General features: G+C 59.5%; 56 protein-coding genes and 3 pseudogenes (1 of these 59 cut by a window edge). 36 read left to right on the top strand and 23 right to left on the bottom strand.

From position 1 onward, the window contains the following. Both ABLX76_RS17120 and ABLX76_RS17115 read right to left on the bottom strand, forming a co-directional pair. On the bottom strand, window positions 1-236 hold the 5' portion of the coding sequence (locus tag ABLX76_RS17120; protein WP_348874956.1) for a sigma 54-interacting transcriptional regulator. 2,530 nt of this gene lie to the left of the window's left edge; only the first 236 of its 2,766 coding nucleotides appear in the window; it begins with the start codon at window positions 234-236; its stop codon lies off the left edge, out of view. A gap of 99 nt (window positions 237-335) precedes the next feature. Next, the gene (locus tag ABLX76_RS17115) at window positions 336-1,166 is read right to left on the bottom strand and encodes a GNAT family N-acetyltransferase (protein ID WP_065883267.1); all 831 of its coding nucleotides are present in this window, start codon (window positions 1,164-1,166) and stop codon (window positions 336-338) included. Between the two features lie 32 nt (window positions 1,167-1,198). Here ABLX76_RS17115 and ABLX76_RS17110 point away from each other — a divergent pair, with 32 nt between their 5' ends. Both ABLX76_RS17110 and ABLX76_RS17105 read left to right on the top strand, forming a co-directional pair. Continuing rightward, window positions 1,199-1,732 (top strand): GNAT family N-acetyltransferase, encoded by a 534-nt coding sequence (locus ABLX76_RS17110; protein ID WP_348874954.1) that lies wholly within the window; start codon window positions 1,199-1,201, stop codon window positions 1,730-1,732. Between the two features lie 70 nt (window positions 1,733-1,802). Further along, on the top strand, window positions 1,803-2,666 hold the full coding sequence (locus ABLX76_RS17105; protein ID WP_032429092.1) for a MurR/RpiR family transcriptional regulator: 864 nt from the start codon (window positions 1,803-1,805) through the stop codon (window positions 2,664-2,666). Here the strand turns inward: ABLX76_RS17105 and ABLX76_RS17100 are convergent. The 5 genes from ABLX76_RS17100 to ABLX76_RS17080 all read right to left on the bottom strand — a co-directional run bounded on the left by ABLX76_RS17100 (window position 2,663) and on the right by ABLX76_RS17080 (window position 7,547). Next, on the bottom strand, window positions 2,663-3,262 hold the full coding sequence (locus ABLX76_RS17100; protein ID WP_023291861.1) for a 2-dehydro-3-deoxy-6-phosphogalactonate aldolase: 600 nt from the start codon (window positions 3,260-3,262) through the stop codon (window positions 2,663-2,665). The genes ABLX76_RS17105 and ABLX76_RS17100 overlap by 4 nt on opposite strands. Beyond that, window positions 3,249-4,121 carry a 2-dehydro-3-deoxygalactonokinase gene (locus tag ABLX76_RS17095; protein WP_348874951.1) on the bottom strand — a complete coding sequence of 291 codons (873 nt, stop codon included), beginning with the start codon at window positions 4,119-4,121 and terminating at the stop codon, window positions 3,249-3,251. Before ABLX76_RS17095 ends, ABLX76_RS17100 begins: the two co-directional genes overlap by 14 nt. Further along, window positions 4,118-5,602: a sodium:solute symporter family protein gene (locus ABLX76_RS17090; protein ID WP_241515706.1), complete on the bottom strand. Its 1,485-nt coding sequence runs from the start codon at window positions 5,600-5,602 to the stop codon at window positions 4,118-4,120. The genes ABLX76_RS17095 and ABLX76_RS17090 overlap by 4 nt, the downstream gene beginning before the upstream one ends. A 102-nt stretch (window positions 5,603-5,704) precedes the next feature. Continuing rightward, window positions 5,705-6,097 carry a RidA family protein gene (locus ABLX76_RS17085; protein ID WP_004204205.1) on the bottom strand — a complete coding sequence of 131 codons (393 nt, stop codon included), beginning with the start codon at window positions 6,095-6,097 and terminating at the stop codon, window positions 5,705-5,707. 10 nt (window positions 6,098-6,107) lie between these two features. Further along, on the bottom strand, window positions 6,108-7,547 hold the full coding sequence (locus ABLX76_RS17080; protein ID WP_348874950.1) for a D-aminoacylase: 1,440 nt from the start codon (window positions 7,545-7,547) through the stop codon (window positions 6,108-6,110). Here ABLX76_RS17080 and ABLX76_RS17075 point away from each other — a divergent pair. Together ABLX76_RS17075 and ABLX76_RS17070 are read left to right on the top strand one after the other, a co-directional pair. Continuing rightward, the gene (locus ABLX76_RS17075; RefSeq protein ID WP_048296605.1) at window positions 7,525-7,671 is read left to right on the top strand and encodes a hypothetical protein; all 147 of its coding nucleotides are present in this window, start codon (window positions 7,525-7,527) and stop codon (window positions 7,669-7,671) included. The two genes, ABLX76_RS17080 and ABLX76_RS17075, sit on opposite strands and share 23 nt — an antisense overlap. A 76-nt stretch (window positions 7,672-7,747) precedes the next feature. Next, window positions 7,748-8,968, top strand: a complete 1,221-nt coding sequence (locus ABLX76_RS17070) for an amino acid deaminase (RefSeq protein ID WP_348874948.1) — start codon at window positions 7,748-7,750, stop codon at window positions 8,966-8,968. Between the two features lie 208 nt (window positions 8,969-9,176). On the opposite strand, the gene ABLX76_RS17065 is transcribed toward ABLX76_RS17070, so the two are convergent. Beyond that, on the bottom strand, window positions 9,177-10,193 hold the full coding sequence (locus ABLX76_RS17065; RefSeq protein ID WP_348874946.1) for an Ldh family oxidoreductase: 1,017 nt from the start codon (window positions 10,191-10,193) through the stop codon (window positions 9,177-9,179). Between the two features lie 11 nt (window positions 10,194-10,204). Beyond that, window positions 10,205-10,630: pseudogene (locus ABLX76_RS17060) on the bottom strand (aspartate:proton symporter); the annotation flags it as partial. Between ABLX76_RS17060 and ABLX76_RS17055 the strand changes: the two are divergent. Beyond that, a pseudogene (locus ABLX76_RS17055) lies at window positions 10,626-10,911 on the top strand (FAD/NAD(P)-binding oxidoreductase); the annotation flags it as partial. The pseudogenes ABLX76_RS17060 and ABLX76_RS17055 overlap by 5 nt on opposite strands. Window positions 10,912-10,914: 3 nt before the next feature. On the opposite strand, the gene hpaR reads toward ABLX76_RS17055, so the two are convergent. Beyond that, a complete protein-coding gene (hpaR, locus tag ABLX76_RS17050; RefSeq protein WP_002887503.1) occupies window positions 10,915-11,355 on the bottom strand; it encodes a homoprotocatechuate degradation operon regulator HpaR in 441 nt (146 codons plus the stop codon). 64 nt (window positions 11,356-11,419) lie between these two features. Here hpaR and ABLX76_RS17045 point away from each other — a divergent pair. The 17 genes and pseudogenes from ABLX76_RS17045 to ABLX76_RS16965 all read left to right on the top strand — a co-directional run bounded on the left by ABLX76_RS17045 (window position 11,420) and on the right by ABLX76_RS16965 (window position 27,049). Continuing rightward, window positions 11,420-11,584 (top strand): annotated as a pseudogene (locus tag ABLX76_RS17045) (hypothetical protein). Between the two features lie 57 nt (window positions 11,585-11,641). Then, entirely contained in the window at window positions 11,642-12,274 is a 633-nt protein-coding gene (locus ABLX76_RS17040) for a fumarylacetoacetate hydrolase family protein (protein WP_065883240.1), read from the top strand. Next, entirely contained in the window at window positions 12,271-13,035 is a 765-nt protein-coding gene (locus tag ABLX76_RS17035; RefSeq protein ID WP_044525284.1) for a fumarylacetoacetate hydrolase family protein, read from the top strand. Before ABLX76_RS17040 ends, ABLX76_RS17035 begins: the two co-directional genes overlap by 4 nt. Next, the gene (gene hpaE, locus ABLX76_RS17030) at window positions 13,032-14,498 is read left to right on the top strand and encodes a 5-carboxymethyl-2-hydroxymuconate semialdehyde dehydrogenase (RefSeq protein WP_101978425.1); all 1,467 of its coding nucleotides are present in this window, start codon (window positions 13,032-13,034) and stop codon (window positions 14,496-14,498) included. Before ABLX76_RS17035 ends, hpaE begins: the two co-directional genes overlap by 4 nt. A 1-nt stretch (window position 14,499) precedes the next feature. Next, window positions 14,500-15,357, top strand: a complete 858-nt coding sequence (gene hpaD / locus ABLX76_RS17025; RefSeq protein ID WP_002887492.1) for a 3,4-dihydroxyphenylacetate 2,3-dioxygenase — start codon at window positions 14,500-14,502, stop codon at window positions 15,355-15,357. 9 nt (window positions 15,358-15,366) lie between these two features. Beyond that, complete coding sequence (locus ABLX76_RS17020) at window positions 15,367-15,747, top strand: 5-carboxymethyl-2-hydroxymuconate Delta-isomerase (protein WP_064158449.1); 381 nt, start codon at window positions 15,367-15,369, stop codon at window positions 15,745-15,747. Window positions 15,748-15,854: 107 nt separating this feature from the next. Further along, window positions 15,855-16,658, top strand: a complete 804-nt coding sequence (hpaH, locus tag ABLX76_RS17015) for a 2-oxo-hept-4-ene-1,7-dioate hydratase (protein ID WP_348874942.1) — start codon at window positions 15,855-15,857, stop codon at window positions 16,656-16,658. A gap of 10 nt (window positions 16,659-16,668) precedes the next feature. After that, window positions 16,669-17,466 (top strand): 4-hydroxy-2-oxoheptanedioate aldolase, encoded by a 798-nt coding sequence (gene hpaI, locus ABLX76_RS17010; protein ID WP_057213292.1) that lies wholly within the window; start codon window positions 16,669-16,671, stop codon window positions 17,464-17,466. A 21-nt stretch (window positions 17,467-17,487) separates the two neighbouring features. Further along, a complete protein-coding gene (gene hpaX, locus ABLX76_RS17005) occupies window positions 17,488-18,846 on the top strand; it encodes a 4-hydroxyphenylacetate permease (RefSeq protein WP_023291848.1) in 1,359 nt (452 codons plus the stop codon). A 9-nt stretch (window positions 18,847-18,855) separates the two neighbouring features. Further along, entirely contained in the window at window positions 18,856-19,746 is an 891-nt protein-coding gene (hpaA, locus tag ABLX76_RS17000; RefSeq protein ID WP_023291847.1) for a 4-hydroxyphenylacetate catabolism regulatory protein HpaA, read from the top strand. 222 nt (window positions 19,747-19,968) lie between these two features. After that, entirely contained in the window at window positions 19,969-21,531 is a 1,563-nt protein-coding gene (gene hpaB, locus ABLX76_RS16995; protein WP_002887473.1) for a 4-hydroxyphenylacetate 3-monooxygenase, oxygenase component, read from the top strand. 19 nt (window positions 21,532-21,550) lie between these two features. Continuing rightward, window positions 21,551-22,063: a 4-hydroxyphenylacetate 3-monooxygenase reductase subunit gene (locus tag ABLX76_RS16990; RefSeq protein ID WP_023291846.1), complete on the top strand. Its 513-nt coding sequence runs from the start codon at window positions 21,551-21,553 to the stop codon at window positions 22,061-22,063. A gap of 295 nt (window positions 22,064-22,358) precedes the next feature. Further along, entirely contained in the window at window positions 22,359-24,509 is a 2,151-nt protein-coding gene (btsT, locus tag ABLX76_RS16985; RefSeq protein ID WP_348874941.1) for a pyruvate/proton symporter BtsT, read from the top strand. Between the two features lie 110 nt (window positions 24,510-24,619). Beyond that, window positions 24,620-24,823 carry a YbdD/YjiX family protein gene (locus ABLX76_RS16980; protein WP_002887451.1) on the top strand — a complete coding sequence of 68 codons (204 nt, stop codon included), beginning with the start codon at window positions 24,620-24,622 and terminating at the stop codon, window positions 24,821-24,823. Between the two features lie 11 nt (window positions 24,824-24,834). Continuing rightward, window positions 24,835-25,791 carry a GTPase gene (yjiA, locus tag ABLX76_RS16975; protein WP_102003925.1) on the top strand — a complete coding sequence of 319 codons (957 nt, stop codon included), beginning with the start codon at window positions 24,835-24,837 and terminating at the stop codon, window positions 25,789-25,791. A gap of 392 nt (window positions 25,792-26,183) precedes the next feature. Next, the gene (locus ABLX76_RS16970) at window positions 26,184-26,729 is read left to right on the top strand and encodes a YfaZ family outer membrane protein (protein WP_023291843.1); all 546 of its coding nucleotides are present in this window, start codon (window positions 26,184-26,186) and stop codon (window positions 26,727-26,729) included. Continuing rightward, window positions 26,729-27,049 (top strand): hypothetical protein, encoded by a 321-nt coding sequence (locus tag ABLX76_RS16965; RefSeq protein WP_023291842.1) that lies wholly within the window; start codon window positions 26,729-26,731, stop codon window positions 27,047-27,049. The genes ABLX76_RS16970 and ABLX76_RS16965 overlap by 1 nt, the downstream gene beginning before the upstream one ends. Window positions 27,050-27,098: 49 nt before the next feature. Here the strand turns inward: ABLX76_RS16965 and ABLX76_RS16960 are convergent, their stop codons facing one another. Both ABLX76_RS16960 and ABLX76_RS16955 read right to left on the bottom strand, forming a co-directional pair. After that, complete coding sequence (locus ABLX76_RS16960; RefSeq protein ID WP_032454755.1) at window positions 27,099-28,469, bottom strand: NAD-dependent succinate-semialdehyde dehydrogenase; 1,371 nt, start codon at window positions 28,467-28,469, stop codon at window positions 27,099-27,101. Between the two features lie 159 nt (window positions 28,470-28,628). Then, window positions 28,629-29,531 (bottom strand): Rpn family recombination-promoting nuclease/putative transposase, encoded by a 903-nt coding sequence (locus ABLX76_RS16955; protein WP_101866722.1) that lies wholly within the window; start codon window positions 29,529-29,531, stop codon window positions 28,629-28,631. Between the two features lie 215 nt (window positions 29,532-29,746). Here ABLX76_RS16955 and ABLX76_RS16950 point away from each other — a divergent pair, with 215 nt between their 5' ends. The 8 genes from ABLX76_RS16950 to ABLX76_RS16915 all read left to right on the top strand — a co-directional run bounded on the left by ABLX76_RS16950 (window position 29,747) and on the right by ABLX76_RS16915 (window position 36,400). Next, a complete protein-coding gene (locus ABLX76_RS16950) occupies window positions 29,747-30,562 on the top strand; it encodes an AraC family transcriptional regulator (protein WP_023291839.1) in 816 nt (271 codons plus the stop codon). Window positions 30,563-30,609: 47 nt separating this feature from the next. Then, a complete protein-coding gene (locus ABLX76_RS16945; RefSeq protein WP_086075161.1) occupies window positions 30,610-31,272 on the top strand; it encodes a LysE family translocator in 663 nt (220 codons plus the stop codon). Continuing rightward, window positions 31,265-32,557, top strand: a complete 1,293-nt coding sequence (locus ABLX76_RS16940; protein WP_023291837.1) for a DUF445 domain-containing protein — start codon at window positions 31,265-31,267, stop codon at window positions 32,555-32,557. Before ABLX76_RS16945 ends, ABLX76_RS16940 begins: the two co-directional genes overlap by 8 nt. 53 nt (window positions 32,558-32,610) lie before the next feature. Beyond that, on the top strand, window positions 32,611-33,858 hold the full coding sequence (mdtM, locus tag ABLX76_RS16935) for a multidrug efflux MFS transporter MdtM (protein WP_023291836.1): 1,248 nt from the start codon (window positions 32,611-32,613) through the stop codon (window positions 33,856-33,858). A gap of 25 nt (window positions 33,859-33,883) precedes the next feature. Beyond that, window positions 33,884-34,123 (top strand): DUF2164 domain-containing protein, encoded by a 240-nt coding sequence (locus ABLX76_RS16930; RefSeq protein WP_004204157.1) that lies wholly within the window; start codon window positions 33,884-33,886, stop codon window positions 34,121-34,123. Window positions 34,124-34,220: 97 nt separating this feature from the next. Next, window positions 34,221-35,372: a double-cubane-cluster-containing anaerobic reductase gene (locus ABLX76_RS16925; RefSeq protein WP_065812843.1), complete on the top strand. Its 1,152-nt coding sequence runs from the start codon at window positions 34,221-34,223 to the stop codon at window positions 35,370-35,372. 9 nt (window positions 35,373-35,381) lie between these two features. Continuing rightward, window positions 35,382-36,149: a putative 2-hydroxyacyl-CoA dehydratase activator YjiL gene (yjiL, locus tag ABLX76_RS16920; protein WP_348874937.1), complete on the top strand. Its 768-nt coding sequence runs from the start codon at window positions 35,382-35,384 to the stop codon at window positions 36,147-36,149. Beyond that, a complete protein-coding gene (locus ABLX76_RS16915; protein WP_004204154.1) occupies window positions 36,146-36,400 on the top strand; it encodes a DUF3343 domain-containing protein in 255 nt (84 codons plus the stop codon). The genes yjiL and ABLX76_RS16915 overlap by 4 nt, the downstream gene beginning before the upstream one ends. On the opposite strand, the gene ABLX76_RS16910 is transcribed toward ABLX76_RS16915, so the two are convergent. From ABLX76_RS16910 to ABLX76_RS16895, 4 genes are all read right to left on the bottom strand, one after another. Next, entirely contained in the window at window positions 36,397-37,461 is a 1,065-nt protein-coding gene (locus tag ABLX76_RS16910) for a DUF2955 domain-containing protein (protein ID WP_023291832.1), read from the bottom strand. The genes ABLX76_RS16915 and ABLX76_RS16910 overlap by 4 nt on opposite strands. Next, window positions 37,451-38,518 carry an HlyD family secretion protein gene (locus ABLX76_RS16905; RefSeq protein ID WP_348874935.1) on the bottom strand — a complete coding sequence of 356 codons (1,068 nt, stop codon included), beginning with the start codon at window positions 38,516-38,518 and terminating at the stop codon, window positions 37,451-37,453. The genes ABLX76_RS16910 and ABLX76_RS16905 overlap by 11 nt, the downstream gene beginning before the upstream one ends. Before the next feature lie 6 nt (window positions 38,519-38,524). Beyond that, window positions 38,525-38,989 carry a MarR family transcriptional regulator gene (locus tag ABLX76_RS16900; protein ID WP_023291830.1) on the bottom strand — a complete coding sequence of 155 codons (465 nt, stop codon included), beginning with the start codon at window positions 38,987-38,989 and terminating at the stop codon, window positions 38,525-38,527. Between the two features lie 164 nt (window positions 38,990-39,153). Next, window positions 39,154-39,318 carry a DUF1127 domain-containing protein gene (locus ABLX76_RS16895; RefSeq protein ID WP_023319656.1) on the bottom strand — a complete coding sequence of 55 codons (165 nt, stop codon included), beginning with the start codon at window positions 39,316-39,318 and terminating at the stop codon, window positions 39,154-39,156. Between the two features lie 176 nt (window positions 39,319-39,494). On the opposite strand from ABLX76_RS16895, the gene ABLX76_RS16890 reads away from it, so the two are divergent. Continuing rightward, window positions 39,495-40,907, top strand: a complete 1,413-nt coding sequence (locus ABLX76_RS16890; protein ID WP_023291829.1) for a PLP-dependent aminotransferase family protein — start codon at window positions 39,495-39,497, stop codon at window positions 40,905-40,907. 71 nt (window positions 40,908-40,978) lie between these two features. On the opposite strand, the gene fosA is transcribed toward ABLX76_RS16890, so the two are convergent. Then, window positions 40,979-41,398 carry a FosA5 family fosfomycin resistance glutathione transferase gene (gene fosA / locus ABLX76_RS16885; RefSeq protein ID WP_072421092.1) on the bottom strand — a complete coding sequence of 140 codons (420 nt, stop codon included), beginning with the start codon at window positions 41,396-41,398 and terminating at the stop codon, window positions 40,979-40,981. After that, window positions 41,392-42,300, bottom strand: coding sequence for a LysR family transcriptional regulator (locus tag ABLX76_RS16880; protein ID WP_086076452.1), 909 nt, complete (start codon window positions 42,298-42,300; stop codon window positions 41,392-41,394). The genes fosA and ABLX76_RS16880 overlap by 7 nt, the downstream gene beginning before the upstream one ends. Window positions 42,301-42,386: 86 nt before the next feature. Here ABLX76_RS16880 and ABLX76_RS16875 point away from each other — a divergent pair, with 86 nt between their 5' ends. Further along, window positions 42,387-43,169, top strand: coding sequence for an NAD(P)H-dependent oxidoreductase (locus tag ABLX76_RS16875; protein ID WP_065883223.1), 783 nt, complete (start codon window positions 42,387-42,389; stop codon window positions 43,167-43,169). A 41-nt stretch (window positions 43,170-43,210) separates the two neighbouring features. Here the strand turns inward: ABLX76_RS16875 and ABLX76_RS16870 are convergent, their stop codons facing one another. From ABLX76_RS16870 to ABLX76_RS16855, 4 genes are read right to left on the bottom strand one after another with little or no spacing between them, the layout of a single operon-like run. Next, window positions 43,211-44,167 carry an ABC transporter permease gene (locus ABLX76_RS16870; protein ID WP_023291825.1) on the bottom strand — a complete coding sequence of 319 codons (957 nt, stop codon included), beginning with the start codon at window positions 44,165-44,167 and terminating at the stop codon, window positions 43,211-43,213. Then, entirely contained in the window at window positions 44,164-45,135 is a 972-nt protein-coding gene (locus ABLX76_RS16865) for an ABC transporter permease (protein ID WP_289553140.1), read from the bottom strand. The genes ABLX76_RS16870 and ABLX76_RS16865 overlap by 4 nt, the downstream gene beginning before the upstream one ends. Continuing rightward, a complete protein-coding gene (locus ABLX76_RS16860; protein WP_049014154.1) occupies window positions 45,128-46,612 on the bottom strand; it encodes a sugar ABC transporter ATP-binding protein in 1,485 nt (494 codons plus the stop codon). Before ABLX76_RS16860 ends, ABLX76_RS16865 begins: the two co-directional genes overlap by 8 nt. 50 nt (window positions 46,613-46,662) lie before the next feature. Next, entirely contained in the window at window positions 46,663-47,646 is a 984-nt protein-coding gene (locus tag ABLX76_RS16855; RefSeq protein WP_023291822.1) for an autoinducer 2 ABC transporter substrate-binding protein, read from the bottom strand. A gap of 499 nt (window positions 47,647-48,145) precedes the next feature. On the opposite strand from ABLX76_RS16855, the gene trpS reads away from it, so the two are divergent. The 4 genes from trpS (at window position 48,146) to ABLX76_RS16835 (ending at window position 54,391) form a co-directional block, all read left to right on the top strand. Beyond that, window positions 48,146-49,153, top strand: coding sequence for a tryptophan--tRNA ligase (gene trpS, locus ABLX76_RS16850; RefSeq protein ID WP_086076464.1), 1,008 nt, complete (start codon window positions 48,146-48,148; stop codon window positions 49,151-49,153). 305 nt (window positions 49,154-49,458) lie between these two features. Continuing rightward, window positions 49,459-50,526, top strand: a complete 1,068-nt coding sequence (locus ABLX76_RS16845) for an HlyD family efflux transporter periplasmic adaptor subunit (protein WP_348874933.1) — start codon at window positions 49,459-49,461, stop codon at window positions 50,524-50,526. Next, window positions 50,523-53,267, top strand: a complete 2,745-nt coding sequence (gene rbbA / locus ABLX76_RS16840; protein WP_348874931.1) for a ribosome-associated ATPase/putative transporter RbbA — start codon at window positions 50,523-50,525, stop codon at window positions 53,265-53,267. Before ABLX76_RS16845 ends, rbbA begins: the two co-directional genes overlap by 4 nt. Beyond that, on the top strand, window positions 53,267-54,391 hold the full coding sequence (locus ABLX76_RS16835) for an ABC transporter permease (RefSeq protein ID WP_348874929.1): 1,125 nt from the start codon (window positions 53,267-53,269) through the stop codon (window positions 54,389-54,391). The genes rbbA and ABLX76_RS16835 overlap by 1 nt, the downstream gene beginning before the upstream one ends. A 41-nt stretch (window positions 54,392-54,432) precedes the next feature. Here the strand turns inward: ABLX76_RS16835 and ABLX76_RS16830 are convergent, their stop codons facing one another. Continuing rightward, a complete protein-coding gene (locus ABLX76_RS16830) occupies window positions 54,433-54,750 on the bottom strand; it encodes a hypothetical protein (RefSeq protein ID WP_004204117.1) in 318 nt (105 codons plus the stop codon). Window positions 54,751-55,390: the final 640 nt, after the last annotated feature.

The raw sequence follows: 55,390 nt of genomic DNA, 5'->3' as shown, positions 1-55,390 counted from the left end.
GAAAGGGGGAAGAACTGCTGGCAGAAGGCTTTTTTATGCAGAAAATAGACCGGCCGGGTGTTGATCTTCACCAGCACGTCCTGGGCGACCAGCTGATTGAGATAGTGGCTGGCGGTATTTCTTTGCATCGCGAAACGCTGAGCCAGCCAGCTGGCGGTGAAAACGTCGCTCAGGTGATCCGGATCGAAAAAATCGGTCTGATTTTGCAAAAAAGCCAACAGTTCCGTTTTACGCATTACATCCCCCTCGTCGCCATTACGAAGAGATATGATGCGGCAAAAGAGAGGCTTATCGACGCCCCGTGCTGTTTTTTGCGGCCCAGCGCACACTCCCGCCTAAGCGGACTTCGCTGCGGCACACTCCATCGTCATTTCATACTGCTGCAGCGATAGCGGCGCATACCCCGCCGCGGCAAACAGCGGCGTAAAGGTTTCCGGGACCGTCACCGACGTGCCGATCCCCGGGAACTGCTGCGCCAGCGCCATCAGCAGCGCTTGCGCCAGCCCCTGGCGACGGGCGGCGGGTTCCACCCATAAAAACTGCAGTACAGGCCGTGAGCCCGAGGTGCTCAGTACCGCGAAGGCGCGCTGTTCCAGGGTCACGACGCGGCATGGCAGGGTGGCGAAGGTAAGCGGATCCATCAGCCAGGGGAGCTGATTGTTACTCTCCTCAACGGCGCGTCGAAGCAGTGCCAGGATCGGATAAGGCTGTAACACGCCAGGCGCCGCAGCCAGAGGCTCTGCGCTCAGGTAGCCGCAGAGCCCATAGCGCCGCGTAAAGCCTAACGACTGATACAGCGCGACGGCCGCGTGGTTATCGCGGATCACCTCCAGGGAAACCGTCTCGATCTCCTGCTGCTGCAGAAACGTCAGCAGCTCCTGCATCAATTTCCGCCCAAGACCTTTGCCGCGCCAGGCCGGGCGCAGGGCAAAGGCCGCCAGGCGAGCCATATTCCCCCGACGCGCGACGATCGCGATCGCCGCCGGTTCATCTCCGGCCAGCCAGACGCGGGAATCGATCAGGCTCATCCCCTCGGCGCTAAAGCGCTGAACAAATCCCTCCACCGACTGGGTCACCGGTACCAGATAGGCTTCAAAACAGGCGTTAAGAATATCCGTTAACTGCACGCTGCTGAACTGCGTGGCGGGAACGGCGGTCAGCTCCATATTTTTCTCCCGAAGGCTGCTATGCTCAGGTGATGAAAACTAACACTATAACTGCCGGCGCCGGATTACGCCTGACCGAGGAGAGTGATATCGCCCTTCTGCCGGCCATTGAACGTTCCGCCGCTCAGGCATTTCGTCAGATCCCCGCTCTCGCCTGGCTGGCGGACAGCGAGGTGATTAGCGTTGCGCGCCATCATGATTATCTGGAAACGGAACATAGTCTGCTGGCGGTGGCCGCCGGGCAGCCGGTTGGTTTTATTCTTACCGAACCGCTCGACGATGCCTTATTTATCGCCGAAATCGCCGTCCACCAGGCCTGGCAGCATCAGGGCATCGGGCGGATGCTGCTGGAGCAGGTTATCGAGCGCGCCCGGCAAATGGCTTACCCGGCGGTGACCCTCACCACCTTCCGCGAAGTGCCGTGGAATGCGCCGTTTTATACCCGCCTGGGATTCGCCATACTCGATGAGCTGACCCTGCCCGCCGGGCTGGCGGCGAAAAGGGAGCTGGAAACGGAACATGGCCTGCCGCCGGAAATGCGCTGCGCCATGCGCTTAGCGCTGTAGCCTCCGGCGCTGATTTCAGCGGCGGAATATGGTACAAAGTACCATTCACAACTTACCCGTTGATACCCGTATGTCCTGGTCAATCGATATTATTTCCTGTATTACCGATCGCTTTGTGGAGCTCACGGCGACCGAAAAACGCATCGCGCAGTTTATTCTCGATGATGTCGCGGCGGCGGCGGAGCTACCCATCGCCGAGATAGCGCGTCTGACTCAGACCAGCCAGGCGTCGGTCACCCGTTTTGCCCGGGCGCTCGGCTGTAAAGACGTCCGTGAGCTGAAGATGAAGCTTGCGCAATCCCTTGCGGTCGGCCAGCGGTTTATCCTCGATGTTCCGGACCTCGAAGGCGTACAGGGGATCTATGAGTCAATCATCAGCGTGCTGGAGACCAATCGCCGGGCGCTGGATATCGAGGCGTTGAAGCGTGCGGTGAGCTGGTTGAGTGCAGCGCGGCAGATCCTCGCCCTTGGAATGGGCGGCGGGTCAACCATCTGCGCTCAGGAGATTCAATATCGCCTGTTTCGTCTTGGTCTTCCGGTCGTCAGTCAGAGCGACGGTCTGCTGGTACGCATGATGAGCTCGGCGGTGACGCCGCAGGATGTGGTGATTGTGCTGTCTCTGGGCGGCTATACCCCGGAGATCATCGAGAGCGCGGCGATTGCCAGCCAGTACGGCGCGAAGGTCATTGCGATTACCCCCGCCGGGACGCCGCTGGCTGAGCAGGCGGATCTGGTGCTGCCGCTGCTGGTGCGGGAAAACGACTATATCTTTAAGCCCAGCACTTCGCGTTATGCGATGCTGGCGATGGTCGATGTGCTGGCCACCGAACTGGCGATGGCCAACAAAACTCAGGCAAAAGGCAAATTACGTCGTATTAAGCTGGCCCTCGACAGCCACCGCGGCGGCGTCGATCGCCAGCCTCTTGGCGACTAGCCACCGGCAGCGGCGATAAACCTCTCCGCCTGCAGGCGGGTACGTTCCACGGCCTGTCCGGCGCGATACAGATCGCTGCCCAGACCGGCTCCGGCGCACCCAGCCCGCATCCAGGTTGCCAGATTTTCCGGCGTCACGCCGCCCACCGCCAGCACCGGCACCTCCGACGGCAGCACCGCTTTCAGCGCCCGAATGTAGTCCGGACCGAAAGCAGAAGACGGAAATATCTTCAGCCACTGCGCCCCGGCATCCAGCGCGTTAAACGCCTCAGTCGCGGTGGCGCATCCGGCACAAACCTGCATTCCGTGCGCCACTGCCTGACGGATCACCGCAGGCTGGGTATTCGGCGTCACGATAAGCTTCGCCCCGGCCTCAGCGAGAAAATCGACCTGTTCCACGCGCAGTACCGTTCCCGCGCCTATCATCGCCTGCTCGCCAAACCGCGCAACCATCTGCGGAATACTCTGCTGCCAGTCTGGCGAATTGAGCGGGATTTCGATATAGCGAAAGCCTGCATTGATTAGCGTCTCAATATGATCTGCCGCCTCAGCGGGTTGAATACCGCGTAAAATCGCCACCAGCTTAATCTTGTTCATGCATTATCCTCGCCATACCAGCCAGCAATGCCTCATCGCCACTGCAGCTGTTAACCGTCATTCCGCGCGCCTTCATCGCCCGACCGTAGCGGGCATTCAGCGCCGGGTCGCCAACCAGCGTGACGGCAGAAGTACGGAAACGCTGCCTCAGGGTCGCCACCTCCGCGCCAATCAGCAGCCCGGAGAGGTAATCGCTGACCGAGCTCGCCGCCAGACCGCCCAGCACCCGGGCGGCCCTGGCGACAAACAGTTCGCTAATCAGCGACGGCTGCGCCAGCCCTTTTTCCAGCCCCCGTTCAAACGCCGCCTCGTCCGGCTGCTGGGCAGGCAGCCCTTTGCCGATCAGCGATTGCGTCATCAGCAGATGATGCAGTTCGCCGGTCATCGCCGTGGCAAAATGACGCACCGCGCCGCCCGCCACCTGGACCCATTTGCAGTGGGTGCCCGGCAGCACGTAACACTCCGCCGGCGCCAGCTGGCAGGCCCCCAGCAGCTGCGTCTCTTCGCCGCGCATCACGTTGAAATCCCCATCCTGTTCAATCTTGAGGCCGGGAATAATCCACACGCCTTCAGCAACGGCGCATAGCTGCCGCCCAGGCGCGTCGATCGCCGCCGGACAGTCCAGATACGGCACCGCCTGCCAGCCCGCGTCGCTGCCGATCATCCCGGCCATCAGCACCGGCAGCGCCTGTGCGCCGCGCCAGGGGGCCAAATGCTCCGCGAATACATCGGCAGGCGATCGTCCGTTCAGGCGGGTAATACCCAGCGGCAGCTGCTTCGTTTCGACGCACTTGCCGTTGCGAATCAGCCAGCCGCGCAGCTGGGTAGAGCCCCAGTCGACGGCAATATAATCCTTCATTGTGCTTCTCCTGAGACCTGCACCGCCGTCTTCGCCGGGATCGCCTCCCCTTCCCGCTCCTGGGTAATCATTTCCAGCGCCTGCTGACGGCTGATTTTGCTGGCTGGCGTCATGACGGTGACAAAAATAGCGGAAACAAAGCTGCCAACGACCGACGGAATGCACGGATTGCCCCAGTAAGCCAGCCAGTCGGCCTTAACCAGAACCACAATAGACACCAGCATGCCGCTCAGCAGCGCGGTGAGCGCCCCCTGCCAGTTAAAGCGCAGCCAGAAGCGGCCGAGAATCGAACAGACGAAGAGCCCGGACATCAGCATGGAGATCATTTTGGTGATATAGCTGATGATATCGTTCGAGGTCAGGGCGAAGATCATCGCCAGGCCGATGACGAACGCCAGCATCCAGCGAGAGAGCATTATCGCCTTATGCGCCGGCGGCATTTTTCCGGTAACGAGGGTATAGACATCCCGCATCATGATGGCCACGGCGGCTATCGCATCGGAGCTGGCCGAAGACATGGTGGCGGAAAGTCCGGCAATCAGGACCACCAGCCCGAGGATCGCCGGTAAGAAGCTGGTGGCGAACAGGAAGGCGTAGTTACTGTTCTCAAGATTGGGGTTCATCGTCCAGGCCGCCATGCCGATGATCGCCGGCAGCACCGAGAAAAACAGATACAGCACGCCGGTATAGACAAACGAGCGCCGCACCGAAGAGACGTCTTTTCCCGAGTAAATACGCTGGCGATAGGAAGGGGTCGCCAGCACGCCGACGCCGATGACCATCGCCAGCGATAGCGCCGGAATGGTCCCCAACTTATCGACCGCAAACAGGCTCATCGCCTTGGGATCCATCGCCTGAACGATGGCATCCCATCCCCCGACGTGAACCACTGCCAGAATCGCCATCAGGATAAAACCGAAAAACAGAATTAATGCCTGAATGGTGTCTGTCCACACCACAGCAGAATAACCGCCGATAATGACGTAAATCGCAAACGCCATGGCAATAATAATTTTTGCCACCGTCAGATTAATTCCTGTCGCCCAGGCTAAATACATACTCCCGCCAAGAATATGCGCCCCCAGCCAGCCAATTGAGGCAATAAATATCATTATCCCGACGAGGTTTTTAATTAAATGGCTGCCCCCTGTGTAATAAGAAAGCTCTTCGCTCATGGTCATAAAGCGCAGCTTTCGCACCGGCGCAAACAGCCAGGCCACCAGTAAAATACCGATGGCGCCGCCCACGCCGTAGAGCATCCCGGCCCATCCATTGCTGTAGCCGAAGCCGACAGCGCCCATGCTTGAACCGGTTCCCACCATGGTCGCCACGGTGGACCCCAGCGTCAGGAACAGCGGCAAAGAACGGCCGCCGAGTAAAAAATCCTCACCGCTTTTTTGATGACGGGACACGTACCAGCCAAGCCAAATCATGGCCAACGCGTAAATAATAAAGCCGACTAAAAAGACATGACTATTCATAATTCACATCCTGCCAGTTGATTTTTTAAAGGTAAAAGGCTACGAAGCGCTGAATTATTTCAGCGCTCAAAATGACTGTTTATATTTCTGGTTACTAACTTTTTATGCGCGAGAAGCGTTATAACAGGTCACATCCACTTCGACTTTACAATCCACCACCAGGTCCGCTACGCAGCAGATGCGGGCAGGCGGGTTGTCGCCAAAGAACTCGCGGAAGACTTTATTGAAAGACTGAAAATAGCGCGCATCGGTGAGGATCACTTTAACATGCACCACGTCGGCCAGGGTGTAGCCCGCTTCAGTCATGATATCTACGCAGTTCTGAATCGCCAGACGCGACTGGTCGACAATCCCGCCTTCCACCACTTCCCCGTCCTTCATCGGCGTCTGGCCGGAGACGTACAGCCAGCCTCCCGCTTCCACCGCCCGCGCGAACGGCAGGTGCTGCCCGCCGGTACCGGTACCGCCCTCTACGCCATAACGTTTAATACTCATTTTTCACTCCTCAGTTCATTCGGCGGCGCAGGAAACGCCCCGCGCGCCCGATAATCTTTTTGTCGCTGCCGTAGCTCATCACGCCGTTAACCATCACCGCCTCAATACCGTCCGCCGGACGTTTCGGGTCGGAGAAACTGGCGACATCGCGCACCGTCAGCGGGTCAAACAGCACCAGGTCGGCGTAGTAGCCCACTTTTACCAGCCCACGATCCGCCAGCTGGAAGCGCGCCGACGACAGCCCGGTCATTTTGTGGATCGCGGTAGTCAGCGGAAACAGGCGTTCATCGCGGCAGTAGTGGCCCAGGACCCGCGGAAACGCGCCCCACAGCCGCGGATGCGGCATCGGGTCGTTCGGCAGCCCGTCGGAGCCAATCATGGTCACCGGATAACCCAGCACCCGCCGTACGTCCTGCTCGTCCATGTTGTAATAAATAGCGCCTGCCGGCATCAGCCGCGCCGCGGCGTCGTGCAGGCTCACCTGCCATTCATCGGCGATCTGCTGCAGCGTTTTTCCGGCCTGCTCGGGCTGTGCTTCCGACCAGGTGATGACGATATCGAACTCATCGGTGACCTGCTTCATATCCAGCGTCGACGAGCTGGCGGAATAGGGGTAACAGTCACAGGCGATCTCCTGGCGCTGGCGCATCTCATCGAAGAAAGCCAGCGTCTCCTTCGTGCGACCCCAGTTTTTCGCGCCGGCGCACTTATGGTGCGAGACCACCACCGGCACGTTGCCGTGGCGACCAATGCGGAACGCCTCGTCGAGCGCCTCCAGAATCGGCTCGAACTCCGAACGCAGGTGGGTGGTGTAAATTCCCCCCTCTGCCGTCAACTCCTCAGCGAGCGCCATCACTTCTTCGGTGGTCGACTGGAAGGCGCTGGCGTAGGCAAGTCCCGTGCTCAGTCCTAAAGCGCCCTGGCGCAGCGCATCGCGCAACTGTATGCGCATGCCGGCGATTTCCGTCTCGCTCGCCGGGCGGAACAGGTCATCCATATGGTTATTGCGCAGCGCGGTGTGCCCAATCAGCGTCCCGACGTTAAGCGAGGGTCGCGCGGCCTCTACCGCATGGGCATAGGCTTCGACGGTGGGATAGATAAAGTGCTGTCGTTCGCCGAGAAGATTCATCGGGTCCGGCACCTCGCCGCGAATGGTGGCGGTTGCCGCGCTGATCCCACAGTTGCCGACGATCACGGTTGTCACCCCCTGGCTGAGCTTAGGCAGATACTCCGGCATGCGGATGACGTTGATATCGTCATGGGTGTGAACATCGATAAAGCCAGGCGCCAGTACCCGCCCTTGACCATCTATCTCCTGCTCCGCCGCGACGTCAAGCGACGGAGCGATAGCCATTATTCGGTCGCCCTTCACCGCCACATCGGCACGGTATTGCGGCCCGCCGCTCCCGTCGATCACCGTGACGTTTTTGAAAAGCCAGTCAACTTTCATAGCAATTACTCCCTTTCGACATACCGACAAGTTAACCATTTACAAGTGCAAAAAACAGTGGAAAACTACGCAAAAACCAGATCATTTTGTGATACTTTTATTCAAAAGAAACAATAATTATTAATTAAAATCATTATTATCAAATAGTTATAACTGATACCCAGCAACTCACCGATTATAAACCCTGAAAGGATAGTGTTATGAAATACCATTCAGCACCGCTCATTCCGCACAAATCCGCCCTCATGTCCGCGCCGGCTAATCTGCTGGCGGAAGAGGGCTGTCTGCCTGCCGCGCTGCTAAAAAAATCGGCGCTGGAAAATAATATTTCATGGATGCAGCGCTACGCCGATGCCCGCGGCGTATCGCTGGCGCCGCATGGTAAAACGACAATGACGCCATGGATATTTCAGGCGCAGCAGCGAGCGGGAGCGTGGGGGATCGGTGTGGGCAGCGCGTGGCAGGCCAGCGCGGCGATGGCCAGCGGCATCCAGCGCGTCCTGATGGTCAATCAGCTGGTCGGTAAGGCCAATATGCAGGTGGTCGCGCAGCTAAAAGCCCACTACCGGGCAGTGGATTTTATCTGCTGTGTCGATAGCGAGGCCAACGTGCGCGCCCTCTCCGCGTTCTTCGCCGCCCAGGGACAAACGCTGGATGTGCTGATTGAACTTGGCGTGCCGGGCGGGCGCTGCGGCTGTCGTAGCGTGGATGACGCGCTGGCATTGGCGCAGCGGGTCAGCGACCTGCCGGGGCTACGGCTACGCGGTCTGGAATTGTATGAAGGGGTCCTGCACGGCGACGATCCGCAACCACAGGTGGAAGCGCTATTACAACAGGCTGCAGCGCTAGCCTGCCGCATGGAGCCGCTGGTTGACGGTGAATTTATTCTCACCGGCGCGGGCACCGTCTGGTATGACGTGGTGTGCAACATCTGGCTGGCGGCGGCAAAACCGCGCCGCTGCCGTATCGTCATTCGCCCTGGCTGTTATATCACCCACGATCGCGGGATCTACGATCTCGCCCAACAAGCGCTGATCGCCCGCGATCCGATTGCCTGCGATCTCGCCAGCGATCTCACTTCAGCGCTGGAGCTGATGGCAATGGTGCAATCGGTGCCGGAGGCAGATCGTGCGGTGGTGAATTTCGGCAAGCGCGACTGCGCTTTCGACGCCGGGCTGCCGCAGCCGATCGCCCATTATCGTAACGGCCAGCAGTTAGCGCTGCGCGCGGAGTCGATCGTCAGTATCGGCATCATGGATCAGCACTGCATGCTGCGCCTGGCGCCGGGCAGCGATGTGCAGGTCGGCGATATTCTGCTGTTCGGCACCTCGCATCCGTGTCTGACCTTTGATAAGTGGAAGACGTTGCTGCTGGTCGATGACGACTACAACGTGCTGGACGAGCTCGACACGCTGTTTTGACAGGCATCCCCGGTGGCGGCGCTCCGCGCCTTACCCGGGCTACACAACCCGCGACGCTCGGTAGCCCGGCTAAACGTAGCGCAAGCCGGAGGATGTCCCGTGTGGCGGCGCTCCGCGCCTTGCCCGGGCTACACAACCCGCGACGTTCGGTAGCCCGGCTAAGCGTAGCGCAAGCCGGGGGATGTCCCGGGGGACGGCGATTCGCGCCTTACCCGCCCTGGCGCAAGGCGCAAATCTCATCATGCAATGAACGGCTGATGGCGACCCCCTGCCGCTCACTCTGCTGGCGGCAGGCGAAACGCCGCTCGCCCGGCAGCCGCGCGCCCTGATCCTGCATCGCATTGAACAGCGTTTCGGCGCGCGCCAGCTGCTCTTGTGCCTGCGCGCCGAGAAAGCGCTGCGGATCCAGCGCCAGGATAAGCTCGCCGCCGTAGGGGAGACCGCCCGCGCCGTTATCCCACGCCAGCGATTCGGCGCTGGTCATATCGCCGATAAGCGGCCCGGCCAGCAGCTCAACCATTGCCGCCAGCGCCGAGCCCTTATGGCCGCCGAAGGTTAACATCGCGCCGTTCAGTACCTCTGTGGCATCGGTAGTCGGCTGCCCCTGGCTGTCGATTCCCCACCCTTCCGGTAGCGCTTTGCCGGCGCGCTGATGCAGCTGGATCTCGCCTCGCGCCGCGGCGCTGGTCGCCATATCCACAATAAACGGCGGCTCCTCCCGCCGCGGCCAGCCAAAGGCGATAGGGTTGGTGCCGAACAGCGGACGGGTGCCGCCCGCCGGGGCGACCCAGGCATGGCTTGGCGTACAGGCCAGCCCCACCAGCCCTGCCTCAGTCAACGGTTCAATATCGGCAAACAGCGCGGAAAAATGGACGCAGCGGTTAATCGCCAGCGCCGCAATACCGCTGTGCCGCGCTTTCTCCAGCAGCAGCGGCAGCGCGCGTTCGTAGGCCAGCAGCGAAAAGGCGCCCCCGGCATCCGCCCGCACAATCGCCGGCGCCTGGTCGTGGATCTGCGGCTCGGCATCAGGCGAAACCTTACGTTTACGCAAGGTATCGACAATGCCCAACAGCCGCCACAGGCCGTGGGAAGCGCAGCCGTCGCGCTCCCCGGCAGCCACGTTACGGGCGATGGCCGCCGCGTGGTCGGCGCTGAATCCATTGGCGCTGAGCACCGCCAGCGCCAGGTCATAAGCTTCTGGTAACGATAGAGTTACCGACCCCATACTGTTCTCCTTTACTCTTCTTCGTCTCCGCTAAAATTAGCCTGCGGCAGACAGCTGCGCGCGCCCCAGTAATAAATCCCCAGCGACATCGCCGCCACCAGCACCGTATCCCAGGGGTGACCAATAACATTAAGCCCGCCGAAACTGCCCAGCCAGGAAAAGAGGATAATCAACGCATAAAAAGCGATCAGCCACAGCGAAGACTTCACCTGCTGCGCCAGGCTCACGGTATGTTCCGGCACCTTGCCTTTGCACATCACATACGCCACAAACATCACGATCTGCAGCCCCAGCAGCCACGAGAGCGTATTCCAGCCGGACCAGTAGACGATCAGCGCCGAGACCATAAACGACACCGGGCCGATGATGCCGAAGGCGCGCACGCGGAACGGCCGCGGCAGATCCGGGGCGTTGCGGCGCAGCCCGGCGGCGGTCACCTGCGATCGGCTGGCCATCGGCTACGGGCTGGTGCCCAATATCGAGACGGGGCTGCTGTTCGGTTGCGCCACGGCGCAGGAGGCGATCCAGGTTAACCGCTGGCAGCAGACCAGCCTCGCGGATATTTACGCCGCCGGGTCCAGCCAGCAGGCCCAGGCGTTACTTGCCCGCCAGCGCCCGCTGGCTGTATGGCTGGCCGCTGCCGCAGCCGAGAGAGCAGCTGTCCCCCGCCCGCGCGGAAACGCTTATTGCCCTCGCCAGGCTGAGCGCCGAGCCGTAACCGCTACTCTTCTTCATCACCGCGCCCGGCAGGGACGCCAAGCGCAATAAACTCCTCCAGCAGCGAGGTCAGTTGCTGCAGCTTTTCCGTAGTGAACTGAGCCTCCAGCAGGCGATAGGTTTCTTCCACCTCCGCCTGGGCGCTTTCGTACAGCGCGGTTCCGGCAGGCGTCAGCGAGACGTACAGCTTGCGCTGATCGTTAACCGGCTTCAGCCGCAGCACCAGTCCATCCCGCTCCATGCGCGTCAAAATCCCGGTCAGACTGGGGCGCAGAATACAGGCGCGAAAAGCCAGATCGTGAAAGTCCATTGACGGACGTTCGGCGAGGATACGCACGATCCGCCACTGCTGTTCGGTGAGATTGTGTCGTTTGACGATCGGTCGAAAGTAGGCCATCGCCGCTTCACGCGCCTGCAACAAGGCAATGGTTAATGAATCATGCATAGTATCCCCTCAACGGCCTCATCTAAAACTTATTAACAACTTAATAATTAGCTTTAATCCTGCCATGTACAACCGGTTTCTGCACCTGAAAAGTACCAGCCTTTCCCAGAAAAATACTCAACAATTTGATTAATAATGAATAATTTATTGATGTGTAAATATTGTGTTAATCCGATCACAAAACATTCACTTCCAGTTGCTAAACCTCATCGCAAAGCATAAAAGATGATCATTAATATATTAACGAAATCCCTTTGAACCGAAATCAGTCCCAGAGGAGTGGTGAATGAAAGGTACCATCTTCGCCGTTGCGCTCAATCATCGCAGCCAGCTCGACGCCTGGCGCGAGGCGTTTCAACAGGCCCCCTACAAAACGCTGCCGAAAACCGCGGTCTGGTTTATCAAGCCGCGCAATACCGTGATTGGCGATGGCGAGGCGATCCCCCATCCGCAGGGCGAAACCGTGCAAAGCGGCGCCACCGTGGCGCTGATTGTCGGCAAAACCGCGCGCAAGGTGGCGGCGGAAGAGGCGGCGAACTATATCGCCGGCTACGCGCTGGCGAACGACGTCAGCCTGCCGGAAGAGAGTTTTTATCGCCCGGCGATCAAGGCCAAGTGCCGCGATGGTTTCTGCCCCGTCGGCGCGCTGTCGCCGGTGCGCAACGTCGATAACCTGACCATCATCACCGAAATCAACGGCCGCGAAGCGGACAGCTGGCATACCGGCGATCTGCAGCGTAACGCCGCGCAGCTGCTGAGCGCCTTGAGCGAGTTCGCCACCCTCAATCCCGGCGACGCGATCCTCATCGGTACGCCCCACTCCCGCGTTACGCTGCGTCCCGGCGATCGCGTACGCATTCTCGCCGAGGGCTTCCCGGCGCTGGAAAACCCGGTTGTCGCAGAAGGAGAGCTGGCATGAAACAGGCACGTATTGAATGGCAGGGACAGGTACGCGATGCGGTGGTCGATGAACGCGACCAGGTGCGCCTGGACGATGGCACGGTATTGAAAGAAGGTGAATTCCGCTGGCTGCCGCCCGCCGACGGCACGCTGTTCGCGCTGGGGCTGAACTACGCCGACCACGCCAGCGAGCTGGCGTTTAAGCCGCCAACCGAGCCGCTGGTATTTATCAAAGCGCCAAACACCTTTACTGGCCACCAGCAGCAGTCGGTACGCCCGGATAACGTGGAATACATGCACTACGAAGCTGAACTGGTGGTGGTGATCGGTAAAACCGCCCGCCGCGTCAGCGAAGCCGAGGCCATGGACTATGTCGCCGGCTATACCGTCTGCAACGACTACGCGATCCGCGACTATCTGGAAAACTACTACCGGCCAAACCTGCGGGTGAAAAGCCGCGACACCCTGACGCCGATCGGCCCGTGGATCGTCGGCAAAGAGGCGATCCCGGATCCGCATAATCTGGCCCTGCGCACCTGGGTCAACGGCGAGCTGCGCCAGCAGGGCACCACCGCCGATCTGATCTTCAGCATCCCGTTTCTCATCGCTTACTTAAGCGAATTTATGACCCTGCAACCGGGCGACATGATCGCCACCGGCACGCCGAAAGGGCTGTCCGACGTGGTGCCCGGCGACGAGGTGATCGTTGAAGTCGAGGGCGTGGGCCGCCTGGTCAACCATATCATCAGCCAGCAAGCGTATGAGGAGACACTGTCATGAAAAAGATTAACCATTGGATCAACGGTAAAAACGTTGCCGGCACAGACTATTTTCATACCACCAACCCGGCCACCGGCGAAGTGCTGGCGGAAGTCGCCGCCGGCGGTGAAGCCGAAGTCCATCAGGCGGTAGCGGCGGCGAAAGAGGCCTTCCCAAAGTGGGCTAACCTGCCGATGAAAGAGCGCGCGCGTCTGATGCGCCGCCTCGGGGATCTGATCGATCAGAACGTCCCGGAGATCGCGGCGATGGAAACCGCCGATACCGGTCTGCCTATCCACCAGACCAAAAACGTGCTGATCCCGCGCGCCTCCCACAATTTCGAGTTTTTCGCCGAAGTGTGCCAGCAGATGAACGGTAAGACCTATCCGGTCGACGACAAGATGCTGAACTACACCCTGGTGCAGCCGGTGGGCGTCTGCGCGCTGGTGTCGCCGTGGAACGTGCCGTTTATGACCGCCACCTGGAAGGTGGCGCCGTGCCTGGCCTTGGGGAATACCGCGGTGCTAAAGATGTCCGAGCTGTCGCCGCTGACCGCCGACCGTCTGGGCGAACTGGCGCTGGAAGCGGGTATTCCGGCGGGGGTACTGAACGTGGTGCAGGGCTACGGCGCGACGGCGGGCGATGCGCTGGTACGCCACCATGACGTGCGCGCGGTATCGTTTACCGGCGGTACCGCCACCGGGCGCAACATCATGAAAAATGCCGGGCTGAAAAAGTACTCCATGGAGCTGGGGGGCAAATCGCCGGTGCTGATTTTCGAAGACGCCGATATTGAGCGCGCCCTCGACGCCGCGCTGTTCACCATCTTCTCGATCAACGGCGAACGCTGCACCGCCGGCTCGCGCATTTTCATTCAGCAGAGCATCTACCCCGAGTTCGTTAAGCGCTTCGCCGAGCGCGCTAACCGCCTGCGCGTCGGCGATCCAACCGACCCGAACACCCAGGTCGGCGCGCTGATTAGCCAGCAGCACTGGGAGAAAGTCTCCGGCTATATCCGCCTCGGCATTGAAGAAGGGGCGACCCTGCTGGCCGGCGGCGCGGATAAACCGTCCGACCTGCCGGCGCATCTGAAAGCCGGCAATTTCCTGCGCCCGACGGTGCTGGCGGATGTCGACAACCGCATGCGCGTCGCGCAGGAAGAGATTTTTGGCCCGGTCGCCTGCCTGCTGCCGTTCAAAGACGAGGCGGAAGGGCTGCGCCTGGCGAACGATGTGGAATACGGCCTGGCGTCGTATATCTGGACCCAGGACGTCAGCAAAGTGCTGCGTCTGGCGCGCGGTATTGAAGCCGGGATGGTGTTCGTCAACACCCAGAACGTCCGCGACCTGCGTCAGCCGTTCGGCGGCGTGAAGGCCTCCGGCACCGGCCGCGAAGGCGGCGAGTACAGCTTTGAAGTGTTCGCCGAAATGAAAAACGTCTGCATCTCGATGGGCGACCATCCGATCCCGAAATGGGGAGTCTGATATGGGTAAGTTAGCGTTAGCAGCAAAAATCACTCACGTGCCGTCGATGTACCTGTCTGAGCTGCCGGGGAAAAACCACGGCTGCCGCCAGGGCGCTATCGACGGGCATAAAGAAATTGGCAAGCGCTGCCGGGAAATGGGCGTCGATACCATCATCGTGTTCGATACCCACTGGCTGGTCAACAGCGCCTACCACATCAACTGCGCCGACCATTTCCAGGGCGTCTACACCAGTAACGAACTGCCGCACTTTATTCGCGACATGACCTACGACTATGACGGCAACCCGGAGCTGGGTCAGCTCATCGCCGACGAGGCGGTGAAGCTCGGGGTGCGCGCCAAAGCGCACAATATTCCAAGCCTGAAGCTGGAGTACGGCACCCTGGTGCCGATGCGCTACATGAACAGCGATAAGCACTTCAAGGTGGTGTCCATTTCCGCCTTCTGTACCGTTCACGACTTTGCCGACAGCCGCAGGCTGGGCGAAGCGATCCTCAAAGCCATTGAGAAATATGACGGCACCGTGGCGGTGCTGGCCAGCGGCTCGCTGTCGCACCGCTTTATCGACGATCAGCGCGCCGAAGAGGGGATGAACAGCTACACCCGCGAGTTCGATCATCAGATGGATGAGCGGGTGGTGAAGCTGTGGCGCGAGGGCAAATTTAAAGAGTTCTGCACCATGCTGCCGGAGTACGCCGACTACTGCTACGGCGAAGGCAACATGCACGACACGGTGATGCTGCTTGGCCTGCTGGGCTGGGATAAATACGACGGCAAGGTGGAGTTTATCACCGAGCTGTTCGCCAGCTCCGGCACCGGCCAGGTTAACGCCGTGTTCCCGCTGCCGGCGCAGGCGTAAGGAGGCCCCATGCCGCATTTTATCGCCGAATGTACCGACAACATCCGCGAGCAGGCCGATCTGCCTGGGCTGTTCGCCAAAGTCAACGAGGCGCTGGCCGCTACCGGCATCTTTCCGATCGGCGGGATCCGCAGCCGTGCCCACTGGCTGGATACCTGGCAGATGGCCGACGGCAGGCAGGATTACGCCTTTGTCCATATGACGCTGAAGATCGGCTCCGGGCGCAGTCTGGAGAGCCGTCAGGACGTGGGAGATATGTTGTTCGCGCTGATCAAATCCCACTTCGCGGCGCTGATGGAGAGCCGCTACCTGGCGCTGTCGTTCGCCATGGAAGAGCTCGATCCGACGCTGAACTACAAACAGAACAACGTGCACGCCTTATTTAAATAACGTGCAAATTGCCCGGTGGCGCTGCGCTTACCGGGCCTACAGCGGCCATGAATTGTAGGCCGAATAAGCGAAGCGCCATCCGGCAATACAATGCCACAGGAATCACTATGCTCGATAAACAGACCCGAACCCTGATTGCCCAGCGGCTGAATCAGGCCGAAAAACAGCGTGAACAGATCCGCGCGATCTCGCTGGATTATCCGTCGATCACCATTGAGGACGCCTACGCCGTACAGCGCGAGTGGGTCGAGATGAAGATCGCCGAAGGCCGCGTACTCAAAGGCCACAAGATCGGCCTGACCTCGAAAGCCATGCAGGCCAGCTCGCAGATCAGCGAGCCGGACTACGGCGCGCTGCTTGACGATATGTTCTTCCACGACGGCAGCGATATTCCCACCGACCGCTTTATCGTGCCACGTATTGAAGTCGAGCTGGCCTTCGTGCTGGCCAAACCGCTGCGCGGCCCGAACTGCACGCTGTTTGATGTCTACAACGCCACCGACTACGTTATCCCGGCGCTGGAGCTCATCGATGCGCGCTGCCACAACATCGACCCGGAAACCCAGCGCCCGCGTAAAGTGTTCGACACCATTTCCGATAACGCCGCCAACGCCGGGGTGATCCTCGGCGGCCGCCCGATCAAGCCCGACGAGCTGGATCTGCGCTGGATCTCCGCCCTGCTGTATCGCAACGGCGTGATTGAGGAGACCGGCGTCGCCGCGGGGGTGCTCAATCACCCGGCCAACGGCGTGGCCTGGCTGGCCAACAAACTGGCGCCGTACGATGTCCAGCTCGAAGCCGGGCAAATCATCCTCGGCGGCTCCTTCACCCGTCCGGTCCCGGCGCGCAAGGGCGATACCTTCCACGTCGACTACGGCAAAATGGGCGCCATCAGCTGCCGCTTTGTCTGAGGAGAGCAACATGAACAACACTTTTAAAGCGGCGCTCAAGGCCGGGCGTCCGCAAATCGGCCTGTGGCTTGGGCTGTGCAGTAGCTACAGCGCCGAACTGCTGGCCGGCGCCGGCTTCGACTGGCTGCTGATCGACGGCGAACACGCGCCCAACAATGTGCAAACGGTGCTGACCCAGCTTCAGGCCATCGCGCCCTACCCTAGCCAGCCGGTGGTCCGCCCATCGTGGAACGACCCGGTGCAGATCAAACAGCTATTGGATATCGGCGCGCAAACCCTGCTGGTGCCCATGGTGCAGAATGCCGAAGAGGCGCGGCTGGCGGTCAGAGCCACCCGCTACCCACCTGCCGGCATCCGCGGCGTCGGCAGCGCGCTGGCCCGCGCCTCACGCTGGAACCGCGTGCCGGATTATCTCCACCAGGCCAACGACGCCATGTGCGTCCTGGTACAGATTGAGACCCGCGAAGCGCTGAAAAATCTGCCGCAGATCCTCGATGTCGACGGGGTGGACGGGGTGTTTATCGGCCCGGCGGACCTCAGCGCCGATATGGGTCACGGCGGCAATCCGCAGCACCCGGAAGTACAGGCCGCCATTGAAGATGCCATCCAGCAAATCCGTCAGGCCGGCAAGGCGCCGGGGATCCTGATGGCCAATGAACAGCTGGCGAAGCGCTATCTCGAACTGGGCGCGCTGTTCGTCGCCGTCGGCGTCGATACCACCCTGCTGGCCCGCGGCGCAGAAGCGCTGGCGGCCCGGTTTACCCACACCGCAACGACCACAACCGATAACAATAAATCCGTCTATTGAACGGATAATGTGGAGCGCAACATGACTACCTCTACCCTGCAACACAATGATAATAAAGCCGTTGAAGTAGAAAACCGGGTGATCAAAAAGCTGTTCCGCCGCCTGATCACCTTCCTGTTTGTTCTCTTTGTTTTCTCATTTTTGGACCGCATTAATATCGGCTTCGCCGGCCTGACGATGGGCAAAGACCTTGGCCTGACCTCCACCATGTTCGGCCTGGCGGCGACGTTGTTCTACGTCACCTACGTGCTGTGCGGGATCCCCAGCAATATCATGCTGGCGAAAGTCGGCGCGCGCCGTTGGATCGCCGGAATTATGGTGGTCTGGGGGATCGCCTCGACCTGCACCATGTTCGCCACCAGCCCGCATACGCTGTACATCCTGCGCATGCTGGTCGGCATCGCCGAGGCTGGTTTTCTACCGGGGATCCTCGTCTATCTGACCTGGTGGTTCCCGGCCTACCATCGCGCCCGCGCCAACGCCCTGTTTATGATCGCCATGCCGGTGACCATGATGCTCGGCTCGATACTTTCCGGCTATATTCTGGCGCTCGACGGCCTGTGGAACCTGAAGGGCTGGCAGTGGCTGTTTCTGCTGGAAGGCCTGCCGTCGGTGGTGCTCGGCGTCGTCACCTGGTTCTTCCTCAACGACACGCCGGATAAAGCCAACTGGCTCGATAGCGAAGAAAAACAGGCGCTGAAGGCGATGATCGATCGTGAACGGGAAAATGCGGCGGTCGTTCCGGCTTCGCCGCGTTCCACGCTGCGCGAAGTCCTGACGCCAGCGGTGCTGATGTATACCCTGGCCTACTTCTGCCTGACCAATACCCTGAGCGCCATAAATATCTGGACGCCGCAGATCCTGCAGAGCTTCAACACCGGCAGTAGCAACATCATGATTGGCCTGCTGGCGGCGATCCCGCAGTTCTGCACTATTTTCGGCATGATCTGGTGGAGCCGCCGCTCCGACCGGCGCAAAGAGCGCAAGATGCATACCATCCTGCCCTACCTGTTCGCCGCGGCGGGTTGGCTGCTGGCTTCGGCAACTCACCACAGCCTGATCCAGCTGATCGGCATTATTATGGCTTCGGTGGGATCCTTTACCGCGATGGCCATTTTCTGGACCACCCCGGATCGGGTGATCAGCCTGCAGTCGCGCGCGGTGGCGCTGGCGGTGATCAACGCCATCGGCAACGTCGGCTCTGCCGTCAGCCCGCTGTTGATCGGCATTTTGCGCGATACCACCGGCAGCTTTAGCTCCGGGCTGTGGTTTGTCGCCGGGCTGCTGATTGTCGGCGCGCTGGTGCTCACCCGCATTCCAATGAGCCAGCGTGAGGACGCCGCCGCCGCACCGGGCTTAGCGGCGCAGAAAGGCCACTAAGGAGCGGGTATGTGCCAGCATTCCATCGCCAATATCGATATCAATAAAGATTACGACGAGAGCCTGGGCACCGAGGAGGTGCACTATCAGTCGTTTTCCCGCATGGCGGCCTTTTTTGGCCGCGACATGCAGGCGCATCGCCACGACCGCTATTTCCAAATGCACTATCTTGATACCGGGCAGATTGAGCTGCAGCTTGATGACCATCGCTATTCGGTGCAGGCGCCATTGTTTGTGTTAACGCCGCCCTCGGTGCCGCACGCCTTTATTACCGAGTCCGATAGCGATGGCCATGTGCTGACGGTGCACGAAGAACTCATCTGGCCGCTGCTGGAGGTGCTCTATCCCGGCACGCGGGAGACCTTCGGCCTGCCGGGGATCTGCCTGTCGCTGGCGGATAAACCCGACGAGCTGGCCGCGCTGGCCCACTACTGGCAGCTGATCCGCCGGGAATCCACTGCCCAGTTGCCGGGGCGCGAGCACACCCTGGCGCTGCTGGCGCAGGCGGTCTTTACCCTGCTATTGCGTAACGCAAAGCTCGACGATCACGCCGCCAGCGGCATGCGCGGCGAGCTGAAGCTTTTCCAGCGCTTTAACCAGATGATCGACAGCCACTACCATCAGCACTGGACGGTACCGGATTACGCCAGGGAGCTGCACCTGACCGAATCGCGGCTGACCGATATCTGTCGCCGCTTTGCCAACCGTTCGCCCAAACGGCTGATATTCGACCGCCAGCTGCGCGAGGCGAAGCGCCTGCTGCTGTTCTCCGATAGCGCCGTCAATGAGATAGCCTGGCAGTTGGGGTTTAAAGATCCCGCTTATTTTGCGCGTTTTTTTAGCCGCCAGGTCGGCTGCTCGCCCAGCAGCTACCGGGCGCAAAAAGTACCGGTATCGTAATTCCCCGCTGGCGTTGCGCCTGCGGGCGATAGTCCACAGGTCGGTTCAGCGCCGCGCCAGCCGGCAAACGCTGCAGAGATCACAAAATTCACTCCCGCCTGAAAAGTACCCGTCGTTGTCGCAAACGTCCCTTCACGACAAGCGCAATAACCGCTTCAATTGAACAACAAAAACAAAACATATATTTAACATCATTTTCCGATAAATACTGAAGAGGCCCCTATGAAACCTGAAGATTTCCGCGCCGACGCGAAACGCCCGTTAACTGGCGAAGAGTATTTAAAAAGCCTGCAGGATGGCCGCGAAATTTATATCTACGGCGAGCGCGTGAAGGATGTCACTACCCACCCGGCCTTCCGTAACGCCGCGGCCTCCGTCGCTCAACTGTACGATGCGCTGCACAAACCGGAGATGCAGGATTCCCTGTGCTGGGGCACAGATACCGGCAGCGGCGGCTACACCCATAAATTCTTCCGCGTGGCGAAAAGCGCCGACGATCTGCGCCAGCAGCGCGACGCCATCGCCGAGTGGTCGCGCTTAAGCTACGGCTGGATGGGCCGCACCCCGGACTATAAAGCCGCATTCGGCTGCGCGCTGGGCGCCAACCCGGCGTTTTACGGCCAGTTCGAGCAGAACGCCCGCAACTGGTACACCCGCATTCAGGAAACCGGCCTGTACTTTAACCATGCGATCGTCAACCCGCCGATCGACCGCCACAAGCCGGCCGATGAAGTGAAGGACGTCTACATCAAGCTGGAAAAAGAGACCGATGCCGGGATCATCGTCAGCGGCGCGAAAGTGGTGGCCACCAACTCGGCGCTGACCCACTACAACATGATCGGCTTCGGCTCCGCGCAGGTGATGGGCGAAAACCCGGACTTCGCGCTGATGTTCGTCGCGCCGATGGACGCCGAAGGCGTCAAGCTGATCTCCCGCGCCTCCTATGAGATGGTCGCCGGCGCGACCGGCTCCCCGTACGACTATCCGCTCTCCAGCCGTTTCGACGAGAACGACGCGATTCTGGTAATGGATAAGGTGCTGATCCCATGGGAGAACGTGCTGATTTATCGCGACTTCGACCGCTGCCGCCGCTGGACCATGGAAGGGGGGTTCGCCCGCATGTACCCGCTGCAGGCCTGCGTACGTCTGGCGGTAAAACTGGACTTTATCACCGCCCTGCTGAAGCGCTCGCTGGAATGTACCGGCACCCTCGAGTTCCGCGGCGTGCAGGCCGACCTCGGCGAAGTGGTGGCATGGCGCAACATGTTCTGGGCGCTGAGCGATTCCATGTGCTCGGAAGCGACGCCGTGGGTCAACGGCGCATGGCTGCCGGATCACGCCGCGCTGCAGACCTATCGCGTGATGGCCCCGATGGCCTACGCCAAGATCAAGAACATCATCGAGCGCAACGTCACCAGCGGCCTGATTTATCTGCCGTCCAGCGCCCGCGATCTGAACAATCCGCAGATTGACCAGTATCTGGCGAAGTACGTGCGCGGCTCCAACGGTATGGATCACGTTGAACGTATCAAGATCCTCAAACTGATGTGGGACGCCATCGGCAGCGAATTCGGCGGCCGCCACGAGCTGTATGAAATCAACTACTCCGGTAGCCAGGATGAGATTCGCCTGCAGTGTCTGCGCCAGGCGCAGAGCTCCGGCAATATGGACAAGATGATGGCGATGGTCGACCGCTGCCTGTCCGAGTACGACCAGAACGGCTGGACGGTGCCGCATCTGCACAATAACGCTGATATCAACATGTTGGATAAGCTGCTGAAGTAATTCGCAGCGGGAGGTCATAATGCAATTAGATGAACAACGCCTGCGTTTTCGCGATGCCATGGCCAGCCTGTCGGCGGCGGTTAACGTGGTCACCACCGCAGGCGAAGCCGGCCGCTGCGGGATTACTGCCACGGCGGTGTGCTCGGTGACGGATACGCCGCCCTCGGTGATGGTGTGTATCAACGCCAACAGCGCGATGAACCCGGTGTTTCAGGGCAACGGCAAGTTGTGCATCAACGTGCTGAACCATGAACAGGAAATCATGGCCCGTCATTTCGCCGGGATGACCGGGGTGACGATGGAAGAGCGTTTTGCCCTCAGCGGCTGGCAGCAGGGCGCGCTCGGGCAGCCGGTGCTGAAGGGGTCGCTGGCCAGTCTCGAAGGGGAGATTAGCCAGGTACAAACCATCGGCACCCACCTGGTCTATCTGGTAGAAATCAGGAATATAACCCTGAGCCAGCAGGGCCACGGGCTGATCTACTTTAAGCGCCGCTTCCACCCGGTAATGATGGAAATGGAAGTCGCAGTGTAATCGCCTTGTCTGCTCCTCCCCGGTTGGGGAGGAGCGTTAACCCACAGCGTCGCAGGCCACAATCTCCTGTGATCACAATCACATAATCCCGCCCTGTTCACTTCGTAGCCAACCGCTTACCCCTTCCAGTAACCGCTTAACCTCCTATACAACCACTCACCCATTTACTCATCTTTACGCGCGCGCCGGTCTGGCAAGATCGGAGACAGCCTAGCTAATCAATACCTCCATCAACCCTTACTTAAAACCAGACGGCTTCGGCCAATTATTCATCTCATTAACGCCAGGTTTTACTATGGATACCAAAAAACTATTCAAGCACATACCCTGGGTGATTCTCGGGATCATCGGGGCATTTTGCCTCTCAGTCGTCGCCCTGCGCCGCGGTGAGCACGTCAGTGCCCTGTGGATCGTGGTGGCGTCGGTTTCCGTGTATCTCGTCGCCTACCGGTATTACAGCCTGTATATCGCGCAGAAGGTGATGAAGCTTGACCCGACGCGCTCCACGCCGGCGGTCATTAATAACGATGGACTGAACTATGTGCCGACCAACCGCTACGTGCTGTTTGGCCACCACTTTGCCGCGATTGCCGGCGCCGGTCCGCTGGTGGGCCCGGTGCTCGCCGCGCAGATGGGCTACCTGCCGGGCACCCTGTGGCTGCTGGCGGGCGTCGTGCTGGCAGGCGCGGTACAGGACTTTATGGTGCTGTTTATCTCCTCACGGCGTAACGGCGCCTCGCTGGGCGAGATGATCAAACAGGAGATGGGTCCCGTACCGGGCTCCATCGCGCTGTTCGGCTGCTTCCTGATAATGATCATCATCCTCGCGGTGCTGGCGCTGATCGTGGTGAAAGCGCTGGCGGAAAGCCCGTGGGGCGTCTTCACCGTCTGCTCGACGGTGCCAATTGCCCTGTTCATGGGGATCTACATGCGCTTCCTGCGCCCGGGCCGCGTAGGCGAAGTATCGGTCATCGGTATCGTCCTGCTGGTGGCGTCTATTTACTTCGGCGGCGTGATTGCCCACGACCCGTACTGGGGCCCGGCGCTGACCTTTAAAGACACCACCATCACCTTTACCCTGATTGGCTACGCGTTTATCTCGGCTCTGCTGCCGGTATGGCTGATTCTGGCGCCGCGCGACTACCTGGCGACCTTCCTGAAAATCGGCGTCATCGTTGGCCTGGCGCTGGGTATCGTGATCCTTAACCCGGACCTGAAAATGCCGGCGGTGACCCAGTACATTGACGGTACCGGTCCGCTGTGGAAAGGCGCCCTGTTCCCGTTCCTGTTTATCACTATTGCCTGCGGCGCGGTCTCCGGCTTCCACGCCCTGATCGCCTCCGGCACCACGCCGAAGCTGCTGGCCAACGAAACCGACGCCCGCTTTATCGGCTACGGCGCAATGCTGATGGAGTCCTTCGTGGCGGTGATGGCGCTGGTAGCGGCCTCAATTATCGAACCGGGCCTCTACTTCGCGATGAACACCCCGCCGGCGGGTCTGGGTATCACCATGCCGAACCTGCACGAAATGGGCGGTGAAAACGCGGCGCTGATTGCCGCCCAGCTGAGGGATGTCACCGCTCACGCGGCAGCGACCGTCAGCTCCTGGGGCTTCGTGATCTCACCTGAGCAAATCCTGCAAACCGCGAAAGATATCGGCGAACCGTCGGTCCTGAACCGCGCGGGCGGCGCGCCGACGCTGGCCGTGGGTATCGCTCATGTGTTCCACAAAATCATCCCGATGGCGGATATGGGCTTCTGGTACCACTTCGGTATCCTGTTTGAAGCGCTGTTTATCCTCACCGCGCTGGATGCGGGGACCCGCGCAGGCCGCTTTATGCTGCAGGATCTGCTGGGTAACTTCGTGCCGTTCCTGAAAAAAACCGACTCGCTGGTCGCCGGGATTATCGGTACCGCCGGCTGCGTCGGGCTGTGGGGCTACCTGCTGTATCAGGGCGTGGTCGACCCGCTGGGCGGCGTGAAGAGCCTGTGGCCGCTGTTCGGTATCTCTAACCAGATGCTGGCCGCGGTGGCGCTGGTGCTTGGCACCGTGGTGCTGGTCAAAATGCAGCGCACCAAATATATCTGGGTCACCGTGATCCCGGCTGTGTGGCTGCTACTGTGCACCACCTGGGCGCTGGGCCTGAAGCTGTTCAGCACCAACCCGCAGATGGAAGGCTTCTTCTTTATGGCTCAGCAGTATAAAGAGAAGATCGCCGCCGGTGGCGAGCTGACCGCCCAGCAGGTGGCCAACATGAACCATATCGTGGTCAACAACTACACCAACGCCGGCCTGAGCATCCTGTTCCTGGTGGTGGTGTACAGCATCATCTTCTACGGCATCAAAACCTGGCTCACTGTCCGCAACAATAAAGTGCGTACCGACAAAGAGACCCCGTACGTGCCGGTACCGGAAGGCGGCGTGAAGACCTCGTCACATCATTAACCCCGATGCCGGATGGCGCTACGCTTATCCGGCCTACAAAAAAGCGCATCAACGTAGGCCGGAGAAGGCGCTAGCCGCCATCCGGCTTTATTCGTTATCTGGAACTTACAATGTTTGGTAACTTAGGTCAGGCAAAAAAATATCTCGGTCAGGCGGCGAAAATGCTGATTGGCATTCCGGATTACGACAACTACGTCACCCATATGCAAACCAACCATCCGGATCAGCCGTACATGACTTATGAAGAATTCTTCCGCGAACGCCAGCAGGCCCGCTACGGCGGCGACGGCAAAGGCGGCGTCCGCTGCTGTTAATGGAGGCAATAATGGCACCGATTGCAGTCACCCTACTCACCGGTTTTCTCGGCGCAGGTAAAACCACCCTGTTGCGCCATATTCTTAACGAACAGCACGGCTTTAAAATCGCCGTGATTGAAAATGAATTTGGCGAAGTCGCCGTTGACGATCAGCTGATCGGCGACCGCGCCACGCAGATTAAAACCCTGACCAACGGCTGCATCTGCTGTACGCGCTCCAACGAACTGGAAGACGCCCTGCTTGATCTGCTCGACAGCCGCGACCGCGGTGAAATCGGGTTCGACCGGTTGGTGATTGAATGCACCGGCATGGCCGACCCGGGGCCGATCATCCAGACCTTTTTCTCCCACGAGGTGCTTTGCGAGCGCTATTTGCTGGATGGCGTGATCGCCCTGGTGGATGCGGTCCATGCCGACCAGCAGATGGATCAGTTCACCATCGCCCAGTCGCAGGTGGGCTACGCAGACCGCATTTTGCTGACCAAAACTGATGTTGCCGGCGACACCGAAAAATTGCGCGAACGGCTGGCGCGCATCAATGCCCGGGCGCCGATTTATACCGTCATTCACGGCGATATCGATCTTAGCCAGCTGTTTAACACCAGCGGCTTTATGCTGGAAGAGAACGTCGTAAACAGCAAACCGCGTTTCCACTTTATGGCAGAGAAGCAAAACGACGTGTCATCAATCGTGGTTGAGATGGATTACCCGGTGGATATCAGCGAAGTGTCGCGTGTAATGGAAAACCTGCTGCTCTCCTTCGCCGAGCAATTGATGCGCTATAAAGGGATGCTGTGGATCGACGGCGAGCCAAATCGCCTGCTGTTCCAGGGCGTGCAGCGCCTCTACAGCGCCGACTGGGATCGCCCGTGGGGCGATGAAACGCCGCACAGCACGCTGGTGTTTATCGGCATTCAGTTGCCGGAAGAGGAGATTCGCGCGGCATTTGCCGGGCTACGACGCTAATTTGCCCGCCTGCGCGCTAAGGCGCAGGCCCCCTTCTCTCCCCGTACATCGTCAAAGACAGGGATAAAATGTCGTCATCGCGTCGAAAAATGTAAATCAACGTTTTTATAAGTAACAGCAGAAACACTTTTGGAAATAATAAGAAATTCAATGAATAGGATGCTTAATAATTAATGCCCGCCCTGTTCAGTTTCTGTTTAGCCCACCCATTAAACTGTGGCTAAACAGACCAAATTTGATGATTGACCTCGCCATAACCCAACGTCATGACAACATTTTCAAAACACTTCCCTGACAAATACAGCATAAAAAATCGACGTAAGTCACATTTGCAGAGGTAAACATCGATTGTTAAGGTGCCCTCAGACAAATTTAATGACGAGGAGCAAACCATGAAAAAGCTTAACATCCTGATTGTTGCTGCCCTGACCGCGGTCTCTGGTTCCGCCATGGCAATGGGGTTTACCGTTGAACAAGGTAAGAATTTTACCAACCTGAATATGGAAATGGGTAAATCCTCTTCCGGCCTGTATGCCGAAAGCCACTGGCTGAAGAATACCGATGATGGTAGCCAGACCGGCGGCGTTGGCGCGGGTTACAATCTGGAAGTTGGCCCGGTGATGCTCAACGCTGGCGCGAAAGCTATCTACCTCGGGCCGAAAAAAGGCGATAACGGCGTCGCGTTTCCGGTCGGCGGCGGGGTGAACGTGGCCCTGACCGACAGCATCCACGTGTTTGGCGAAGGGTATGTCGCGCCCGACGGCCTGAACAACAGCGTGAAAAACTATGTTGAGGCGAACGGCGGCGTGAGCTGGTCCCCGGTTGGTCCACTGACCCTGAAGGTCGGTTACCGTCACGTGAGCGTTGACGGCAAAGAGGGCCGCCCAAACCACACCCTGATTGATGGCGCCTACGTGGGCGGCGGGATTACCTTCTGATGAAATCACGTCTCGCCGCGCTCTCTGCGCTGAGCCTGGCGTTGCTGCTCACCGGCTGCACTCAGTATACCTGGGTGAAGCCGGGTTTAAGCGATGCCGACATGCATAAAAAGCTCACCGAATGTGAAGCGCAGGCCCTGGTCGATCTCCCTCCGGATAACGTGGTGACCGGGTCCAGTTCAGAAAAAACCGACAAAAAGCATAAGAAACAGGATGTTGAAACAAGTTATACGGTAGAAGACGCGAATGAATATCAGCGGGAGACCTTAGTCGACAGCTGTATGTTCAAAAGCGGCTGGGATAAAGTCGAAGTGCAATAAATCTATTATAAAAAAACCTGCCGGATGGCAGGTTTTTTTATGGTCGGGCTTAGCGGCGAACCACCACCAGCTTTTGGTTCACAAACTCTTTGATGCCGAGATCGGAGAGCTCCCGGCCATAACCGGAACGCTTCACGCCGCCAAACGGCAGTTCGGGCGCGGTATCGGTCAGCCAGTTGATATAGACCATCCCGGTTTCAATGGCGGATGCCATCCGTTTAGCGCGTTCGATATCCTGACTGAACACCGCGCCGCCCAGGCCATAGTGAGAATCGTTGGCAAGCGCAATCGCCTCCTCATCGTTTTTCACCACGTAGATCTGCGCCACCGGGCCAAAGAACTCTTCGAAGTACGCCGGGTTGTCGCGGGAGATACCGGTCAGGATAGTGGGTTCAAAGAAGTTGCCGTCTCGCGCCACGGGTTTGCCGCCCAGATGCAGCGTGGCGCCGTTTTTGACCGCCTCGTCAACCTGCTTGCTTAAGGTTTCCAGCGCATCTTTAGAGGAGAGCGGCCCCAGCGTGGTGCTTTCATCCAGCGGATCGCCTATTTTTACCTGGCGAAACGCCTCGCTAAATTTCGTCAGAAACGACTCAGCGATGTTCTCATGCAGGATAAACCGCTTGGCGGCAGTACACACCTGGCCGGCATTGTTCAGCCGCGCCTGGACGCCGATTTTCACCGCGCGATCGAGGTCGGCATCGTCGAGCACCACAAACACATCGTTGCCGCCGAGTTCCAGGGTCGATTTTTTAATATGCTTCGCCGCCTGCGCCGCCACCACGCTGCCAGCTTTTTCCGACCCGGTCAGCGCCGCGCCCTGCACACGATCGTCGGCGATAATCTTCGCCACCTGATCCTGGGAGATAAACAGATTGGTCCACGCCCCATCTGGTGCGCCGGCCTCGCGCACCAGATGAGCAAAGGTCTCCGCGCAGTGCGGCACAATGCTGGCGTGTTTGGCGATAACCGGGTTCCCGGCCGCCAGGTTTGGCGCCAGGACGCGCATCAGCTGGTAATAGGGGAAGTTCCACGGTTCCACCGCCACTAATACGCCGATGGGATGGTGTTCAACCCAGGCGTCGCCGAGTTCGGTGGGATATTTCACCGGCGCCAGCATCGATTTGGCGTTATCGGCGTAGTAGCGGGCGATTTGCGCGCACAGTTTCACTTCGCCGCGGCTCTGCTTAATGAGTTTCCCCATCTCCTCGCTGGCGATTTTCGCCAGATCTTCCGCCCGGCTGTCGATCAGATCCGCCAGCTTATGCAGCACCGCCAGGCGCGGTTCGATATCCCCTTTCGCCCAGGCCGAATGATAGAGCGCATCCGCCTGCCGCAGCGCCGCTTCCACGTCCGCATCGCTGTGCGCCGGGTACGTTTTAATAAGCTGATTGTTCGCAGGATTCACCGTCTGATAGGCCATATCGCATGTCTCCTTGTTATCGCTATTAAGGCAGTCAAAAATGCCGTTAAGGATATTAAGGGTAGTCGAGATGGCTGGCGATGCGGGTAAAGTTAGGTATATCCGGAATATTCCATAACGGTGGCTAACCGGGGCGACCGTCAGGCCGCCCCGGCGTTATCAATGCGCCAGCGCGGCGATCTCGTCGGCGGTCAGGCCGGTGATTTTCACCACCGTCTCGCGGGCAATGCCGTCGGCCAGCATCCTCTGGGCAATGCGCAGCGCCTCGGCATGCTGTCCTTCACGCTTGCCTTTTCTGCGCCACACTTCCTGTAATCGTTCGGCGATGGTCATTAATCTCTCCCTGTGCTGAGGAACCCGTTGCGCCACTTCCTGGATAAACCGGCCAAAGCGACGCGCGTTGCCAGTCTGCAGTAGATAATTAAACAGCGTTTTTATCTGCCTGTCATTAGCGTCACCGCTAAGTAAAATCGTCGTCAGCTGCTCAACAATCGCCATTAAATCGCGCTGGCGAATATGCTTCTGTATCAGCTCGAGTAATGCCACCCGCCGGTGGCGAACGATCTCATCGTCGGGGATCACCGTGATATCCACCAGCGGAAAGGGCGAGGCATAAAGCTCTCTCGCCAGCGGTGGATCGACAAAGCAGTCCAGCCAGTTGAGCGACCACGGGTATGGCGTGGTCGCTCCGTGATAGAACAGCATCGGCACCACCAGCGGCAGTCTGGTATGACCGCTATCCAGATGGCGCTGCATCGCGGCGATGGCGTAGCGCATCAGGCGGAAGGCCATCTGCGCATCCGGCGAGCTCTGATGTTCGATAACCACATAAATGTATCCCTCGCCAGACGCGGTTTTGAGTGACCACAGCACATCGGAGTACCATGCCCGCAGGCTCTCCTCGATAAAGCTTGCCGACTCCAGCTGTAAGGTATCGAGGTCGCAGCGCTGACGCAGCGCAGGCGGTAGATGGATCGCCAGGAAATCACGCGCGATGTCGGCCTGAGTGAGAAACTGTTTAAACACCGCATCATGCGGCGTCGAGGTGGTGCCCTTTGCCATCGGCTCATCCCTGCCTGCTTATCCTGCAGGGACTCTACCTCCCATGAATGTCGCTGACACCCCGGAAACCGGGATTTTACGTTCCGCGACGAAAACATATTTCCCCGGACTGCAAGCGTGACATCCTTTTTCGACGCGGTACGCAAATCCCGGCGGGCGACAGCCTCGGCGCAGCATGCTATAAACGATTTATCCCCTCAGCAAAGGTCGATGCGGTGAACCATACCCGAGATATTCCCCAAACCTTCTGGCGAGACGATCGCCTGCCGTGGCTGGAGCTGCGCAGCACCTGGGGCAGCCGTCAGGCCTATAAGCGCCACAGCCACCCGCAGCTCTCGGTGGGGGCGATTATCGACGGTGAAACGCGCTGCCTGTGCAATGGTCAGGAATATCTCCTGCAGCCCGGGGATCTGATCGTGATCCCGCCGCACGCGCCGCATAGCTGTAATCCGCTGCGTGACCGGCCGCGCAGCTATCATATGCTGTACCTGGAGGCGGCATGGTGCCATGCGCAGCGTCCAGATATTCCCCCTGGCGCCAGTATCACCTCGCCGCAGCCGCTGCTGCGCGACAGCCCTCTCTTTGCCTGCTTCCAGCAGATTGTCGCCCTGATGAGCCGCGGCCGCATTGAGCAACTGCCCGCCCGGCTGGCGCAGCTCCTGCACGCGCTGCCGCTGTGCGCCGCCGCGCCGCAGGCGCCACATCACGCCAGCGCCCTGCTGTTTCAGCGCCTGGCGACAGATCTGCCGGCGCCGCCATCGCTGGATAAGCTGGCCCACGACAGCGCGCTACGTAAAGAGACCGTTATCCGCGCCGTGAAACAGGATACCGGCCTGACGCCCGCCAGTTTGATCAATATGGCGCGCATTGAATATGCGAAAACGCGCTTACGTGCCGGGGACCCTATTGCCGACGTCGGCTATCAGGCCGGCTTTGCCGATCAGAGCCATTTCCATAAAACCTTCGTCAGCTATACCGCCGCCACGCCGCGGCAGTATGCGCAAAGCCGATCAATTTCCGACAATAAGTAATTTTCCACCTGGCGTAGGGTGGCCTCAGCACCATTATCGAGGCCACTATGCATACCTTATCGACTCTCTTCCCCGCCGCCTTTCCGGCGTTAGCCCTGTCCCACTTTGTCGCTCTGCTCAGCCCGGGCCCCGATTTTTTTCTGCTGGTCGGTTACGCTGTACGCTACCGGATCCGCGGCAGCCTCGGACTGTGTCTCGGCATCGCCGCCGGGAATGCGCTGTATATTGTCCTGGCCATCGTTGGCTGGGGGCTTCTGCGCCAGGCGCCGCTGCTGTTTTTGCTCATCGAGCTGTTGGGCGCAGGCTATTTACTGTGGATTGGCAGCCTGCTGATTCGCAGCCGTCCCGCGGCGCTGGCGGTGGAGAGCGTTCGCGCATCGTGTCCGGGGTTCGGCAAGCAGCTGCTGCTGGGGCTGGGGTCATCGCTGCTCAACCCGAAGAACGCGCTGTTTTATCTGGCGCTGATGACCTCCCTGCTGGGGCCGGCGGTTACCTTGCTGCAGCAAACGGTAAGTGGCCTGTGGATGGTCAGCGTGGTGTTCTTCTGGGATTTACTGCTGGTGAGCGCGATTGCGCTGCCGCAGGTGCAGCACCGCCTGAGCGCCATCGTCTGGCGGGTCGAGCGGGCGGCGGGGGCGATCCTGATGATGTTCGGTCTGTGGATTATCTGGCGATTTTTGCACGACCTCGCCGTCAGGTTATATGCTTAAGTTTATGGAAAAACTCGCTGAACTGAAACGCGCCAAACTGCTGGCGCTGTCGCTGCTGCTGATCGCCGCCGCGCTATTTATCACCACCCTGCTGCTGCCGCCGACGCCATGGGTCAGCGCGCTGAAGGCCATTTCCGAAGCGGCGATGGTCGGGGCGCTGGCCGACTGGTTTGCGGTGGTGGCCCTGTTTCGTCGTATTCCGCTGCCCTTTGTCGCCCGCCATACCGCGATTATCCCGCGCAACAAAGATCGCATCGCCGACAACCTCGGCCGCTTTGTGGAAGAGAAGTTCCTCGATACCCCGTCGCTGGTGGCGCTGATCCGCCGCTATCAACCAGCTCTGATGCTCGGCAACTGGTTCAGCCAGCCGGAGAACGCCCGGCGGGTCGGCCAGCACCTGCTGCAGGTGATGAGCGGTTTTCTCGAACTGACCGATGACGCCCGCATTCAGCGCCTGCTGCGGCGCGCGGTGCATAAGGCGATCGATAAGGTCGACCTGACGCAGACCAGCGCCATGATGCTGGAGGGGCTGACCCGCGACAACCGCCATCAAAAGCTGCTGGATTCGCTGATAAATCAGCTGATCGCCCTGCTGCAGCGCGACAGCTCCCGCGCCTTTATCGCCCGCGGCATCGTGCGCTGGCTGGAGACCGAACACCCGCTGAAGGCCAGGCTATTACCCACCGAGTGGCTCGGCGAGCACAGCGCCGAGATGGTCACCGACGCCGTGAATACCCTGCTGGACGAGGTCACTCACGATCGCACCCACCAGATCCGCCAGACCTTTGACCGCGCGACGCAAAAGCTAATCGATAACCTGAAATCCGACCCGGAACTGGCGCAGAAGGCCGATAACATCAAAGCGTGGCTGAAAAATGATGAGACCTTCAATCGCTATCTTGGCGAAGTGTGGGGCGACCTGCGCGGTTGGGTGAAAAACGATATCAGCAGCGACGACTCGCGTATCAAGCAGCGCATCGCCGAGGCTGGCCAGTGGTTCGGTGAAACCTTACTCCGCGACGACGCGCTGCGCGAATCGCTTAACGAACACCTGGAGCAGGCGGCGCACCGGGTGGCGCCGGAGTTCGCCGCCTTCCTCACTCGGCATATCAGCGACACGGTGAAGAGCTGGGACGCCCGCGATATGTCACGGCAGATCGAGCTTAATATCGGTAAAGATCTGCAGTTCATCCGCATCAACGGCACCCTGGTCGGGGGAACCATCGGCCTGTTGTTGTGGCTGCTCTCGCAGATCCCGTCGCTGCTGCATCTGCATATTGGTTAGCAATGATACTATCTGAACAATAGCGCTGAAAAATATTCCACAGGGAGGGCGAGATGATGCACCGGATGACCCGCTGGCTAACCCGGCACGCCGCCGCGCTGTTCTTCCCGGCGGCGCTCATTCTGTATGATTTTTCCGCCTATCTCACCACCGACCTGATCCAGCCGGGGATCCTGCACGTGGTGCGGGATTTCAACGCCGATGTGGCGCTGGCTCCAGCCTCGGTGAGCCTGTATATGGCCGGCGGCATGGCGCTGCAGTGGCTGCTGGGGCCGCTCTCTGACCGGATCGGACGGCGTCCGGTACTGCTCACCGGCGCGCTGATTTTCACCCTCGCCTGCCTGGCGACGCTGTTCACCACCTCCATGACCCAGTTCCTGATCGCCCGCTTCGTGCAGGGCACCAGCATCTGCTTTATCGCCACCGTCGGCTACGTCACCGTACAGGAAGCCTTTGAGGAAAAAAGGTCGATCAGGCTGATGGCGGTGATCACCTCCGTCGTGCTGGTGGCGCCGATCGTCGGCCCGCTCTCCGGCGCGGCGCTGATGCATTTTATCCACTGGAAAGCGCTGTTCGGCATTATCGCCGCCATGGGGCTGGTGGCCTGGCTGGGGCTGCTGTTGACCATGCCGGAGACGGTGCGCCGCGGCGATGTGCCGTTCAGCCCCCTGGGCGTGCTGCGCGATTTTCGCAACGTCTTTCGCAACCGCATCTTTTTGCTCGGCGCCGCCACGCTGTCGCTGAGCTATATTCCGCTGATGAGCTGGGTGGCGGTATCGCCGGTGATTTTAATGGACGCCGGCGGGCTGACCACCAGCGAGTTCGCCTGGAGCCAGGTGCCGGTCTTCAGCGCCGTCATCATTGCCAACCTGTCGGTGGCGCGCTGGGTAAAAGATCCCACCCGTCCGCGCTTTGTGCTGAGCGCGGTGCCGGTACAGATGCTCGGCCTGGCCATCCTGATCGTCGGGAATCTGGCCTGGCCGCACGTCTGGCTGTGGTCGGTGCTCGGCACCTGCTTCTACGCCTTTGGCATCGGGCTGATTTTCCCGACGCTGTTCCGCTTTACCCTCTTTTCCAACGACCTGCCGAAAGGCACGGTCTCCGCCTCGCTGAATATCGTGATCCTCAGCGTCAGCGCCTTATCGATTGAAGGCGCGCGCTGGCTGTGGTTCCATGGCGGGAGACTGCCCTTCCACCTGTTGGCGGTGGTCGCGGGGCTCGCCGCCGCCTGCTGCCTCGCCGGACTGTTACGCCACCAGCGTCAGTGCGCGCAAGCGGTCATTGAAGCCCGGCAGTCGTGACCCCTTTTACGGAGAAAGCCCCATCATGAGTGAGATTGAACTCAGCCCGGCGCAGCGCGACCTGCTGCGCGACAGGCTCAGCAAGTACTGCGAAGAGACATTTAACCTCGAACTGGAGCAGTTTGACGCTGAATTTTTTGTCGACTTTATCGCCCAGGAGCTGGGGCCGCTGTTTTACAACGCCGGTATCGAAGAAGCCATCCGCACCCATCTGGCATGGAGCGAGCGGATCCAGGAAGAGATGGATTTAAAGAAGGTCTATTAACGCCGCGCGCAGACGCAGGAGATCAATAAAAGCATACAAACAACAGGGTTATAATGGCGACTCTTTCAGCATCTCCCGTGTACGGGGAAGGAAAACCATGTCGCTTATCACCGATCTACCCGCCATTTTTGACCAGTTCTCGGAAGCTCGCCAGAAGGGCTTTCTCACCGTCATGGATCTTAAAGAGCAGAACGTGCCGCTGGTGGGCACCTACTGCACCTTTATGCCTCAGGAGATCGCCATGGCGGCGGGGGCCGTGGTGGTCTCGCTGTGCTCCACCTCCGATGAAACCATCGAGGAAGCGGAAAAAGATCTGCCGCGCAACCTCTGTCCGTTAATCAAAAGCAGCTACGGCTTCGGCAAAACCGATAAATGCCCCTACTTCTATTTCTCTGACCTGGTGGTTGGGGAAACCACCTGCGACGGTAAAAAGAAAATGTACGAGTACATGGCCGAGTTCAAGGCGGTCCACGTGATGCAGTTGCCGAACAGCGCCAGCGACGCGGCCTCCCGCGCCCTGTGGAAAGCGGAGATCCTGCGCCTGCAGCAGGTGATTGAGGCGCAGTTTGGCGCGCCGATTAGCGAGGCGGCGCTGCGCGAGGCCATCGTGCTGAAAAACCGCGAACGCCGGGCGCTGGCCCACTTTTATCGTCTCGGGCAGCTCAATCCGCCGGCGCTCAGCGGCGGCGACATCCTGAAAGTGGTGTATGGCGCCACCTTCCGCTTCGACAAAACCGCGCTGATTGACGAGCTCAACGCCATGGCGGAGCGCATCCGTCAGGAGTGGCGGCAGGGTCAACGACTGGCCTCACGCCCGCGCATTCTGATCACCGGCTGCCCGATCGGCGGGGCGGCGGAGAAAGTGGTTCGCGCCATCGAAGAAAACGGCGGCTGGGTGGTGGGCTATGAAAACTGCACCGGCGCGAAGGCGACCGAGCGCTGCGTGGCGGAAGAGGGCGACGTCTACGACGCCTTAACCGATAAATATCTCGCCATCGGCTGCTCCTGTATTTCCCCTAACGATCAGCGCCTGCAGCTGCTGAGCCAGATGGTGGAGGAGTACCAGGCCGACGGGGTAATCGACGTCATCCTGCAGGCCTGCCATACCTATGCCGTGGAATCGCTGGCCATTAAACGCCATCTGCGCCAGCAGCACGACCTTCCTTATATGGCGATTGAAACCGACTATTCGACAGCGGACCTCGGCCAGCTCAGCACCCGCGTCGCCGCCTTTATCGAAATGCTGTAAGGAGCAGGCGTGATCTACACGGTTGGTATTGATTCCGGCTCCACCGCCACGAAAGGCATCCTGCTGGCGGACGGGGTGATTACGCGTCGTTTCCTCTGCCCGACCCCCTTTCGCCCCGCCGACGCCATCCATGAGGCCTGGGAGACGCTGCGCGCTGGCCTCGCGGAAACGCCCTTTTTAACCCTCACCGGCTATGGCCGCCAGCTGGTGGATTTCGCCAATAAACAGGTGACGGAGATTTCCTGTCATGGTCTCGGCGCCCGCCTGCTGGCGCCGGACACCCGCACGGTGATTGATATCGGCGGCCAGGACAGCAAGGTTATCCAGCTGGATGCCGGGGGCAACCTCAGCGACTTTCTGATGAATGACAAATGCGCCGCCGGCACCGGCCGCTTTCTGGAGGTCATTTCACGAACCCTCGGCGCCAGCGTCGAACAGCTGGACGTCATTACCGACGGCGTGGAACCGCACGCCATCACCAGCATGTGTACGGTATTCGCCGAATCGGAAGTCATCAGCCTGCGGTCGGCCGGGGTCGCGCCGGAGGCGATTCTGGCGGGGGTGATTAACGCCATGGCCCGGCGCAGCGCGAACTTTATCGGCCGCTTATCGGCGCAGGGACCGCTGCTGTTTACCGGCGGCGTCAGCCACTGCGCCGCCTTTGCCCGCATGCTGGAAAGCCATGTCGGCATGGCGGTGACAACCCATCCCGACGCCCAGTATGCCGGGGCGATCGGCGCGGCGCTGATCGGCCAGCGCCAGCGGAGGCGCGGATGACAACGTTTCTGTTTTTATTTCATTCCACGGTGGGAGTGGTGCGCACGCGCAAAGCCCTGCAGGCGGCGGGAATGACCTTCGAGGTCAAAGATATTCCCCGCCAGCTGCGCAGCGGCTGCGGGCTGTGCATCCTGCTTGAGGGGACGGAAGCCGACGCGCGAGCCTGGATCGTCCCGGAACAGACGGCGGCGTTGTATCAGCAGGACGGGGAAGCGTGGCGCTGTCTCGCCACCTTCCCACCGGCAGGTTAATCGCTTACCACAAAGCGCGTCGCCGCAAAGCAGTTCAGCAGACGGTGCATCAGAAAGACCAGGGTCAGCGTCACCACCAGCGAGACCGTCACCGAGGTGATGCGGTACAGATCGCTGAATACCAGATCCTGATAGGGATGCAGATTCTGGCCAAACATAATGCCGATGGTGGTGATGCTGGCGAAGCCCACCCCGGCGCCCACTTTCTCCATCACGTGCAGACGGGCGCTGAAGGCCAGCCCGAGGCCAATCAGCGGCATCATCAGGACCATGTGGTTGCTGAAGTCATAGATAATCAACTGCACCACCAGAATATAGAGACAGGCCAGCACCACCCCCGCCACGCGCCAGATCGAGCTGATCACCGCCCCGCGATAGTGCATCGGGAACAGGATCAGGATCCCGGCCATCAGCGCTGACAGCGAGTCGCTGAGATCGCAGATCTGAAACACCACGAAGATGATCGTCGCCACCGTTCCGGAGAGCAGCGACTCGTGGCGGATGCGGGCGGCGTCTTTTTCAAGGCGCGGCGGCGGCTTGCGCGGCTCGACGTCCGGGATCAGGTAATGCAGCAGCGCGCTTAGCGCCACCGCCAGCACGCACGCTTCCATGTTGGAGAACATCAGGGTGTGCCAGTTACTGGTCGGGTAGCTCATAAAGTTGAGCATCGTACTCTGACACACCACCCCCATCGACCCCAGCAGAAACAGCGGCCCCTGGCTCATAAAGCGAAAACGCATCACGTACAGGGCGAACACCACCAGCGTCATGATCACCGGCCATTGCGACAGATAACCAACGATCAATACCATTTCGACGCAGTTCACCGCCGCGCTAAACACAAACTGGCGGGCGACGTGGCGGTTGAACACCGGCACCAGCGACATCAGCATCAGCGGATACACCACAAAAAATACGCCGTACTGCACGTCGTAGAAGGTGGAGATGCTGAGCGCAATGGTCCCGGCCACGGCGATACGCACCGTCTGGCGAAAATCATTCGCCGTGTAGACGATATTGCCGTGCGGGGTAAAGACGTGCGCCAGGGTATTAATAGACATAGTGCAACCAGCTCACCAGATGGATCTGCAGGCCGGCGAAGGTGCGGGCGAAAGGTCCCTCGCTATTGTACAGCTGCACCGTGGCGCGGGCGCCGGTCGGCAGCGGTTTCTCCAGCGGCTGATCCAGCGCGACGTGAATGCGCATTCGCTGGGCGTCGCGCACCCAGCGGGTGGACTGTTCCGGCTGCGACAGCTGCCCGTTAACCGCCTCCTGCCCCGCCAGAATCCCAGCATCGCTGCTGGTGACGTGCGCCGGGAAGACTTCCCCCGGCAGGGCGTCAAAGACCACCGCCGCATCGGTGTTTACCGCGGTGTGGCGCAGGCTCTTCTCACGGAAGTCAGCGACGATATCGGTATCGTTGTTGACCAGCGCCAGCACGGCCGTCGCCGCGGTGGCGTAGATCCCCGGGTTAAGCTGCAGGTTGCTGACCATGCCGTCAGTTTCCGCACGCACTTTGGTCCAGGCCAGGTTCAGCTGCGCCTCCTCCAGCGCGTTGCGGTATTTCTGCAGGGTGACGTTGCGCTTATCGTCGCGCTCGCCGCGCTGGATCAGCAGGTTCTGGATCTGCGCGTTCAGCGCCGAGACCGACTGCTCGCTGGTCTGCCAGGTGGTCCGCACCTTGTCGAGATCGGACTGCGAGACGTTCTGCATGGTGCTCAGGCGCTGATAGCGATCGAGCGTGACCTTATCGTTACGGGCGGTGTACTGCGCGGTGCGCAGGTTGGCGCGGGCGGCGGCGATTTGCGCGTCCAGCTGCTGGTTGCTCAGCTTCGCCTGTTCAAGGGCAATCTGTGCCGCTTCAACTTTATTAATGAATGGCGTTGGGTCGAGCTCATACAGCAGGTCGCCCTTTTTCACCTGGCTATTGTTATGCACGTAGACGTGCGAGACATAGCCGGAGACCCGCGACGAAACCGGGGTCACCACGCGCATGACGGTGGAGTCCGGCGTCAGCGGGATCCAGATATCGGCAACGATAAACCAGGCGAATATTCCCAGAAAAGCGGCAATACTCACCCGTACCCAGCGGGCAAATTTTTGTTCAGGCGTCATCATAGTGTGTTAGATCTTGTTATCTTCTTCGCGGATAGTCCGCAAACGGCAGGCGATTTGATTTAACGTGGCGCTGAAGGTGGCGAGGTCGGCCTCCGGGATGGTCTGGGTTACGCGCTCCTGATAGGTCTCGATCACGCGGCTCAGTTTTTCCAGAATAGCCCGCCCCTCGGCGGTCAGCGTCAGCAGGCGAATGCGTTTGTCATATGGCGATGTGGAACGCAACAGATAGCCCTGCTTTTCCAGTAATGAGAGGGTGCGCGTCAGCGGCGGCAGTTCAATCCCCTGCACCTCCGCCAGTTCACTGACCGAGACGTTGTCTCCCAGCTGATGCAGCTGCATCAGCACCGTCCAGCTGGACTGGGTGAGTCCCGTATCGGTGATAGCGGAGTCAATAATCGCGCGCCACTGGCGCACCACCATGGCCATCCGCATCCCCAGTGGGCGGCGGGCAAACAGTTCGTCTTCAGTCACAGCTTTTCCTCTCATTGTTGAGAAGAAAATAATACTTATCAGGGTAAGTATCAAGAAACGGAAGGTCACGTCGCATCAATTGATAAATTTCGTGAATGTTTCCCCGGCATCGCCAGCGCTTACCGGGGCAAAGAAGAAATGATATCTGAAAAAAACCGCACTTTTTAATTGATCTGATCCCGACGCAGGCCGATATCTTTCAGCTGTTCGTCGCTCATTTTCTGCAAAGCTCTGCGCGTTTGCTCCTGAAGCCACCATTTTTTGACAAATCGCACCAGCAGTACGAAACCGATAAATGGCTGTCTTGCCCTGTTCTCGTGAAATTCCATCCTCTACCTCCTCACCTTGCCAGAGGCTTTATCTTCACGGATTTGGGGGTAAGGAATACAGATTCACAAAACACTTTTCTTTAACATACAGATTAGCTAAAACGTACAGCAGACCCCACTTTTTACGGCCATCTGTACTGGTTATCCCATCTGTATGGCGGCAATTAAGGATACACATGACCCGCTATCAACATCTCGCGACGCTGCTGGCCGAACGCATTGAACAGGGCCTGTATCGCCACGGCGAAAAACTGCCGTCGGTGCGCAGCCTGAGCCAGGAGCACGGCGTCAGCATCAGCACCGTCCAGCAGGCCTATCAGCTGCTAGAGCAGCAGCAGATGATTGTGCCGCAGCCGCGATCGGGCTATTTCGTCGCCCCCCGCAAGGCCCAGCCGCCGGTGCCGCCGATGTCGCGCCCGGTGCAGCGCCCGGTGGAGATCACCCAGTGGGATCAGGTGCTGACCATGCTCGACGCCCGCTACGATAAAACGATCATCCCCTTCGGCGGCGGCTCGCCGGACGTGACGCAGCCAAGCCTGAAGCCCATCTGGCGCGAACTGAGCCGGGCGATCCAGCACAACCTCACTGAGGTGTTGAACTATGACGAACTGGCCGGGCGCCGCGAGCTGCGTGAGCAGATCGCCCGCCTGATGCTCGACGGCGGATCGGTGGTGACTGCCGACGATCTGGTGCTCACCAGCGGCTGCCACAGCGCGCTGTCGCTGGCCCTGCTGTCGGTGTGCCAGCCTGGGGACATCATCGCCGTGGAATCCCCCTGCTACTACGGCACCATGCAGATGCTGCGCGGACTGGGATTAAAGACGATTGAGATCCCCACCGATCCGGAAACCGGGATCAGCATCGAGGCCCTGGAGCTGGCGCTGGATCAGTGGCCGATCAAAGGGGTGATCCTGGTGCCGAACTGCAACAACCCGCTGGGCTTTATCATGCCGGACGCTCGCAAGCGCGCAGTGCTGAACCTGGCCCAGCGCCACGATATCGTTATTTTCGAGGATGATATCTACGGCGAGCTGGCTACCGAGTACCCGCGCCCGCGCACCATTCACTCCTGGGATATCGACGGTCGGGTGATGCTCTGCAGCTCCTTTACCAAAACCATCGCCCCCGGCCTGCGCATCGGCTGGATCGCCCCCGGTCGCTACTACGACAAGCTGCTACAGATGAAGTACGCCGCCAGCGGCACCAACGTCCCCTCCACTCAGCTGGCGGCCTGTAACTTTATTCGCGAAGGCCACTACCACCGTCACGTGCGGCGGATGCGGCAGATCTATCAGCGCAATATGGAGATCTATACCTGCTGGCTGCGGGAATTTTTCCCCTGCGGGATCTGCGTCACCCGGCCGAAGGGGGGTTTTATGCTGTGGGTGGAGCTCCCGGAGCAGGTGGATATGGTCTGTGTCGCCAAACAGCTGTGCCGGCTGAAGATCCAGGTCGCGCCGGGCTCGCTGTTTTCCGCGGCGGGCAAGTATCGCAACTGCGTCAGGATCAACTGCGCCCTGCCGCCGACCGAGAAACATAAAGCGGTGATGGTGAAGCTGGGAGAAGCGGTGAAGGTGGCGATGGAGTGAAGTGTAACCTGTTCTCCCCGGTGGCGCTGCGCTTACCGGGGGGACGGATGATCCCGCGTCAGCAAAGCGCTTCACTGGTCAAAAAACACCATTCCCTTATACGGCTGTTCACGGCAGGCGGCCAGACGCTGGGCGAGGCTGCCGACGTGCAGCTCCAGCTTGTGGCCATCGGGATCGAGGAAATAGTGCGAGGCGCCTTCGCTGCGGTTTAGCTTCCAGACCGCCACGCCGGCAACCTCAAGACGAGCGGCGAAGCAGGCGAAATCGGCTTCGCTGATGCTAAACGCATAATGGGTGTAATCGCTCTCCTCCGGCGGGGTGATGCGCCGCTGCGGATCCAGCGACAGGCATAGCCACAGATCGCCGCAGGAGAGATAGGCGCCGCTCTCCCATCGGGCGTGCAGCGTCATACCCAGCAGCTGCTGATAAAACGCCACGCTCGGCGCCAGCTGGCTGACCGCCAGGGTCAGGTGATTCAGTCCGCTCAGCATGTCTGTTCCTCCAGTGAATTCACAATGAACTGGCGCAGCCATTGATGCGCCGGGTCGCGGTGCCAGCGTTCGTGCCATAGCATCAGCATCTCAAAGCCGGCGACCGCCAGCGGCGGCTCGACGACTGCCAGCCCGCTCTGCCCGCGCACCAGCCGCTCCGGCAGCACCGCCACCAGATCGCTATTGCGCAGGGTCTCCAGCATAAACAGGAAATGTGGCACGGAAAGGACAACCCGCCGCGTCAGGCCAAGATTCGCCAGCGCGGTATCGGTCGCCGCGCTGAAGCCGCCTCCGTCCGGGGAGACGATCGCTTGCTCCAGCTGACAGAACGTTTCCAGGCTCAACCCTTGCCGCAGCACCGGATGCCCGGCCCGGCCCGCCAGCACGTAGCGCTCGCGAAACAGCAGGCGCTGATGCAGCCCCGGCGGCGCGCCCTCGCGGGTATGGAAAAAGAGATCCACTTCATCGCTGGACGCCTGCTGCTCCAGCCGCGCCGGCTGGAGTTCGAATACCGCCAGCCGACTGCCGGGAGAGGCCAGGCGTAGCCTGCCCAGCATCGGCATGAGGGTCGCCGAAGCCATATAGTCCGTCGCCGCCACCCGCCAGGTCTCCGCCGCCGCGGCCGGATTAAAAGGCGCCACCGGCGCCACCGCCTGCTCCAGCGCGGCTAACGCAGCGCGCAGCGGCTGGCGAAGCTCATCGGCGCGGGCGGTGGGCTGCATGCCGCGCGGGCCCGGCATCAGCAGCGGGTCGGCAAACATCTCCCGCAGCCTGGCGAGTTGAATACTCACCGACGGCTGCGACAGATTCAGCCGTTGCGCCGCCCGGGTGACGTTGTTTTCACTGAGCAGCACGTCGAGCGTGCGCAGCAGATTGAGATCCAGACGATGTAAATTAACCACAGCTATACCTGGGATTGAAGTAATTAATTTCTACTATAGCGCCAGCTTTCCTACTCTGCAGATCTTCCCACTTCAGAGGTGATGTTATGAAAGTACTGCTGATTTACGCCCATCCGGAACCGCGCTCCCTCAATGGCGGACTCAAAGATTTCGCCATCCGTCATCTGCAGCAGGCCGGTCATGAAGTCCAGGTGTCCGATCTCTACGCCATGCGCTGGAAGGCCGGGTATGACGCCGACGACAGCGGCGCGCCGCCGGTCGGCGAGTTCTGGCGTCCTACCCTTGATTCAAAACAGGCCTTTTCGCAAGGAACTCAAAGCGCGGATATCGCAGCCGAGCAGGAAAAGCTGCTGTGGGCCGATACGGTGATTTTTCAGTTCCCGCTGTGGTGGTTCTCGATGCCGGCGATCATGAAAGGCTGGATCGACCGGGTATACGCCTGGGGCTTTGCCTATGGCGTCGGCGAGCACAGCGACCGCCACTGGGGCGATCGCTATGGGGAAGGCACCTTCGTCGGCAAGCGGGCAATGCTGATCGTCACCGCCGGCGGCTGGGCGGAACACTATTCACCGCGCGGGATCAATGGCCCCATCGACGACATCCTGTTCCCCATTCAGCACGGTATGCTGTTCTATCCCGGCTTCGAGGTGCTTCCGCCGCTGGTGTTCTACCGCACGGACAAAACCGATGCCGCGCAGTTCGCCAACCAGTGCGCCACCCTGGCCGGGCGGCTGGACACGCTGTGGCAAACCGAGCCCATTCCATTTCGCCGGCAAAATCATGGCGACTATCTGATCCCATCGCTGACGCTGCGCCCGGAGCTGGCGCCAGGGCAAAGCGGCCTGGCGGTGCATCTGCGTAGCAAGTAGCAGACAAACGCTGCCCGTCTTCGCCACCGAGGATGGGTAGTTTATCCGACTCTCTCCAGCCCCAGCATGCCTCGCGCCTGGATAAAGCACAGCAGCAATACACCCCACAGCGCCATCGTCAGATAGGGGCTGATACCGAGGATATTGAACCCACTCTCAATGATCTGCAGCAGGAACAGCGCTAGCACCATCCCGACGATGCGCCCGCTGCCGCCATCCGGATTCACGCCGCCAAGCACCGCCGCGAGGATCGACACCAACAGATACGATTCTCCATAAGACGCTTTGGCTGAGTTCAGCTTCGACATCATCAGAAACGCGGCCACAGCGCAGAGCAGGGCCGAGATGACATATACCCACATCAACACCCGTCGGGTATTGATCCCGGAATAATGGGTCGCCCGCTCGTTGGATCCGATCAACATGATCGCCCGACCCAGCGGGCTTTTCTCCAGCAGCACCCACAGCCCGATCGCCACCACCGCAAAAAGCCACATTGGTAGCGGAATACCAAACCACTGGGCATGATTCAGCCACAGCACCCACTGAGGATAGTTAGCGATGGCGCTGCCGCCGGTGATCAAAATATTTATCCCTTTGAGCAGGGTCATCATACCGAGGGTAGCCAGGATCGGCGAAACACGGATCCCGGCGATCAGTATCCCGTTGCACAGGCCAATGATCATCGCCGCCCCTCCGCCGGCCAGCAGCGTCGCCAGCGCAGTGGCGGCACCCGGTGGATAGCTTGTCGCTACCCAGGCCATTACCAGCGAGCAGGCGTTGGCGGTCGCGATAATTGACAGATTAATGCCGCCGCAAAGCATGGTCATTGCCATCGCCAGCGCCAGGATCCCCAACACCGGCATTTGCGAGGCAATCGACTGGAAATTAGTGACAGACCAGAAGATGTTTGGCATGGCAATGCTAAAGGCGATAACCGTCAGCAGCAGCAGGCCGATCAGGTAAAACTCAACGTTATTGCGCCATGATTTTTTCATAACAAGCTCCGGTTCTGATGCTGGCTCCAGGCCGTTACGCTGATACTGACGACGATGATCGCCCCGGTAATCAGGGTCTGCCAGTAGGAGGAGACCCCCAGCAGGTTCAGGCCGTTCTGCATCACCGCCAGTAAAATCACCCCCAGCAGCGTACCGGTGAGGGTTCCGCGCCCGCCAATCAGGCTGGTACCGCCCAGCACCACCGCGGCCAGCACCGTCAGCTCATAGCCCAGCAATGAATCCGGCGCGACAGTCATCACTGTCCATGCCTGCACGACACCTGCGGCCCCCGACATCAGCCCCATATAGCCATAAACGAACAACTGCAGGCGGAGCACACTGAAGCCGACGCGGCTGGCGGATTCCCGGTTGCCGCCCATGGCATAGATCTTGCGGCCAACGGTGGTGAAATTCATGATAAACGCGGTCAACAACACCACCGCTATCATCGTCAGCAGCGGCAGCCCCAGGCCGTAATCGTAACCATCGGCAGCGGTGTATTTGAACAACATGACCCCCTTTTCAAACCACGGGGGGAAGTCATAGAGCCAGACACCTTTGCTTAACCACAGCAGCAAACCGTAGAAAATATTGAGCGTGGAAATGGTGATAATGATCGAGGGGACCCGCAGACGATTGACCAACAGCGCGTTAACCAGCCCCAGTAGCACGCCGATACCGCCGGCAAGCACAAAGGCCACCGCGAAGTTGCCGCCCACTTTTTGCAGCATCACTACCATGCCGTACTGGGCGATAATGGTCATGGCCGGGAAGGAGATATCAATCCCGCCGGCGATCAGCACCACGAACAGGCCACAGGCGAGGATAGTCAGCATCGCGTAGTTATTAGCGAGGTCGTAAATATTACCGAAAGTGAAAAATTCCTCACTGCGCCAGCCCAGCATCAGGCACAGCGCGATAATGAACATACCTAACCAGAATTCATGTTGTTTCAACAGATTAGCCATTAACCACCTCCGCTATCTGCTGTTGGTTACTGCTGTCCGGCAGGAAGCTATGCGTCAATTCGCCCTGCTTCATCACCAGGATGCGATGACTCTGGTACCACGCCTCTTCGATCTCGTCACAAATCATCAGCACGGCGATGCCATGGGCAGCCAAATCGCTGATGATATGATAGATCCCGGCTTTGTTTGCGATATCCACCCCCACCGTCGGGCTATCAAGGATCAGCAGCTTAGGGGCGATCGCCAGCCATTTGGCGATAGAGACGCGTTGGGCATTGCCGCCGGAGAGGGTATTCACCGGCAAATGCGTATCCGGCGCTTTAATGGTCAACGCGTTGACCATTCTCGCGACCAGTTGCTGAGCTTTACTGTCACTCAATAGTCCGCAAGTGCCTTTCACTTTATGAAACACCGTGCTGATGATGTTATTTTCAATCGACTGACTCATCACCAGGCCGCGTGACATACGGTCCTCAGAGACATAGCCGATACCGTGGCGGATAGCGTCCTGATTGCTACGCAACCGCACCGGTTGGCCATTTATCAGGATCTCGCCGCTGTCGGGGCGGGTCATGCCGAAAAGGCTCAGGCACAACTCTGTTCGCCCCGCACCCAGCAGGCCGACTATCGACACCACTTCTCCGGCTTCGACCTTCAGAGAGACGTTGTGATATTCCCCCTTGCGGCTGAGATTGCGCACTTCCAGTACCGGCGTGCTGCCCTTCCCTTGCCACAGGTCGCGCACCTGATAATCAAACTCCTGGCCCGTCATCAGAAAACCGAGTCGCCGAGTAGTCACCTCTGCCGCCGGTAAGGTGCCGACCAGATTGCCATCCTTCAGCACGCTGATGCGATCCGATACGGCCATGACCTCTTCCAGACGGTGGCTAACGAAGACGATGCAGATCCCCCTCTCACGTAGCTGGCGCACGACATTCAGTAGCCCCTCCACTTCCTGATGGGTCAATGAGGCCGTGGGTTCATCCATAATGATAAGCCGGGCGTCCTGCGCCAGCGCGCGGCAGATCGCCACCAGCTGGCAGCGGGCGATGGAGAGCGACTCAACGGTGGCATCAAGCGGCAGCGAGACGTTAATACTCCGCATCGCCTGCTCCGCACTGCGCCGCAGTTCGCTGCGCTTTACCAGCACGCCGCGGTGATAGTGGTTGATGGCAATGTTCTCCCACACGCTGAGATTGGGAAACAGCGACAGATCCTGATAAATCACCTGGATCCCATGGGCGACAGAGGCCGCAGGCGTCAGTCTGGGCCACGTCTTGCCGCCCAGCTCCATCGCCGCGCCCTCATCCGGGCGATAGACGCCGGAGATAATTTTGATCAACGTCGACTTCCCGCAACCGTTCTGCCCGGCCAGGCAGTGTACTTCCCCGGGCATAAAATCGATGCTGATATCATTGAGCGCGCGGTTGGCGTGGAAGGTTTTGCTGACGTGACGAAGGGAAAGGAAAGGTTCCATAGCATCCCCTGGCAGGTTAAGCCGGGGCGCCAGGCGCCCCGGAAGATGGATTAGTAGAGCGAATCAATATTGTCTTTATTTACCAGCAGCACTTTATGGAAGCGGATAATATGCTTGTCGCTATCGACATCCGCTTTACCGAGCTCTTTCAGTTCAAATCCTGGCTCAATGGATTTGCCGTTCAGCAGGGTGCTGGCGACGGCCGCGAGGGCATAGCCGGCTGTCGCCGGATCGTAGGTAATGCCTTCTGTAATATCGCCACTCTTAATGAGGGAGGCCGCCTGCGATGGGATCATCATCCCGTAGACCGCAACTTTGTTTTTCGCACGCTTCTCTTTCACCGCGCGCCCCGCGCCAATCGGACCATTCGAACCAAAAGAGACCACCGCTTTCAAATCCGGGTAAGTTTTCATTAGATCGAGCGTGGTACGGCGGGAATCATCAACACTTTCCGCTACCGGCATGCGGCGGGTGACTTCATGCATGTCCGGATAATGCTCTTTTTGGTATTTCACCAGCAGATCGGCCCACAGGTTGTGCTGTGGTACCGTAAGACTACCTACATAGATAACGTAGCCGCCTTTGCCACCCATCCGCTTGGCCATATGCTCCACATATTCAGCGGCGAACTTCTCGTTATCGATGATCTCCACATCCCAGTTGGCGCTCGGCTGCCCGGGCGATTCGTTGGTCAGCACGACGATGCCGGCGTCACGGGCTTTTTTGAATACCGGCTCCAGCACGTTGGCATCGTTAGGCACGATAGTGATGGCATCCACTTTACGTGCAATCAGGTCCTCAATAATTTTCACCTGCTGCGGCGCGTCGGTGCTGGACGGCCCAACCTGAGAGGCGTTGAGGTTAAACTCTTTCCCAGCCTGGACTACCCCTTCACCCATCCGGTTAAACCATGGCATGCCATCTACTTTTGAAATATTGACTACCGTTTTTTCCGCCGCATATACCGGCGCGGAAATAAGCGCAGCCCCCAACAGCAAGGATGAAAAAATATTAACGACCAGACGTTTATGCATAATAATTAGCCTCAATACGTTGTAGTCAGACAGGGGTATGACGCAAAATGGAAAAACATATAAATAGTAATAATGTTAATAATTTAGAAGAGAATAAACACAAGCTGTAACAGCAGACAGGTAATATCCAGCTATAAATATGGATAATAATACTATAATCCTGTGACGTGAGCTTTTTCACAAAAAGCCTGCAACATATTTTATTGTTCCATAATAATTATCAGGTCTATGAAAAAACCTATTTTCCCGTCTGGTCATTTACCGCAAAACAACAAAAAAATAATACCAGCAAAATCATATGGTTTTTGATTGCGCTCTTGGCCTATTCCGTGGCAGGATAAAAAGATGAACAGAAACGCGATCGTAACCTATCCCCGCCGTTGGTGGCTGCCTGCATAACAGGCGGCACGATACACGTTTCCATTTTCAAAGCCGCCGGAAGGCGGCTTTGGTGTTTTCAGGACGTCTTTCGGCTGAATAGTCTGATAAGGAGTCCCTGATGAACCATCCGCAAACCATCCTCACTGGCGACCGCCCCACCGGCCAGCTACATCTTGGCCATTACGTCGGCTCGCTGCGCCAGCGCGTCGCGCTGCAGCACGACCACCAGCAGTTTATTCTGATCGCCGACCTGCAAGGGCTCACTGACAACGGCAGCAACCCGCAAAAAATAAGCCATCATATTCTCGAAGTGATGGCCGATTATCTGGCCGTCGGCATTGACCCCAGGCTCACCACGATCTGCCTGCAGTCCGCCCTGCCCGCGCTGGCGGAGCTCAGCGCGCTGTATATGAATATCGTCACCGTCGCCCGCGTGGAACGTAATCCGACGGTCAAAAATGAGATTGCCCAGAAGGGATTCGCCCGTTCGCTGCCGGTGGGCTTTCTCGCCTATCCGATTAGCCAGGCGGCAGATATCACCGCCTTCAAAGCCGAACTGGTGCCAGTGGGCGACGATCAGCTACCGATGATTGAGCAGACCAACGAGATCGTCCACAAGATGAATAGCCTCACCGGCGAACCGGTGCTGCGCCACTGCAAGGCGCTACTCAGCGAAGTGAGCCGCCTGCCGGGCGTCGACGGCAACGCCAAAATGTCGAAATCGCTGGGCAATACGCTGACGTTATCGGCCAGTGAAGAGGAGATCCACCGCGCGGTCAGCGCGATGTATACCGACCCGACGCACCTGAGAGTCAGCGATCCGGGGCATGTCGACGGCAACGTGGTGTTTACCTATCTCGACGCTTTCCATAGCGATAAGGCGCGGGTGGCTGAGATGAAAGCCCACTATCAGCGCGGCGGGCTGGGGGATCGCCAGTGTAAGAATGAACTGGAAACCTGCCTGCAGGCGCTCCTGGCGCCGATCCGCGAACGGCGGGCCACCTTTATTCAGGATAAAGGGATGCTGCTGGAATTGTTGCGTCAGGGCAGCGAGCGCGCCCACCAGTTGACGCAGCAGACGCTGCATGAGGTGAAACGAGGTCTGGGGCTGCCGGTCCTGTTCTGAGGTGATGAAAGGTTTCCGGTAGTGGATATTTTGTTAACGCGTCGACAAGACCATGCCTTTAGTGTGGACAACACCGCCGCGAATGTTACTATCACGTTAACGGTAGCTCTCACTATGCGTGTTTCATTAAGGCCAGGATCGCTGATGATGACCACATAAGTAGTACAGCGTTCGGCTGCGCATCGACGCGGTAGAGCGCTGCGTCAGCGGCCCTTCCCCACTCATTCGTCCTTCGCAAGGAGGACGCTCCGCCCGCCGGAGAAGACACGCGTATCACTTCGCACAGGGAATCAAGCGAGTCGCGTATGGACAAAATAAAGAAACGTTGGACAGGGTATTTTGTCGGCTTACTGGTGGTACTCGCCGCCGCAGCATGGTGGCTGCTGCGCCCGCCGGGCCTCCCGGAGGGTTTTGCCAGTAGCAACGGACGAATCGAAGCCACCGAGGTGGATATTGCCAGCAAAATCGCCGGGCGTATCGACACCATTCTGGTCAAAGAGGGTCAGTTCGTGCACCAGGGAGAGGTGCTGGCGAGAATGGATACCCGTGTACTGAACGAGCAGCGTCTTGAAGCCGCCGCGCAAATCAAGGAAGCGGAAAGCGCGGTCCTGGCCGCCAGAGCCTTGCTCGATCAGCGGCAAAGTGAAATGCGCGCCAGCGAAGCGGTAGTGAAGCAGCGTCAGGCGGAGCTCGACTCCACGGCGAAACGTCACGTCCGCTCGCACACTCTCTCCCAGCGCGGCGCCGTCTCCGCACAGCAGCTGGATGACGATCGCGCGGCAGCAGAGAGCGCCCGCGCGGCGCTGGAGTCGGCGAAAGCCCAGGTCTCTGCCGCCCGCGCCGCCATCGAAGCTGCCCGCACCAGTATTATTCAGGCGCAAACCCGCGTCGAAGCCGCCCAGGCGACCGAGCGGCGGATCCTCGCCGATATTGACGATAGCGAGCTGAAAGCCCCCCGCGACGGCCGCGTTCAGTATCGCGTCGCTGAGCCCGGCGAAGTCCTGGCCGCCGGTGGTCGGGTGCTGAATATGGTCGATCTCGCCGACGTCTATATGACTTTCTTTCTGCCCACCGAACAGGCGGGTCTGCTGGCGCTCGGCAGCGAAGCGCGCTTGATCCTCGATGCCGCGCCGGATCTGGTGATCCCGGCCAATATCAGCTTTGTCGCCAGCGTCGCCCAGTTCACGCCGAAAACGGTGGAGACCCGCGACGAGCGTCTCAAACTGATGTTCCGCGTCAAAGCGCGTATCCCGCCGGAGCTGCTGGCGCAGCACCTGGAGTATGTCAAAACCGGTCTGCCCGGCATGGCTTACGTGCGGCTGGATAACCAGCAGCCCTGGCCTGAAGCCCTGACGGTGAGGTTGCCGCAATGATACTGACGCCACAGGATACCTCGCCCCCCGTCGCCCGTCTGGACAACGTTGGCCAGCGCTTCGGCACCACCGTGGCGCTGCGGGATATCAGTCTGGCGATCCCGGCGCGGCGCATGGTCGGCCTGATTGGCCCGGACGGCGTCGGCAAATCGAGCCTGCTCTCTCTCATCGCCGGGGCGCGGGCTATTGAGCAGGGTAACGTGATGGTGCTCGGCGGGGATATGCGCGACGTTCATCACCGCCGCGAGGTGTGCCCGAAGATTGCCTGGATGCCGCAGGGGCTGGGGAAAAACCTCTATCACACCCTTTCGGTGTATGAAAACGTCGACTTCTTCGCCCGCCTGTTTGGCCACGATAAAGCCGAACGCGAATCTCGTATCAACGAGCTGCTGCAGAGCACCGGGCTGGCGCCCTTTCGCGATCGCCCGGCGGGTAAGCTCTCCGGCGGGATGAAGCAAAAGCTGGGGCTATGTTGCGCCCTTATCCACGACCCGCAGCTGCTGATCCTCGATGAACCCACCACCGGCGTCGACCCGCTTTCCCGGGCGCAGTTCTGGGAGCTTATCGACAGCATTCGTCAGCGCCAGCCGGAGATGAGCGTACTGGTGGCTACCGCCTACATGGAAGAGGCTGAGCGCTTTGACTGGCTGGTGGCGATGAACGCCGGCGAGGTGCTGGCGACCGGTACCGCTACGGAGCTGAAAGCGCAGACCGGCAGTCAGACGCTGGAGCAGGCGTTTATCGCCCTGCTGCCGGAAGCGCAGCGCCAGGCGCATACGGCAGTGGTAATCCCGCCGCGCGACGACCGCGAGGAAGAGATCGCCATCGAAGCCCGTGGGCTGACCATGCGCTTTGGCGACTTCGTCGCCGTCGACCACGTTAACTTCCGCATCGCCCGCGGTGAAATCTTCGGCTTCCTCGGCTCCAACGGCTGCGGCAAATCCACCACCATGAAGATGCTCACCGGCCTGCTGCCCGCCAGCGAAGGCGAAGCCTGGCTGTTCGGCCAGCCGGTCGACCCGAAAGATATCGCCACCCGCCAGCGGGTGGGCTATATGTCGCAGGCTTTCTCGCTCTATAGCGAACTGACCGTCCGGCAAAACCTCGAACTGCACGCCCGCCTGTTTCATATTGCGGACGGCGAAATCCCCGGTCGGGTGGCGGAAATGAGCGAGCGCTTCATGCTCAGCGAGGTGGAAGACGCCCTGCCCACCGCCCTGCCGTTGGGCATCCGTCAGCGTCTGTCGCTGGCGGTGGCGGTCATCCATCGCCCGGAAATGCTGATCCTCGACGAACCCACCTCCGGGGTCGATCCGGTGGCACGGGATATGTTCTGGCAGCTGATGGTCGACCTCGCGCGTCAGGATCGGGTGACCATTTTTATCTCCACCCACTTTATGAATGAGGCAGAACGCTGCGACCGCATCTCGCTGATGCACGCCGGCAAGGTGCTGGCCAGCGATACGCCGCAGGCGCTGGTCGAGCAGCGCGGTGCCGCCAGCCTCGAAGAGGCGTTTATCGCCTGGCTCCAGGAGGCGCAGCCAACCGCCGCAGCTCCTGAGGAACCTGCGCCTGCTGCAGCATCCCATCCAGAACGCGCGGCCCCGCGCCAGGCCTTCAGTCTGCAACGGCTGTTCAGCTACAGCCGCCGCGAAGCGCTGGAACTGCGCCGCGATCCGGTGCGCTCGACGCTGGCGCTGCTGGGAACGGTGATCCTGATGTTTATCATGGGCTATGGGATCAGCATGGACGTCGAGGATCTGCGCTTTGCGGTACTCGACCGCGATCAAACACTGAGCAGTCAGGGCTGGTCGCAGAATATCGCTGGCTCACGCTACTTTATCCAACAGGCGCCGCTGCGCAGTTACGATGAGCTCGACCGGCGGATGCGCGACGGCGAGCTGGCGGTGGCGATAGAGATCCCGCCGAACTTTGGCCGCGATATCGCCCGCGGCACGCCGGTGCAAATCGGTGTCTGGGTGGATGGCGCAATGCCAAACCGCGCGGAAACGGTGCGCGGCTACGTGCAGGCCATGCATCTGGCCTGGCTGCAGGAGATGGCCGCCCGGCAGAGCAGTCCGCAGCGCGCTACCTCTCTCATCTCCATTGAGACCCGCTATCGCTATAACCCGGACGTGAAGAGCCTGCCGGCCATCGTCCCGGCGGTGATCCCGCTGCTGCTGATGATGATCCCGGCGATGCTCAGCGCCCTGAGCGTGGTACGCGAGAAGGAGCTCGGGTCGATCATCAACCTGTACGTGACGCCGACCACCCGCAGCGAATTCCTGCTCGGCAAGCAGGTGCCTTACATCGTACTGGGAATGTTTAACTTCTTTTTGCTGTGCGCGCTGTCGGTCTTCGTCTTTGGCGTATCACATAAGGGCAGCTTCCTGACGCTGAGCCTGGCGGCGCTGCTCTATGTCACCATCGCCACCGGACTGGGACTGCTGATCTCAACCTTTATGAAGAGCCAAATCGCCGCCATCTTCGGCACCGCCATCATTACGCTCATCCCGGCGACCCAGTTCTCCGGGATGATCGATCCGGTGGCGTCGCTGGAAGGCCCCGGGCGCTGGATTGGACAAATCTACCCGACCAGCCACTTCCTGACTATCGCCCGCGGCACCTTCTCCAAGGCGCTGAATCTCAGCGATTTGTGGGGCTCCTTTATTCCCCTACTGATTGCGGTGCCGCTGGTGCTCGGGCTGAGCGTGTTGCTGCTGAAGAAACAGGAGGGGTGATGCGCGGATTACGTAATATTTATAACCTCGGCGTTAAAGAGCTGCGCAGCCTGCTGGGTGATAAAGCGATGCTGGCGCTGATCGTGTTTGCTTTTACCGTGTCGGTGTACTCCTCAGCTACGGTGATGCCCGGCTCGCTGCACCTGGCGCCGATTTCGGTTGCCGATATGGATAAGTCGCAGCTCTCTTCACGCATCATTAACGCTTTCTACCGCCCCTGGTTTCTCGAACCGGAGCTGATCACCGCCGATGAGATGGACGCCGGCCTGGATGCCGGGCGCTACACTTTCGCCATCAATATTCCGCCAAATTTCCAGCGCGATGTGCTGGCCGGCCGCCAGCCGGAAGTGCAGGTCAACGTCGACGCCACGCGCATGAGCCAGGCCTTTACCGGCAACGGCTATATCCAGAATATTATTAACGGCGAAGTAAACGGCTTCATTGCCCGCTACCGGGAGAACAGCGTGCTGCCGGTAGAGCTGGCGGTAAGAATGCGCTTTAACCCTAACCTGGAACAGGAGCGCTTTGGCGCGGTGATGGCGATCATCAACAACATCACCATGCTGGCTATTGTCCTCACCGGCTCGGCGCTGATCCGCGAGCGCGAGCACGGTACCATCGAGCACCTGCTGGTGATGCCGGTTACGCCGTTTGAGATCATGATGGCCAAGATCTGGTCGATGGGGCTGGTGGTGCTGGTGGTCTCCGGGCTGTCGCTGCTGCTGATGGTTCAGGGGATTTTGCAGGTGCCCATTGAGGGGTCGATTCCTCTGTTTATGCTGGGGGTGGCGCTCAGCCTGTTCGCCACCACCTCGATCGGCATTTTTATGGGCACCCTCGCCCGCTCGATGCCGCAGCTGGGGCTGCTGATGATCCTGGTGCTGCTGCCGCTGCAGATGCTCTCTGGCGGCTCCACGCCGCGGGAAAGTATGCCGCAGCTGGTTCAGGATATCATGTTGACCATGCCGACCACCCACTTCGTCAGTCTGGCGCAGGCGATTCTGTACCGCGGCGCCAGCTTCAGTATCGTCTGGCCGCAGTTCTTAACCTTGCTGGCTATCGGAGCGGTGTTCTTTACTATCGCCCTGCTGCGTTTTCGCAAAACGATTGGTCAGATGGCGTAAGGGCTTAAGAAGGGCCGTCGACTCCCGGCGGCCCGAATGGTTTATTTGTGGCGATTCATAAAGTGGCGAAGACCCCAGGTGAAGGCCATCGCCATGCTGAAGAGAATGAACAGCAGCACCACCCAGCTGATGGAGATGCGCAGCAGCGTGCCGGGGGTCATAAACGGCTGCAGATAGACAGTGAAGGACTGGGCGGGTGATTTCCCCAGCAGTTCATACAGGTTATCCGTCAGCCACACGCCGACCCGGCAGAACAGCCAGATTATCGCTGGCCAGCAGAGCAGCACCAGAAAGGTAAAGCGCTCCTGAAGGTAAGTGAAGAGCCGGCGCAACGGCGACCAGTTAAGCAGGATTTTCATTTCTATTCTCATATTGCCAGCCGATAACCAGTGCAGATAGCGCAAGGTACGTCGGACAGCATCCATACAGGCAATTATCCCTCTTTGTATATCAAATTTGCTGTCATATAAACCAGATCAAGTTAACAAAGTGTTAATGATATAGCGCATCAAGCCCAAAAACCGGCAAGATGCATACCCATTGTTGCAATAAATGGGGAGTGAAGTCCTCAGCGGCGGAAATAATTTCGTAATTTCGCTAACGCATTAATATCCCGAAAGAAGAAGCAGCGCTATTATTTCGCAGAGCGCAAGATAATAGCGCTGAAATAGAGAGATATTTAATCGTATCTACTGATAATTATTTTTCGACTCGTATCATTGGATAAATTCACGGTACGAGCGATCACACCACGCGCGTAATTCTCAGTATTTTGCGAGGCAAAAGATAGGTATTTTTTCCGCAGCGTTGCAGAGGTTGTTTATTCACCATACCCGTGTTGCAGGTTTCTGACACCACCCGCCTGGAGAGCGTCAGGTTGGCGGATTAGCGAAGCAGTAGCAGGACTTCAGGCGATATTTTTTCCTGAGTCGGTGCTGCATATTTTGTCCGCGCCACAGGGGCGTAGCCCCATGTCAGATCCGTAGCCCCGGTAAGCGC

Source organism: Klebsiella sp. JB_Kp004 (assembly GCF_040065795.1).
GTDB classification, from domain to species: Bacteria; Pseudomonadota; Gammaproteobacteria; order Enterobacterales; family Enterobacteriaceae; genus Klebsiella; species Klebsiella quasipneumoniae.
The sequence above is the reverse complement of the archived record's forward strand: the minus strand, read 5'-3'. Positions and strand labels throughout refer to the sequence as shown.

What these genes read in the sequence shown, in the direction of transcription:
- btsT (WP_348874941.1), top strand. Translation starts at nt 22,359, where the DNA reads ATGGATACCAAAAAACTATTCAAGCACATACCCTGGGTGATTCTCGGG.
- ABLX76_RS17020 (WP_064158449.1), top strand. Translation starts at nt 15,367, where the DNA reads ATGCCGCATTTTATCGCCGAATGTACCGACAACATCCGCGAGCAGGCC.
- ABLX76_RS16865 (WP_289553140.1), bottom strand. Translation starts at nt 45,135, where the DNA reads ATGGCTAATCTGTTGAAACAACATGAATTCTGGTTAGGTATGTTCATT.
- ABLX76_RS16955 (WP_101866722.1), bottom strand. Translation starts at nt 29,531, where the DNA reads ATGGCAAAGGGCACCACCTCGACGCCGCATGATGCGGTGTTTAAACAG.
- hpaD (WP_002887492.1), top strand. Translation starts at nt 14,500, where the DNA reads ATGGGTAAGTTAGCGTTAGCAGCAAAAATCACTCACGTGCCGTCGATG.
- ABLX76_RS16970 (WP_023291843.1), top strand. Translation starts at nt 26,184, where the DNA reads ATGAAAAAGCTTAACATCCTGATTGTTGCTGCCCTGACCGCGGTCTCT.
- ABLX76_RS16925 (WP_065812843.1), top strand. Translation starts at nt 34,221, where the DNA reads ATGTCGCTTATCACCGATCTACCCGCCATTTTTGACCAGTTCTCGGAA.
- ABLX76_RS17040 (WP_065883240.1), top strand. Translation starts at nt 11,642, where the DNA reads ATGAAAGGTACCATCTTCGCCGTTGCGCTCAATCATCGCAGCCAGCTC.
- ABLX76_RS16960 (WP_032454755.1), bottom strand. Translation starts at nt 28,469, where the DNA reads ATGGCCTATCAGACGGTGAATCCTGCGAACAATCAGCTTATTAAAACG.
- hpaX (WP_023291848.1), top strand. Translation starts at nt 17,488, where the DNA reads ATGACTACCTCTACCCTGCAACACAATGATAATAAAGCCGTTGAAGTA.
- ABLX76_RS17100 (WP_023291861.1), bottom strand. Translation starts at nt 3,262, where the DNA reads ATGAACAAGATTAAGCTGGTGGCGATTTTACGCGGTATTCAACCCGCT.
- hpaH (WP_348874942.1), top strand. Translation starts at nt 15,855, where the DNA reads ATGCTCGATAAACAGACCCGAACCCTGATTGCCCAGCGGCTGAATCAG.
- ABLX76_RS16830 (WP_004204117.1), bottom strand. Translation starts at nt 54,750, where the DNA reads ATGAAAATCCTGCTTAACTGGTCGCCGTTGCGCCGGCTCTTCACTTAC.
- ABLX76_RS17065 (WP_348874946.1), bottom strand. Translation starts at nt 10,193, where the DNA reads ATGGGGTCGGTAACTCTATCGTTACCAGAAGCTTATGACCTGGCGCTG.
- ABLX76_RS16945 (WP_086075161.1), top strand. Translation starts at nt 30,610, where the DNA reads ATGCATACCTTATCGACTCTCTTCCCCGCCGCCTTTCCGGCGTTAGCC.
- hpaR (WP_002887503.1), bottom strand. Translation starts at nt 11,355, where the DNA reads ATGCATGATTCATTAACCATTGCCTTGTTGCAGGCGCGTGAAGCGGCG.
- ABLX76_RS16990 (WP_023291846.1), top strand. Translation starts at nt 21,551, where the DNA reads ATGCAATTAGATGAACAACGCCTGCGTTTTCGCGATGCCATGGCCAGC.
- ABLX76_RS16910 (WP_023291832.1), bottom strand. Translation starts at nt 37,461, where the DNA reads ATGTCTATTAATACCCTGGCGCACGTCTTTACCCCGCACGGCAATATC.
- ABLX76_RS16905 (WP_348874935.1), bottom strand. Translation starts at nt 38,518, where the DNA reads ATGATGACGCCTGAACAAAAATTTGCCCGCTGGGTACGGGTGAGTATT.
- hpaB (WP_002887473.1), top strand. Translation starts at nt 19,969, where the DNA reads ATGAAACCTGAAGATTTCCGCGCCGACGCGAAACGCCCGTTAACTGGC.
- ABLX76_RS17110 (WP_348874954.1), top strand. Translation starts at nt 1,199, where the DNA reads ATGAAAACTAACACTATAACTGCCGGCGCCGGATTACGCCTGACCGAG.
- ABLX76_RS16855 (WP_023291822.1), bottom strand. Translation starts at nt 47,646, where the DNA reads ATGCATAAACGTCTGGTCGTTAATATTTTTTCATCCTTGCTGTTGGGG.
- ABLX76_RS16895 (WP_023319656.1), bottom strand. Translation starts at nt 39,318, where the DNA reads ATGGAATTTCACGAGAACAGGGCAAGACAGCCATTTATCGGTTTCGTA.
- ABLX76_RS16915 (WP_004204154.1), top strand. Translation starts at nt 36,146, where the DNA reads ATGACAACGTTTCTGTTTTTATTTCATTCCACGGTGGGAGTGGTGCGC.
- hpaI (WP_057213292.1), top strand. Translation starts at nt 16,669, where the DNA reads ATGAACAACACTTTTAAAGCGGCGCTCAAGGCCGGGCGTCCGCAAATC.
- ABLX76_RS17070 (WP_348874948.1), top strand. Translation starts at nt 7,748, where the DNA reads ATGAAATACCATTCAGCACCGCTCATTCCGCACAAATCCGCCCTCATG.
- ABLX76_RS16835 (WP_348874929.1), top strand. Translation starts at nt 53,267, where the DNA reads ATGCGCGGATTACGTAATATTTATAACCTCGGCGTTAAAGAGCTGCGC.
- ABLX76_RS17080 (WP_348874950.1), bottom strand. Translation starts at nt 7,547, where the DNA reads ATGAAAGTTGACTGGCTTTTCAAAAACGTCACGGTGATCGACGGGAGC.
- hpaE (WP_101978425.1), top strand. Translation starts at nt 13,032, where the DNA reads ATGAAAAAGATTAACCATTGGATCAACGGTAAAAACGTTGCCGGCACA.
- ABLX76_RS16870 (WP_023291825.1), bottom strand. Translation starts at nt 44,167, where the DNA reads ATGAAAAAATCATGGCGCAATAACGTTGAGTTTTACCTGATCGGCCTG.
- trpS (WP_086076464.1), top strand. Translation starts at nt 48,146, where the DNA reads ATGAACCATCCGCAAACCATCCTCACTGGCGACCGCCCCACCGGCCAG.
- ABLX76_RS16860 (WP_049014154.1), bottom strand. Translation starts at nt 46,612, where the DNA reads ATGGAACCTTTCCTTTCCCTTCGTCACGTCAGCAAAACCTTCCACGCC.
- ABLX76_RS17035 (WP_044525284.1), top strand. Translation starts at nt 12,271, where the DNA reads ATGAAACAGGCACGTATTGAATGGCAGGGACAGGTACGCGATGCGGTG.
- ABLX76_RS16875 (WP_065883223.1), top strand. Translation starts at nt 42,387, where the DNA reads ATGAAAGTACTGCTGATTTACGCCCATCCGGAACCGCGCTCCCTCAAT.
- ABLX76_RS16940 (WP_023291837.1), top strand. Translation starts at nt 31,265, where the DNA reads ATGCTTAAGTTTATGGAAAAACTCGCTGAACTGAAACGCGCCAAACTG.
- ABLX76_RS17115 (WP_065883267.1), bottom strand. Translation starts at nt 1,166, where the DNA reads ATGGAGCTGACCGCCGTTCCCGCCACGCAGTTCAGCAGCGTGCAGTTA.
- ABLX76_RS17090 (WP_241515706.1), bottom strand. Translation starts at nt 5,602, where the DNA reads ATGAATAGTCATGTCTTTTTAGTCGGCTTTATTATTTACGCGTTGGCC.
- ABLX76_RS16930 (WP_004204157.1), top strand. Translation starts at nt 33,884, where the DNA reads ATGAGTGAGATTGAACTCAGCCCGGCGCAGCGCGACCTGCTGCGCGAC.
- ABLX76_RS16965 (WP_023291842.1), top strand. Translation starts at nt 26,729, where the DNA reads ATGAAATCACGTCTCGCCGCGCTCTCTGCGCTGAGCCTGGCGTTGCTG.
- ABLX76_RS17095 (WP_348874951.1), bottom strand. Translation starts at nt 4,121, where the DNA reads ATGAAGGATTATATTGCCGTCGACTGGGGCTCTACCCAGCTGCGCGGC.
- ABLX76_RS16980 (WP_002887451.1), top strand. Translation starts at nt 24,620, where the DNA reads ATGTTTGGTAACTTAGGTCAGGCAAAAAAATATCTCGGTCAGGCGGCG.
- ABLX76_RS16890 (WP_023291829.1), top strand. Translation starts at nt 39,495, where the DNA reads ATGACCCGCTATCAACATCTCGCGACGCTGCTGGCCGAACGCATTGAA.
- ABLX76_RS17085 (WP_004204205.1), bottom strand. Translation starts at nt 6,097, where the DNA reads ATGAGTATTAAACGTTATGGCGTAGAGGGCGGTACCGGTACCGGCGGG.
- hpaA (WP_023291847.1), top strand. Translation starts at nt 18,856, where the DNA reads ATGTGCCAGCATTCCATCGCCAATATCGATATCAATAAAGATTACGAC.
- ABLX76_RS16845 (WP_348874933.1), top strand. Translation starts at nt 49,459, where the DNA reads ATGGACAAAATAAAGAAACGTTGGACAGGGTATTTTGTCGGCTTACTG.
- mdtM (WP_023291836.1), top strand. Translation starts at nt 32,611, where the DNA reads ATGATGCACCGGATGACCCGCTGGCTAACCCGGCACGCCGCCGCGCTG.
- yjiA (WP_102003925.1), top strand. Translation starts at nt 24,835, where the DNA reads ATGGCACCGATTGCAGTCACCCTACTCACCGGTTTTCTCGGCGCAGGT.
- fosA (WP_072421092.1), bottom strand. Translation starts at nt 41,398, where the DNA reads ATGCTGAGCGGACTGAATCACCTGACCCTGGCGGTCAGCCAGCTGGCG.
- ABLX76_RS17105 (WP_032429092.1), top strand. Translation starts at nt 1,803, where the DNA reads ATGTCCTGGTCAATCGATATTATTTCCTGTATTACCGATCGCTTTGTG.
- rbbA (WP_348874931.1), top strand. Translation starts at nt 50,523, where the DNA reads ATGATACTGACGCCACAGGATACCTCGCCCCCCGTCGCCCGTCTGGAC.